This window comes from Streptomyces sp. SA15 (genome assembly GCF_002291145.1).
In the GTDB taxonomy this organism is placed as follows: Bacteria; Actinomycetota; Actinomycetes; order Streptomycetales; family Streptomycetaceae; genus Streptomyces.
In genome coordinates this window covers 1-55,640 of sequence record NZ_NTGE01000192.1, presented here as the reverse complement: position 1 = coordinate 55,640, position 55,640 = coordinate 1, and the positions used below count along the sequence as shown (strand labels likewise).

At 68.7% G+C, this 55,640-nt stretch carries 56 protein-coding genes and 8 pseudogenes (1 of these 64 running past the window's edge); 25 read left to right on the top strand and 39 right to left on the bottom strand.

Translation table 11 applies throughout. The features are described 5' to 3' along the window. The 11 genes from CLM62_RS49575 to CLM62_RS40865 form a co-directional block, all read right to left on the bottom strand. Positions 1–388 carry the 5' end (the start) of a hypothetical protein gene (locus tag CLM62_RS49575; RefSeq protein ID WP_143659241.1) on the bottom strand. It extends 449 nt beyond the left edge of the window, so only the first 388 of its 837 coding nucleotides appear in the window; its start codon is at positions 386–388; the stop codon falls past the left edge of the window. A gap of 94 nt (positions 389–482) precedes the next feature. Then, entirely contained in the window at positions 483–704 is a 222-nt protein-coding gene (locus CLM62_RS40915; RefSeq protein WP_095754944.1) for a hypothetical protein, read from the bottom strand. Beyond that, a complete protein-coding gene (locus CLM62_RS52405; protein WP_257004386.1) occupies positions 701–994 on the bottom strand; it encodes an RNA polymerase sigma factor in 294 nt (97 codons plus the stop codon). Before CLM62_RS52405 ends, CLM62_RS40915 begins: the two co-directional genes overlap by 4 nt. 766 nt (positions 995–1,760) lie before the next feature. Beyond that, on the bottom strand, positions 1,761–2,300 hold the full coding sequence (locus CLM62_RS52400) for a hypothetical protein (RefSeq protein WP_257004385.1): 540 nt from the start codon (positions 2,298–2,300) through the stop codon (positions 1,761–1,763). A gap of 33 nt (positions 2,301–2,333) precedes the next feature. Next, positions 2,334–3,200, bottom strand: a complete 867-nt coding sequence (locus CLM62_RS40895; RefSeq protein WP_179382442.1) for an FKBP-type peptidyl-prolyl cis-trans isomerase — start codon at positions 3,198–3,200, stop codon at positions 2,334–2,336. Positions 3,201–3,434: 234 nt separating this feature from the next. Continuing rightward, positions 3,435–3,641, bottom strand: coding sequence for a hypothetical protein (locus CLM62_RS40890; RefSeq protein WP_095754942.1), 207 nt, complete (start codon positions 3,639–3,641; stop codon positions 3,435–3,437). 141 nt (positions 3,642–3,782) lie between these two features. After that, the gene (locus CLM62_RS40885; RefSeq protein WP_257004384.1) at positions 3,783–10,007 is read right to left on the bottom strand and encodes a DNRLRE domain-containing protein; all 6,225 of its coding nucleotides are present in this window, start codon (positions 10,005–10,007) and stop codon (positions 3,783–3,785) included. A 406-nt stretch (positions 10,008–10,413) separates the two neighbouring features. Then, complete coding sequence (locus CLM62_RS52395) at positions 10,414–10,905, bottom strand: hypothetical protein (protein WP_143659240.1); 492 nt, start codon at positions 10,903–10,905, stop codon at positions 10,414–10,416. Positions 10,906–10,925: 20 nt separating this feature from the next. Next, positions 10,926–11,420, bottom strand: a complete 495-nt coding sequence (locus tag CLM62_RS40875) for an SMI1/KNR4 family protein (protein WP_095754939.1) — start codon at positions 11,418–11,420, stop codon at positions 10,926–10,928. Positions 11,421–11,519: 99 nt separating this feature from the next. Further along, entirely contained in the window at positions 11,520–11,990 is a 471-nt protein-coding gene (locus tag CLM62_RS40870; protein ID WP_257004383.1) for a hypothetical protein, read from the bottom strand. Next, positions 11,987–12,502: a hypothetical protein gene (locus tag CLM62_RS40865; RefSeq protein ID WP_218835662.1), complete on the bottom strand. Its 516-nt coding sequence runs from the start codon at positions 12,500–12,502 to the stop codon at positions 11,987–11,989. Before CLM62_RS40865 ends, CLM62_RS40870 begins: the two co-directional genes overlap by 4 nt. A gap of 300 nt (positions 12,503–12,802) precedes the next feature. On the opposite strand from CLM62_RS40865, the gene CLM62_RS50485 reads away from it, so the two are divergent. Together CLM62_RS50485 and CLM62_RS40855 are read left to right on the top strand one after the other, a co-directional pair. After that, positions 12,803–13,003, top strand: coding sequence for a hypothetical protein (locus tag CLM62_RS50485; protein WP_095754937.1), 201 nt, complete (start codon positions 12,803–12,805; stop codon positions 13,001–13,003). A gap of 18 nt (positions 13,004–13,021) precedes the next feature. Continuing rightward, on the top strand, positions 13,022–13,294 hold the full coding sequence (locus CLM62_RS40855) for a hypothetical protein (protein WP_179382440.1): 273 nt from the start codon (positions 13,022–13,024) through the stop codon (positions 13,292–13,294). On the opposite strand, the pseudogene CLM62_RS52390 reads toward CLM62_RS40855, so the two are convergent. Further along, positions 13,228–13,434, bottom strand: a pseudogene (locus CLM62_RS52390) (hypothetical protein); the annotation flags it as partial. The gene CLM62_RS40855 and the pseudogene CLM62_RS52390 sit on opposite strands and share 67 nt — an antisense overlap. A gap of 32 nt (positions 13,435–13,466) precedes the next feature. Further along, a complete protein-coding gene (locus CLM62_RS40845) occupies positions 13,467–13,697 on the bottom strand; it encodes a hypothetical protein (RefSeq protein WP_095754936.1) in 231 nt (76 codons plus the stop codon). 541 nt (positions 13,698–14,238) lie between these two features. Between CLM62_RS40845 and CLM62_RS52385 the strand changes: the two genes are divergently transcribed. Beyond that, positions 14,239–14,373, top strand: a complete 135-nt coding sequence (locus CLM62_RS52385) for a hypothetical protein (protein ID WP_257004382.1) — start codon at positions 14,239–14,241, stop codon at positions 14,371–14,373. A gap of 71 nt (positions 14,374–14,444) precedes the next feature. Next, positions 14,445–14,825 carry a hypothetical protein gene (locus CLM62_RS52380; RefSeq protein WP_257004381.1) on the top strand — a complete coding sequence of 127 codons (381 nt, stop codon included), beginning with the start codon at positions 14,445–14,447 and terminating at the stop codon, positions 14,823–14,825. A gap of 252 nt (positions 14,826–15,077) precedes the next feature. Here the strand turns inward: CLM62_RS52380 and CLM62_RS40835 are convergent, their stop codons facing one another. From CLM62_RS40835 to CLM62_RS40820, 4 genes are all read right to left on the bottom strand, one after another. Next, the gene (locus CLM62_RS40835; protein ID WP_095754935.1) at positions 15,078–15,374 is read right to left on the bottom strand and encodes a hypothetical protein; all 297 of its coding nucleotides are present in this window, start codon (positions 15,372–15,374) and stop codon (positions 15,078–15,080) included. Between the two features lie 100 nt (positions 15,375–15,474). Next, on the bottom strand, positions 15,475–16,242 hold the full coding sequence (locus CLM62_RS40830) for a hypothetical protein (RefSeq protein WP_179382439.1): 768 nt from the start codon (positions 16,240–16,242) through the stop codon (positions 15,475–15,477). A gap of 202 nt (positions 16,243–16,444) precedes the next feature. Next, entirely contained in the window at positions 16,445–16,861 is a 417-nt protein-coding gene (locus tag CLM62_RS40825) for a hypothetical protein (RefSeq protein WP_095754934.1), read from the bottom strand. 811 nt (positions 16,862–17,672) lie between these two features. Beyond that, positions 17,673–18,269 carry a terminal protein gene (locus CLM62_RS40820; protein WP_095754933.1) on the bottom strand — a complete coding sequence of 199 codons (597 nt, stop codon included), beginning with the start codon at positions 18,267–18,269 and terminating at the stop codon, positions 17,673–17,675. A gap of 1,296 nt (positions 18,270–19,565) precedes the next feature. Here CLM62_RS40820 and CLM62_RS40815 point away from each other — a divergent pair. Next, positions 19,566–20,900 (top strand): S1 family peptidase, encoded by a 1,335-nt coding sequence (locus tag CLM62_RS40815; protein WP_257004380.1) that lies wholly within the window; start codon positions 19,566–19,568, stop codon positions 20,898–20,900. 86 nt (positions 20,901–20,986) lie between these two features. Further along, positions 20,987–21,202 carry a hypothetical protein gene (locus CLM62_RS40810; RefSeq protein WP_257004379.1) on the top strand — a complete coding sequence of 72 codons (216 nt, stop codon included), beginning with the start codon at positions 20,987–20,989 and terminating at the stop codon, positions 21,200–21,202. Positions 21,203–21,227: 25 nt separating this feature from the next. On the opposite strand, the gene CLM62_RS40805 is transcribed toward CLM62_RS40810, so the two are convergent. After that, complete coding sequence (locus tag CLM62_RS40805; protein WP_095754932.1) at positions 21,228–21,944, bottom strand: GNAT family N-acetyltransferase; 717 nt, start codon at positions 21,942–21,944, stop codon at positions 21,228–21,230. A gap of 83 nt (positions 21,945–22,027) precedes the next feature. On the opposite strand from CLM62_RS40805, the gene CLM62_RS40800 reads away from it, so the two are divergent. After that, positions 22,028–22,402 carry a hypothetical protein gene (locus tag CLM62_RS40800; protein WP_095754931.1) on the top strand — a complete coding sequence of 125 codons (375 nt, stop codon included), beginning with the start codon at positions 22,028–22,030 and terminating at the stop codon, positions 22,400–22,402. Here CLM62_RS40800 and CLM62_RS40795 read toward each other — a convergent pair. Then, positions 22,395–22,649, bottom strand: coding sequence for a hypothetical protein (locus CLM62_RS40795; protein WP_095754930.1), 255 nt, complete (start codon positions 22,647–22,649; stop codon positions 22,395–22,397). The genes CLM62_RS40800 and CLM62_RS40795 overlap by 8 nt on opposite strands. Before the next feature lie 136 nt (positions 22,650–22,785). Here CLM62_RS40795 and CLM62_RS40790 point away from each other — a divergent pair, with 136 nt between their 5' ends. Further along, complete coding sequence (locus tag CLM62_RS40790) at positions 22,786–24,384, top strand: tetratricopeptide repeat-containing protein (protein WP_143659238.1); 1,599 nt, start codon at positions 22,786–22,788, stop codon at positions 24,382–24,384. A 250-nt stretch (positions 24,385–24,634) separates the two neighbouring features. Then, positions 24,635–25,774, top strand: a complete 1,140-nt coding sequence (locus CLM62_RS40785; protein ID WP_257004378.1) for a hypothetical protein — start codon at positions 24,635–24,637, stop codon at positions 25,772–25,774. 72 nt (positions 25,775–25,846) lie between these two features. Here CLM62_RS40785 and CLM62_RS40780 read toward each other — a convergent pair whose 3' ends face one another. After that, on the bottom strand, positions 25,847–26,398 hold the full coding sequence (locus tag CLM62_RS40780; protein WP_143659237.1) for a hypothetical protein: 552 nt from the start codon (positions 26,396–26,398) through the stop codon (positions 25,847–25,849). Between the two features lie 226 nt (positions 26,399–26,624). Here CLM62_RS40780 and CLM62_RS40775 point away from each other — a divergent pair, with 226 nt between their 5' ends. After that, a complete protein-coding gene (locus CLM62_RS40775) occupies positions 26,625–27,098 on the top strand; it encodes a hypothetical protein (RefSeq protein ID WP_257004377.1) in 474 nt (157 codons plus the stop codon). A gap of 731 nt (positions 27,099–27,829) precedes the next feature. Here CLM62_RS40775 and CLM62_RS40770 read toward each other — a convergent pair. Both CLM62_RS40770 and CLM62_RS40765 read right to left on the bottom strand, forming a co-directional pair. Then, complete coding sequence (locus CLM62_RS40770) at positions 27,830–27,976, bottom strand: hypothetical protein (protein WP_179382438.1); 147 nt, start codon at positions 27,974–27,976, stop codon at positions 27,830–27,832. Between the two features lie 255 nt (positions 27,977–28,231). Further along, positions 28,232–28,537: a DUF1330 domain-containing protein gene (locus tag CLM62_RS40765; protein ID WP_095754927.1), complete on the bottom strand. Its 306-nt coding sequence runs from the start codon at positions 28,535–28,537 to the stop codon at positions 28,232–28,234. 188 nt (positions 28,538–28,725) lie between these two features. Here CLM62_RS40765 and CLM62_RS40760 point away from each other — a divergent pair, with 188 nt between their 5' ends. Beyond that, positions 28,726–29,628 (top strand): LysR family transcriptional regulator, encoded by a 903-nt coding sequence (locus CLM62_RS40760; RefSeq protein WP_095754926.1) that lies wholly within the window; start codon positions 28,726–28,728, stop codon positions 29,626–29,628. A 1,050-nt stretch (positions 29,629–30,678) separates the two neighbouring features. On the opposite strand, the gene CLM62_RS40750 is transcribed toward CLM62_RS40760, so the two are convergent. Both CLM62_RS40750 and CLM62_RS40745 read right to left on the bottom strand, forming a co-directional pair. Further along, positions 30,679–31,527 (bottom strand): TniQ family protein, encoded by an 849-nt coding sequence (locus CLM62_RS40750; RefSeq protein WP_095754925.1) that lies wholly within the window; start codon positions 31,525–31,527, stop codon positions 30,679–30,681. A 79-nt stretch (positions 31,528–31,606) separates the two neighbouring features. Then, the gene (locus CLM62_RS40745) at positions 31,607–31,972 is read right to left on the bottom strand and encodes a DsrE family protein (RefSeq protein WP_095754924.1); all 366 of its coding nucleotides are present in this window, start codon (positions 31,970–31,972) and stop codon (positions 31,607–31,609) included. A gap of 119 nt (positions 31,973–32,091) precedes the next feature. On the opposite strand from CLM62_RS40745, the gene CLM62_RS40740 reads away from it, so the two are divergent. The 3 genes from CLM62_RS40740 to CLM62_RS40730 all read left to right on the top strand — a co-directional run bounded on the left by CLM62_RS40740 (position 32,092) and on the right by CLM62_RS40730 (position 34,685). Further along, positions 32,092–32,784 carry a helix-turn-helix domain-containing protein gene (locus CLM62_RS40740; RefSeq protein WP_095754923.1) on the top strand — a complete coding sequence of 231 codons (693 nt, stop codon included), beginning with the start codon at positions 32,092–32,094 and terminating at the stop codon, positions 32,782–32,784. Positions 32,785–32,967: 183 nt separating this feature from the next. Next, on the top strand, positions 32,968–33,369 hold the full coding sequence (locus CLM62_RS40735) for a hypothetical protein (protein ID WP_095754922.1): 402 nt from the start codon (positions 32,968–32,970) through the stop codon (positions 33,367–33,369). Between the two features lie 404 nt (positions 33,370–33,773). Further along, the gene (locus tag CLM62_RS40730) at positions 33,774–34,685 is read left to right on the top strand and encodes an NAD-dependent protein deacetylase (RefSeq protein WP_095754921.1); all 912 of its coding nucleotides are present in this window, start codon (positions 33,774–33,776) and stop codon (positions 34,683–34,685) included. A 462-nt stretch (positions 34,686–35,147) separates the two neighbouring features. Here CLM62_RS40730 and CLM62_RS40725 read toward each other — a convergent pair whose 3' ends face one another. From CLM62_RS40725 to CLM62_RS40690, 6 genes and pseudogenes are all read right to left on the bottom strand, one after another. Next, positions 35,148–35,423 (bottom strand): hypothetical protein, encoded by a 276-nt coding sequence (locus CLM62_RS40725; protein WP_095754920.1) that lies wholly within the window; start codon positions 35,421–35,423, stop codon positions 35,148–35,150. Between the two features lie 274 nt (positions 35,424–35,697). Next, on the bottom strand, positions 35,698–36,330 hold the full coding sequence (locus CLM62_RS40715; RefSeq protein WP_257004376.1) for a DUF2461 domain-containing protein: 633 nt from the start codon (positions 36,328–36,330) through the stop codon (positions 35,698–35,700). A 455-nt stretch (positions 36,331–36,785) separates the two neighbouring features. Further along, positions 36,786–36,920: pseudogene (locus CLM62_RS52375) on the bottom strand (ATP-binding protein); the annotation flags it as partial. Between the two features lie 166 nt (positions 36,921–37,086). Further along, positions 37,087–37,308, bottom strand: a pseudogene (locus CLM62_RS40700) (ATP-binding domain-containing protein); the annotation flags it as partial. A gap of 327 nt (positions 37,309–37,635) precedes the next feature. After that, positions 37,636–38,436 carry an alpha/beta fold hydrolase gene (locus CLM62_RS40695; RefSeq protein WP_095754919.1) on the bottom strand — a complete coding sequence of 267 codons (801 nt, stop codon included), beginning with the start codon at positions 38,434–38,436 and terminating at the stop codon, positions 37,636–37,638. 20 nt (positions 38,437–38,456) lie between these two features. Further along, positions 38,457–38,936 (bottom strand): annotated as a pseudogene (locus CLM62_RS40690) (transposase); the annotation flags it as partial. 468 nt (positions 38,937–39,404) lie between these two features. Here CLM62_RS40690 and CLM62_RS40680 point away from each other — a divergent pair. Beyond that, on the top strand, positions 39,405–40,025 hold the full coding sequence (locus CLM62_RS40680) for a hypothetical protein (RefSeq protein WP_095754917.1): 621 nt from the start codon (positions 39,405–39,407) through the stop codon (positions 40,023–40,025). Positions 40,026–40,091: 66 nt separating this feature from the next. On the opposite strand, the pseudogene CLM62_RS40675 reads toward CLM62_RS40680, so the two are convergent. Next, positions 40,092–40,826 (bottom strand): annotated as a pseudogene (locus CLM62_RS40675) (transcriptional regulator); the annotation flags it as partial. Between CLM62_RS40675 and CLM62_RS40670 the strand changes: the two are divergent. The 4 genes and pseudogenes from CLM62_RS40670 (at position 40,734) to CLM62_RS40650 (ending at position 43,296) form a co-directional block, all read left to right on the top strand. Continuing rightward, positions 40,734–41,351 carry an ATP-binding protein gene (locus tag CLM62_RS40670; protein ID WP_306457968.1) on the top strand — a complete coding sequence of 206 codons (618 nt, stop codon included), beginning with the start codon at positions 40,734–40,736 and terminating at the stop codon, positions 41,349–41,351. The pseudogene CLM62_RS40675 and the gene CLM62_RS40670 overlap by 93 nt on opposite strands. A 30-nt stretch (positions 41,352–41,381) precedes the next feature. Further along, the gene (locus tag CLM62_RS40665) at positions 41,382–41,747 is read left to right on the top strand and encodes a cupin domain-containing protein (RefSeq protein ID WP_095754916.1); all 366 of its coding nucleotides are present in this window, start codon (positions 41,382–41,384) and stop codon (positions 41,745–41,747) included. Between the two features lie 380 nt (positions 41,748–42,127). Next, positions 42,128–42,742: pseudogene (locus CLM62_RS40655) on the top strand (IS5 family transposase). A 29-nt stretch (positions 42,743–42,771) separates the two neighbouring features. Beyond that, the gene (locus CLM62_RS40650) at positions 42,772–43,296 is read left to right on the top strand and encodes an ATP-binding protein (protein ID WP_095754915.1); all 525 of its coding nucleotides are present in this window, start codon (positions 42,772–42,774) and stop codon (positions 43,294–43,296) included. 79 nt (positions 43,297–43,375) lie between these two features. Here the strand turns inward: CLM62_RS40650 and CLM62_RS40645 are convergent, their stop codons facing one another. From CLM62_RS40645 to CLM62_RS40640, 3 genes are all read right to left on the bottom strand, one after another. Then, positions 43,376–43,627, bottom strand: coding sequence for a hypothetical protein (locus CLM62_RS40645; protein WP_095754914.1), 252 nt, complete (start codon positions 43,625–43,627; stop codon positions 43,376–43,378). A 111-nt stretch (positions 43,628–43,738) separates the two neighbouring features. Further along, positions 43,739–43,897 carry a hypothetical protein gene (locus CLM62_RS50480; RefSeq protein ID WP_179382437.1) on the bottom strand — a complete coding sequence of 53 codons (159 nt, stop codon included), beginning with the start codon at positions 43,895–43,897 and terminating at the stop codon, positions 43,739–43,741. Between the two features lie 163 nt (positions 43,898–44,060). After that, positions 44,061–44,912, bottom strand: a complete 852-nt coding sequence (locus CLM62_RS40640; RefSeq protein ID WP_095754913.1) for a class I SAM-dependent methyltransferase — start codon at positions 44,910–44,912, stop codon at positions 44,061–44,063. An 89-nt stretch (positions 44,913–45,001) separates the two neighbouring features. Here CLM62_RS40640 and CLM62_RS40635 point away from each other — a divergent pair. The 5 genes and pseudogenes from CLM62_RS40635 to CLM62_RS40615 form a co-directional block, all read left to right on the top strand. Further along, positions 45,002–45,331: pseudogene (locus tag CLM62_RS40635) on the top strand (enolase C-terminal domain-like protein); the annotation flags it as partial. Positions 45,332–45,366: 35 nt separating this feature from the next. Further along, a pseudogene (locus tag CLM62_RS53315) lies at positions 45,367–45,738 on the top strand (M20 family peptidase); the annotation flags it as partial. Between the two features lie 55 nt (positions 45,739–45,793). Further along, positions 45,794–46,339 (top strand): M20/M25/M40 family metallo-hydrolase, encoded by a 546-nt coding sequence (locus tag CLM62_RS40625; RefSeq protein ID WP_095754911.1) that lies wholly within the window; start codon positions 45,794–45,796, stop codon positions 46,337–46,339. Positions 46,340–46,619: 280 nt separating this feature from the next. Continuing rightward, positions 46,620–46,799: a hypothetical protein gene (locus CLM62_RS40620; protein WP_095754910.1), complete on the top strand. Its 180-nt coding sequence runs from the start codon at positions 46,620–46,622 to the stop codon at positions 46,797–46,799. A gap of 535 nt (positions 46,800–47,334) precedes the next feature. Then, complete coding sequence (locus CLM62_RS40615) at positions 47,335–47,583, top strand: hypothetical protein (RefSeq protein ID WP_095754909.1); 249 nt, start codon at positions 47,335–47,337, stop codon at positions 47,581–47,583. On the opposite strand, the gene solA is transcribed toward CLM62_RS40615, so the two are convergent. Next, positions 47,555–48,703: an N-methyl-L-tryptophan oxidase gene (gene solA, locus CLM62_RS40610; RefSeq protein WP_095754908.1), complete on the bottom strand. Its 1,149-nt coding sequence runs from the start codon at positions 48,701–48,703 to the stop codon at positions 47,555–47,557. The genes CLM62_RS40615 and solA overlap by 29 nt on opposite strands. Positions 48,704–49,045: 342 nt before the next feature. Here solA and CLM62_RS40605 point away from each other — a divergent pair, with 342 nt between their 5' ends. Next, entirely contained in the window at positions 49,046–50,191 is a 1,146-nt protein-coding gene (locus CLM62_RS40605) for a BTAD domain-containing putative transcriptional regulator (RefSeq protein WP_095754907.1), read from the top strand. A gap of 119 nt (positions 50,192–50,310) precedes the next feature. Here the strand turns inward: CLM62_RS40605 and CLM62_RS40600 are convergent, their stop codons facing one another. From CLM62_RS40600 to CLM62_RS40585, 4 genes are all read right to left on the bottom strand, one after another. Next, complete coding sequence (locus CLM62_RS40600; protein ID WP_095754906.1) at positions 50,311–51,855, bottom strand: MFS transporter; 1,545 nt, start codon at positions 51,853–51,855, stop codon at positions 50,311–50,313. A gap of 295 nt (positions 51,856–52,150) precedes the next feature. Beyond that, positions 52,151–53,293 carry a branched-chain amino acid aminotransferase gene (locus CLM62_RS40595; RefSeq protein ID WP_095754905.1) on the bottom strand — a complete coding sequence of 381 codons (1,143 nt, stop codon included), beginning with the start codon at positions 53,291–53,293 and terminating at the stop codon, positions 52,151–52,153. 14 nt (positions 53,294–53,307) lie between these two features. Next, positions 53,308–54,327, bottom strand: a complete 1,020-nt coding sequence (locus tag CLM62_RS40590; RefSeq protein ID WP_095754904.1) for a class I SAM-dependent methyltransferase — start codon at positions 54,325–54,327, stop codon at positions 53,308–53,310. A 222-nt stretch (positions 54,328–54,549) separates the two neighbouring features. Continuing rightward, positions 54,550–55,335 (bottom strand): condensation domain-containing protein, encoded by a 786-nt coding sequence (locus tag CLM62_RS40585; RefSeq protein WP_095754903.1) that lies wholly within the window; start codon positions 55,333–55,335, stop codon positions 54,550–54,552. Positions 55,336–55,640: the final 305 nt, after the last annotated feature.

Here is a 55,640-nt window from a genome sequence, read left to right as displayed (position 1 = left end):
CGGCGCGGGCGAGGTCGAGGTCGAGGTCTCGGGTGAGGCCGAGGTCGCGGGCGCGGGCGCGGGCGCGATCGAGGTCTCGGGTGAGGTCGCTGTCGAGGCCGAGGTCTCGGGCGATGCGGCGGGCGCGGCCGAGGTCTCGGGCTAGGGCGTCTTCGAGATCGCCGTCGAGGCCGAGATCGCCGTCGAGGTCGAGGGCGATCTCGACGGCGAGGGAGTGGGCGAGGTCGCGGGCCAGGGCGCTGGCGAGGTCGCGGGCCAGGCCGAGGGCGAAGGCGAGGACGCGCTTGAGGTCGAGGTCGCGGGCGCGGCCGAGGTCACTCGCAAAGACGAGTTCGCTCTTGAGGGCCCCGCTTGCTCCTGCAACGTTGGGCTCGTTGCGCAGGTCCATGTGGACTGACGGACTGAGGGCCTGGAGGAGTTCCTCAGTGGCGGTGTGGTCTTGCGGCGTCTCATATGTGGCGGGCGGGCTGGTCGGCACCGACTCAAGAGGGGCGGGCAGGACGGCGTGCAAGGCCGGCTTCGACGTCGAGGATCGCGTCAAGGCCGTCCAGGGAGCTGTCGTGGCGGGACGGGAACAGGATTTCACGCAGGCCAGCTTCAGTATCGAGAACGTCGTCCAGCGCATCGGCCAGGGTGCTCTGGTGGTGGCGGAGCCAGTGCTCCACAGCCTGATCGCGAGGATCGTGGTCGGGGTAGCGGATCACTGTTCCTCCTCCCGTGCCTTGAGGTAGGCGGCCGCTACGCGGCGGGCCTTTCTGAGGTTCGCACGTACGTTGTCGACTGGCAGGCCGAGGTGCTCGGCGATATCAGAAGGCGTGAAGCCGGCCAGTGTCCATGCCAAGACCTGGCGCTGCCGGGGCGGCAGGCTGCGCAGCATGGGCAGCGCGTCGTGCCGGGTCTCCCACTCCCCGATGGCGTCCGGGCGGGCCAGTAACGACGTCGGTTCGGGAACCTCTTCGACGGGCTCTTTCTCGACGGCGGCGAACTTGCGCACCAGCTTGCGGGAGGCAACCTTGTACGCCCATGGCAGGGTGCACGCAGTTCGCTCCAGCGCCGGAACACGCTGGTCATCGTGTCCTGTGCGATGTCGGCGGCAACATGCACGGCGGCGCCCTGGTTGATGAGGAAAGCCACCAGAGGGCGGATGGTGCTGCGATAGAAGGCGGAGAACTCCTCAACGGCTTCGTCCCGTGCACGGTGGCGTTCCTCGGACAGGCCGAGGCGTGTGACGGGTTCGGCTACCGGGCTGTCCCCGCCGTCTGCCCGGTCGTCCTCGCTCACGCTGCCTCATTCTCCCCGCAAGACGCTGTACGGGTGGACTTCATTCGGAGCCGGTAGCCATCGCCGCGCTGCTCGTCAAGTTCCAGCCGGGCGCCGGAGGTTACGGCCCGGGTGACACCGACAAGGTACGGGTTCCGGGCCTCCTCACGACGTGTCCGCCACCGCAGCCGCAACCACAGCCCCAGTAGAGCACATGCCTTGGCAGTGACGACCGAGCCGATCGCGATGACGGCTGAAGCTGTATCCATCGGTTCCATCCCCTACTTCATAGCGCGGCAGACCGCTTCAAAACGGCCCTCATGAAGTAAGAGCCTGAGAGGACCTTGATCGTGAACTCACCGCGCCGGGACATGCCGACCGGTACCGCGGCGGCCCTTCCTGCGCATTAACTCCGGTGCCACCGCAGCCGCTTGCGAGCACGGACCACGCACCGGCTACGCGCACCAGGTGCCGCCCAAGGCGGGTTCAGACATAGGCTCTCAGCGGGCCTGGTTCAGTGCCCGGGTCAGTTCCCGGTTAGCCGCCCGCGCAGCATCGAGTTCCTCGGTCCGCTCATCGAGCTGGCCCCTTATGTCGGCCAGGTGTTGTTCGAGCAACGTGATGCGACGTTGAAGCTGGTCGATGTCGGCGGACGCGCCAAGGCCGGATTCCTTCCAGGCGGTTTCGCCAAGGCTCTCGGAGAGACGCTTCTCCAACTGTCGGACCCGGACTGTCAGTCGTTTGTTTCGCTCCAGCGCGTTGGTCAGGTCTGCCCGCAGCGAGGCCCGGCTGACGGCCGCGATCCGGCCTTCTTCTGGTGGGGCTGCTGCGGCGGCGTGGACGCGTTCGAGGAGGTCGCGGTGCCGGTAGAGGTAGGTGCGGTCTTCCGTGGCTGCGAGCTCGGCTGTGCACTCATCCAGCAGCGGCTCGAGCAGCACCTGCTCGGCGTCGCTGGTGTCGCAAGGGCAGCGGTGCCAGGTGCCGAAGCCCGTGCCCAGGCGAAGGACGTCGCTCTCCCCGCCTGGGCACCAGGAGCCCACGCCTCCTTCTGAGGCGGTAAGGCCGACATCTGGTTACGCTGCCGCCAGGATATCGACGGCGAAGACGAGGGTGGACCGGCCCGGGATGCCCTTTCGGGCCTGAGCGCCAAAGCCGGGGCCAGGTGGGACGACAAGCAGCACTCTGCTGCCCACTTTTGCGCCGACCAGGGCCCTGTCCCAGCCCTTGAGGACGTTACCGCGGCCGATCACGACCGTGATGGGGTGGTGCTGCGCCCAGGAGGAGTCGAAAAGCGCCGCCCGGTCCTTTCCGCGGTTGCCCTCCCATACCGCGCCGGAGTACTGGAGAACCACTGTCTGACCCGTCTTCACCTTCGGGCCGGGGCCGCTGACGAGCGTCCTGGAGACGAGACGCCTAGGCGCGGCGGCGTCGGGCACCGCGATCGCGGCGGGCGAACGGCTCACCTGAACCTCGGGCAGTTCGCCGGATACCGAGCTCTGCTCCCCGGAGACGATGGCGTCCGCGGCCAGGACCTTCACGACATCGACGACGAAGACGACGGTCTCGGTGGCCGAAACGCCCAGACCGGCATTGCCGGTCGTGCCGTAGGCGGCAGCCGGCGGGGCCACTACCAGCACTCGGCTACCGGCCCGCTGTCCCTGAACGGCGCGGTCCAACGCGGGTATCACCGCCCCCTCTCCCACCGGGAACACCTTGGGGGCGTCTTCCTTGCCGTAGGTGCCGGGCAGGGCGTTTCCGCTCTTCCAGGTTTTCGCCGTGTAGTCGACGACCACTACGTCGTCATTCCCTGCCTTGCGGCCACGCCCCGTCGCCAGAGGGGCGACGACGAACTTCCCGCTCGGCTTGGCCTTGGGAATGGTGATGGCGGCCTCGTGCCCGACAGTTCCGGAGACCGCAGGCAACACCGCGTCCGAATGCACGGCCGCCGGTATCGGAGGCCGGGACACCGACACTGTGGGGGCAGGCAGGGGACGGTGGCCACCGTTCGGAGGTGTCGGGGGATGTTCGCCACTGCAGCCGGTCAGCAGTACCGCGCTCATCAGCAACAGGGATGCAGGTCGCGCAATCATGAATTCCATATTCCATTCAGAGGTTGCACGGAGAGAACAGTCGTGAATTCGAGGGTGCCGGCTCTACCGGAACTCGCCCCGGAGCTACTGTGATCGCCGCGAGTCACGGGTGAGGAAGAGGCGCAGCGCCGCAAATGCCCATGCGCCGACGAGCAAGGCGCAGGAACTCTCGAGAAACGCGATATCCCGATCCCCGTCTTCCAGCAACTCCGTTACGTATATCGCCGCCTGAAAAGCGCCGATGACGAAGAGAACGATGGATCCGGAGGCAAGCCCGGAAGGTTTTTTCATGGGATTTTCTCCTGACATGCGGACTGCCCTTGGTTGGCACCCCTGGCCGGCGTCCGGGAGAGGGACCGCCGGCCAGGGGCTTCTTGCATCCCCTGTACTTGGCTGCGCAGCGCTCAGCCAATCAACAGTGGACGTGCGGGGTCAGCAGTAGTAGTAGACCGGGTATGAGTATTCGGCCCAGTAGTACGCCACCCACTTGACCGTTGCGAAGACCTTGAGGCACTTCTTCCTGTCTCTGGCCCGGTCGGCCCACCACACGATGAGGGCTGCGTAGAGGCCCAGGAGGGCGGCGACAAGCCCCGCATACACATTGATGAGGGCGATGATGCCCGCGATGAACCCGTACACCGTGAGAACGTAGGGGCCTTCGTCGGCGAGCTTGTTGGTGGCCCACCAGTTGAAGTAGACCCGTACGGACGATCCGACGTGCCACCCCGTGTCCCAGCCCCAGTAATCCCAGTAGGACCAGCTGTGGCCGACGATCTTTCCGAAGAACCGGTAGGAGGTACGCCACCGGCTCCACTTGCCGTCGAGGTCGACCCGGTTGATGGGGTCGGCGAGGGAGTAGTCGTAGGCGTTCGCGTTTCCTCCGGCGACCGGGTCGATCGAGAGGAAGCGCCCCAGAGCCGGATCGTAGAGCCGGGCGCCCATGAGTACTGCTCCGCTGGGAGTCTCGCTGGAGCGTTGAGCACCGCCGAGCCAGCCGTACGCGGTGGTGGGGCTGTCGGCCACGACGTTGCCGTACTCGTCCTGACGAAGGACAGTCGGGCTCTTGGCGGTGTCCAGCGGGAGCTGGAGGTTCACGTCGCCGTGGAGGTTGGTGAGTTGGAGGACGGTGTCGCCCGTGGCCGTGGTGATGGCCTGTAGTTGACCGTTTAGGCCTCGGACATTGCGGGCGATGGTTCCGCTGGTGTTGTCAGCCGTCCAGGACGGGCTGTCGCTGTCCGAGCCGTAGTGGTTGGTCTTGCTCCCGCTCTGGCTCCAGGTGGTGTCGGGGTTCTGGGTCTCTGTGGTCCAGGAGGCAAGACGGCCTGTGGCGTCCAGGTCCCAGGTCTGACGATTGGTGCCGAGAGTCTGCTGGCGGACCAGGTCGTTGGCGTAGTAACCGATGGTGGTGCCGTTCGCCTCGCTGGTGGTGCGGCCGAAGGCGTCATAGCTGACGCCGGTGGCGCTCAGCCGGTCGGCACTGTCGTAGGTACTGCTGGTGGTGGTGGCACCGGTGTCGGTGCAGGCTGCGCCGGGGGCGCTGGTGCTGGTCGCCAGACCGGTGCGGTTGGTGTTGTTGTCGAAGGTGTAGGCCCTGCGGGTGCAGGAGCCGTCCGCCGCGGTGTCGTCGGTGCGGGTCAGTCGGCCGACCTTGTCGTAGCTGTACCCCTGTTCTGTGGTGTCCCCGACGGTGCCGGTGTGAAGGACGACCTGACCGAGGACGGAGTAGTCCGCCTCGTCGGCGAGAAGAACGGCGCCGTCGCTGTCGCGGGTGTAGGTCCGTGAGGTGTCCGAGCCGATTTCGTCGTACCCGCTGCTGACGGTGTACCCGCCGGGCAGGTGCTCGGCGAGCGGTTCTCCATCAGCCCCGTAGGTGACGCTGAAGGTTCCGGCGACCGAGTCCGTCATGGACGTGGGCAGACCGCGCGGCTCTGCCGCGGAGTCGTAGGCGAAGGTTGTGGTGGACGGTGCCGAGTCGGTGAACTTGACCGGTCGGCCGAGTTGGTCGTACTGGGCGCTCTGGGTGTTGCCCGCGCCGTCGTTGTAGCTCAGCTGGCGGCCAAGCATGTCGAACACGGTGGTGATGGTCTTGCCGTTGGCCGACCTGGTGGCCACCTGGCCGTTGGTCGGGTCGAAGGTGGTGGTGGTGTCCGGCACTGCCGTGCCCGTGCCACCGGTGAAGGTGGTTCCGGTGATCCGGCCCGCTGCGTCGGTGGTGCTGGAGGTGGTGCGGGTAACGCCGTTGGCCGTCTCGATCACCGTGACTGCCTGACCGTACCCGTCGTACTGGAGGGTCTTGGTGGGCAGTTGGCCGGAGTTGGAGCCCCCGCCTGTGATGGCCCCGGCCGGACCGATGGAGCAGATCAGATCGGCCCACTCCGGCCGCCCATTGCAAGCGCCGGTGCCGCTCGCCGACCAGTACGTGGTCACCGTGGCTCCGGCGTCCGTGCCGTTCGACTTGGGCAGAGTGGTCTTGACCGCCCGGCCCTGGGTGTCGTAGGACGTGGTCTTGGTGATGTTCAGACCGCCAGCGTCTTCGATCGTGCTTACGGGCAGGCCCTTGACCCAATCGTAGGTTGTCTTGTTGGTGCGGGTGTCGCCATCGGACGGATAGCGGTCCAGCCGTACGCCCGTGGTGACCGTGGTCGGCACGTTGGAGATCTTCGCGGTGCCGTCGGTGGGACGGCCCTCGTCGTAGCTGGTCACGGTGTGCTGGCGAGCCGCGACTTCGCTGCCTGCCGCCTGGTCCGTGCCACCGGTGCCGGCATGGAGAGCCTCGACCAGGGTGACCAGGTGCAGCGGGCCCAACGCCTCCAACTCGCGCAGCCCGTCGGTGCTGTACACGTGGGTCGTGGACAGCGCCTGCGCGCGTTCCGCGGTCGTGACGCCGCTGATGCCCAGGCGGGTGAGCTCGGCCAGGCCGTCACCGCTCGTTGCCAGAGCCAGCTCGCGGTTGGCCGCAGTCAGCTCCCGCACCACGATCCCGAGGTGGTTGAACTCTGTAGTCGTGATGTGCCCACCCGGGGCAGCAGTGTTGACGTCGCGCCCGGAGGCGTCGGCGTAGCTGACGCTGGCGCGCTGGTACGACGTGGTGGTGAGGTCGCGGCCGTCGTGCGAGGCCGGGACCGCGTCCGGCGGGAAGATGGCCGTTGCATCGGTTGGCACATCCGTCTGACCCCAGGCCCCGACGTCCGCGGTGCCCATCGCATAGGGGGCCGTGCTGCCGCTGAGGGGCACGTCGTACACCAGGTTGACGGCGGCGGTTCCGCCGTCGGTCTGGGTCGCAGACCCTGGCACCAGCGTCGGGCGAGAGGCGGACAGGAGCATGCCACTGCCGGCAGTGGCGGCGTTTCCGGCGGTGCCATAAGTGAAGGTCCACGGCAGCTCGCCAGGAGGAGTGAGCCCGGTGACCCGGCCGGCACTGTCATAGCTGTACTGCGTCTTCAGCGTCGGGCTGATCTGCGGATTCCATGCCTCGCGCAGCCGTCCGCCGTCGTCGTAACGGTACGTCTCCACGGACTTGGCGGTCGACGCAGCCGCACCCGGCTCGGTCGACCACAAGCGGATCTCCTTCACCTGCCCGGCGAAGTCACCGAAGACCGTGGGAGTCGCAGTGGTGGTGGAGGCGTAGACGAACTCCAGCGCCCGGCATCCCTTGGTCGCCAGGTTGGTGGCGCATGTGCTGGAGGAGACCGCCGAGGTCGGCGCGATCACCGACTTCGGACGAGCCAGGGTCTGGTTGCCGGACACCACCTTCTCCGAGACGACCGTGACGGTGGAGTCGGACGTCGCCCGGTACGAGGTGGCGGCCTGCCAGGTGGTGACTGCCGGATCCACCTTCGCGAAGGTCGTGGTCGTACCGTCGTGGTCCTTGAGTGTGAAGGAGCCGCTCAGCGAACCCGTCAGGGTCAGGTCCTCCGACCCCGGCGCCGCCTGCCATCCGCCGCCGCTGGTGGCGGTGAAGCCGACACCGACCCCGCTGGAGTCGAGCAGTTCCACAGAGGTGGAAGACGTCTGGCGGACGCTGTTCCAGTCGGAGCCGGTCACGTCGGAGGTGATGCCTGAGATCCAGTCGGGGCCGAAGATCGCCGCCTCCCCCTCGATCCCCGTGTCACTGGTGGCCCGGCGGGACGAGGTGGTGCGCGTGGCGCTCAGTCCGAACGCCGAGGTGTCGGACTCGGTCAGGACGAAGTCTCCGGTAAGCGTGTTCACCTCGCCCGGGCCCACCTCCTGTGTGGGGGCGTCTCCCGCCTCTCGGTCGACGTTCACTGTGACCGACTGGGAGTAGCCGGTGGTAGTCCCGTCGGTGAAGGACGCCCGGATGCTGATGGGGCCGTCCTCTGCCAGGCTGGTGGTGATGTTCCAGGTCAGCGCCGCGGGCTGTCCGTTGGGGGCGGCCAGCGGCCAAGTGGAGACGGGAGAGCCGTCAGAGTTCTTCGTCACGTCGGCCAGCGGCACGGTGGTCCAGGTGTCGGTCTCGCCCCGCCGGTACTGGTAGGTCACGCCGGTGTAGGTGGTCTTGCCAGTGGCGGCCAGGGCCACCCTGCGCGCAGGCCGGTCGCCGTCGCCGGGGCTCAGCAGTGCGGCACCGTCCGCACCCACACCGAAGGAGTACTTGGTGTTGGTCGACGACACGTTGCCGCCCGAGTCGATGGTCTGGGCGTACAGCGTGTGCCAGCCGTCAGCGGGTGTGATGGAAATGTTCAGCGGGTCACCGCCGGTGCCGTCCACCGTGTCGTACACGCTCTGCGCCATGGCCGGATCGTCCAGGCCCCACTTGAAGCCCTGCCCGTCCGTCGACGTCGTGTCGAGAGTGCAGCTCACCGCGCCGGGCGCCTTCGCCGACCACGTGTCCTGCGGATACGAAGAACAGCTGATGCTCGGGGCCACCGGCAGCCCCGTGTTCAGCACGAACGTGGTGTACCCGGTCCAGGACCCGTAGTCGGTGGAGTCGTACCCCCGCACCCGGAACCGCAGATGCGAGCCCGCCGGGAAGGCGTTGGCCGACGGGACGGCCAGGGTGGCCGTGGAACCGGACGCCACACCCGCGCTGGTCGCGGTGTACGTGTAGGCGGTGTCGTTGTACGCCGGGTCCGGGGTCACCTCGAACTGAGCCTTGACCGTGCCGCCGTCCGCATCCGTCACCTTCGCCGACAGGGCCGGCGTCAGCGAGGTCACGTACCGCTTGCCGTTGTAGGCGTTCACGGTCGAGGGCGAGACCGCGGCACCGGTCGGGACGGCCGGGTAGGAGTTGTAGGTCACCACCAGCTTCGGCGCATACCCGGCGGTGGTGTAGTTGGCCGAGCGGAACCGGCGCCAGGTGGTGGAGTCGTTCTCGTTGGTGCTCGCCACTTGCAGACCGTAGTTGGCCGAGCCGTTGGCCCAGTCCTGCACCATGGCCTGCAGGTTCCAGTTCGACCAGGCTCCGGGGCAGGAGGTGTCGTAGCCCCAGTGCCCGCTGTTCGTCGCCTTGTTGGTCGTCGTGGTGGTGGGCTGGGCGCCCCAGGTGATGGACGTCGAGGACCACGACGAGGTGATCCGCTTGGCATCCGTGGTCGCGCCCGACGTCGAGCAGGTCGCCGAGTAGTAGTTGTACAGCGACATCGTCGCGGCGGTAATGTGCTTGCCGGTAAACTTTGACACGTCGAACTTCAGATACGAGCGCGCCGTGTCCGTGCCGCCGTCATACGTGCCCGACTTCAGCTCCTGTGAGGAGACCTGAGAGTCGGGGTAGTCCGGGTTCTGCACCCAGGTGTCGGTGGTGACCGCCAGCGTCGTGGTCGGGTCGACCGTCACCGGGTAGGTCGCCGTCGCAAGAAAGTCTTTGTCCGGGGTCAGGACGAGGGTCTGGGTGCCGTCCGACGCGGTCTCAATCTGCGTGGAGACCTGGTTTTGGTGGGCGGACTCGCCGGAGGCCGGGTCCTTGGAGGCGTCCCACATCATCGGCGCCGGGGCCTCGGCGACCAGGTCCCCGGCGCTGTTCTTCAGCAGCAGGTGCCCGGAGCTGGCCTGGGACAGCTTCAGCCCGTCCAGGTTCAGCGGAACCCGGTACGACACCGCGTCGCCGTCGGGCTGCTGGGCGAGCTTGATGTTCTCCGAGAAACCTTGCGCCAGCGCGGTAACCGACAGGGTCTGGCCGCTGCCCAGGTCGTAGGAGGCGGTGCTGTCCTTGACGGCCGGGGTGGGCAGCGTGTCCTGCCAGCCCAGCCCGAAGGACTCGTTGCCCTTGACCACCGAAGCCAGCCGCGTGTCGCCACCGTCGGAGATCGAGATGTCCGCGGGCGCCGCCGCAGGCGTCAGATCCGATCCGGTGTCGGACAGCGAGGTGTCGATGTCCTTCCACTGCCCGTCCTGCTTCACCCGCACCGGACCCGCGTACGCCTCCGTCTCCAGCTCCCCACTGGGCAGCGCGTACGTCGTCGAGTCCGCCGTCCGGTCCGACAACACCTCGATCTTTCGGTCCTGCAGACGAGCCATCAGCACCGCCGACGCCTCGTCCTGCGCCTCTGCGGGCCCTGACGTCTCGGCGGCGGAGCCCGTAGTGGCGGACTCTGACGCGGAAGTCGCCGCATCCGCGGCGAACGCCATCCCGGTGTCCTGCGACACCAGCGCGGTCTCGGCAGCCACCAGCATGACCACGCCGATTGCTATCTGTCGCAACCGCCGTGCCTGACGTTTCCGACTTGTTCTCGTTCTGCCATGGGCCACAGGTCTGTGACGCACGATCAGCTCCTTCCCTGATGCTCCGCAACGCGGAGCCAACAGAAACTGGCTGATCTTCGCGGGTGGCACACCGTGCCCTCACGACGGCCGCGGGACACTCACGCCCTAAACCCAGAAAATCATCAAGGTGATCAAAAATCCCCGCGCCACGCGTTTCCCCTGAGGGTCCCTATTGCGACGTTTCGTGCACTTCGAACCCAGCGTTACCCGATGCTCGTAGTCGCAGATGCGTTCCCTTACCCACCGCAAAATTTTCCAAGAAGTGAAAGAAGAGGCGATCAAATCGGTAAGAACTCGACAAGGACTCTGTCGGGTCACTTTGCGTACCCTGTCCGATGGAACGCTAAGGCTGGTTCAAGGCGCGGGTCAGCTCGCTGTTGGCGGCCCGAGCGGCTTCGAGTTCCTCCGTCCGTTCCTCGAGCTCTCCTCGTTTCTCGGCGACCTCCTGTTCCAACAGGGCAATGCGTCGTTGGAGGTGGTCGATATCCGCCGGGGCGCCGAGCCCGGACTCTCTCCATGCCTGCTCGCCGAACTGCATGGAAAGCCCCTTCTCCAACCGGCTTACTCGCGCGGCGAGACGGGTGTTCCGCTCCAGCGCGTTGGCCAGGTCGGCCTGCAAGGAGGCGCGGCTGACGGCAGCCAGCCGACCCTCCGCCACAGGCGTGCTGGCCGCGGCGTGAACGCGTTCGAGCAGGTCACGGTGGCGGTAGAGGAAGCTGCGGTCGACTCGGGCCGCGCGGGCCAGGGGCTGTGGAACTTCGCGTAACTCCCCAGCAGCAGCGTCAACTTCCCCTTCCCCACCCATACGTTCGAGTCGGATCGCCTCGTTGTGCATCGGGTCAGTGTGGGGAGTGGTCAGTCCCACCGGCCGTCGCGGGCGTGCCAGCGTTGCACCCATTCCAGGAAGCCGACCGCCTCCGGCATCGGGTAGGGGTAAGCGCCGACTTCGGTGACCGCCCAGACCTTGCCTCGCTGGGGACCGGTCACGACCAGGACCCAGTAGGCGGGTCCGTCGTCGGCGCCGAGCACGATGGAGCCGTGGTTGAAGACGTCGGCGACGCGCTTGTAATGGTCGTCGGCGAGGGGTTCACCTTCCCAGGCCCAGGCCTCTCGGAGCGGGAACGGGGCGGCGGGATTGCGGTGCGTGTCGTACGGCCAGTCCGGGGGGAGCCAGCCCAGAGGGAGGAGGCCGCCATCTTCGGGCGGTCCGAGAGGGGACCCGTTCGTGATCTCGGCGATCAGACTCCGGTACGGCTCCGGAAGCACGACGCCGTGCTCGGATTCCCACGCGCAGACGCCATCGTGTCCCAGAGCCGGCTCGCGCCACTCCGTCTCAAATGCGGAGCGCAAGAGCTCCAGGGTGGCCTCGGCAGGGCGCTGATCAGGTGATGTGGTTGTCACGGCAGCATGCTTGCAGAAGGGACTGACACCGCCACTACAGGGCCATCGTCACACAGCGGTGGGAGGCTGGGGCGGTGGTGGCGCCTGCCCGGCGGCATTCGTCGACGACCGGGCTGCTCTGGCGACTTGCTTCATGTCGTCCGGATCGCTGCGCCGCAGCACGAACACCTTGATGAGCGCGAGCAGACTGGGGCCGCACAGGAGAGTGGCCAGCCACGGAGAATCAGGGGCGACGTACACGCCCGCGCCGAGCATGGCCAGGGCCAGCACGGCCCCGACGATTATCTCGGTGATCTGCCGCCGGTGCGCCCGCTGCTCCCGGACTGCATCACGCTGCATCTCCAAGCGCACCATCAGTACACGGTGCTCACGTCGGAGCTCTGGCTCCATCGCCTCCAGCGCAGCTTTCAACTGCTCCGCACCCAGCTCTCGCCACTGCATAGCGATCTGCATACCGGCGGAGAGGATCGGATCCTCGTCCGGTGTCCAGTTGGCGGGCAGTTGGCCACCCCTGTTCACTGCTGCGCTCCTCCGCCCCCGCTGGACACCGGCATGTACTCTCCGTTTGCGCTCTCGGGTGGAGGCCCGAGCCGCAAGAAGAGGCGTGCCAAGGTGTGGTTGATCGTGTTCGCCGCCGCATCCGCGACAAGCTGTGTCTCTTCGACGGGCAGAGTTCCTGAGTCCCCCTCGTCCCCGCCGTCCTCGATGTGGCCCAACCTCCGGGCTCGCCCCCGGATAAGCGTCGCTTCCACCGGAGCGGCATGGTCGTAAGCACGCAAGGCGGCCTGAAGCTCACCCTCGGAGACAAGGTCGCCGGACATGATCCTCGCGATTGCGTCATCCGCGGACCGTAGCGTCGGGCTCTCCTTGGCGAACCACTGCTTGCGTAGGTAGGTGCGACCGTCGACTTGGATGTGCTCGAACGAGTCGCTGACCCTGTATCGCCGGACCTCCACTTCCCTGCCGCGGATTCTTGCCCAGCCGCGCACGAGTAGTTCCCGGCTCTTGTTCCAGAACGGCACCGCGCTCACCCCCGGTCACGGCACAGACGAAGGACACCATATTGGCGTGGCGAGCTAGCGAGCGCCACGTGTTCGAGGCGATTGGAAGGCCGTCTACGGGCCGGGCCGGTTGGAGCGAGTGGCGCAGCACCAGCCGCGACCCGGAGGCGGCAGCTGGCTGATGGGTGCAAGATTGGACCGGCCGTGCGGCGCGGCCGTGGCTACAGGCGCTGGGCGAGGGTCTCGCAGTGGGCCAGGGGAACGGTCGCCTGGTACAGGTCGCCCTCGGCCGCCGTTCCGGGAGGCCATCTCGAGCATCAGCGCGATGCTGTGCAGCGTCTCGTCTCCGCCTTCGGCGGCGTCTTCGCCCAGACGGGCGCTCAGTACGCGGTCGGCCTGGTCCAGGACGTCGGGCCAGTCGCCGGCGTACGTCTTCGGGTCCACCCCGGTCAGGGGCGTCAGCCACAGGTCGGCGTGCGACTGGAGCAGCTGCCGCGCACCGTCGTGGTCGTGGCGTACATCGAGGTCTAGCCGCCGAAGGAGCCCAAGGTGCCGTCCGACATCAAGCAGCTCACCGCCGGCCGACAGCTCACCTCGTTCCGCCAGGTGCTGGACTGCCCCGCCACGGCGAGCGTGCTCCGGCAGGGCCCCGCCGCCGCGCCGGGGGAGCCGCCTGCCTGGCTCGCGCTCCTGTGCCCCGCCCACTCCGAGGCCCTGCCCGGGTGGCCCGGCACCGCTGCCGACAACGACGGGACGCGCAGCGCGGTGACGAAGTACAGGACACGCACCTTCTCGACTTCGTCGGCGTACTGGCGCAGCTGAGGGCCAGCGGTGTCGCCGGGGATCGGCTCGCCGACGTCCGGGTCGACGGAGATGACGACCAGGGCGCGGTCCAGGGCGTGGATCTCCGCCTCGCTGGTGATGTTCTCCAGCTGCTTGGCGGCGGAGTCAGAGAAGGCGATGCGGGCGCGGCGCGGGCCATGCTACGGGGCCATCAGGCGACGGCCGGGCGCTGCGCGGCGAGCCGGGCGAGGTGGGCCTCGCGCAGCTCCTCCCACGGCGTGCAGTCCTCCACCGAGGGCAGCCCGTTCTCCGCGATGTCCTCCAGGACGGCGGCGAACTGATCGGCGCTGGCGCGGGTCTTGGCCGCGTACGCGCGCAACCCGTCGGCGGCCGCGGGCTCCAGCTGCTGCCGGGCGTGGTCGGTGGCCGGCTGTTCACTCATCGAGGGCTCCAGGGGCAAGAACTGGCGTCTGCTCCAACGGTATCGGCCGCCCCGGGCCCTGGGGACCACTCCGGACGAACCGGCTTGTACGAGGGTGCGGGACCCAAAGACCCAGGTGGACCCAGCTCCCGGCGCGTTCCGTGTCGACCTGGGAAAACACCGGTCTCGGGACCCAGGGACCCAGGCTCTGGGGCGGTTGCTGGGTCCGTCCGAGCGATGACACAGATCAGCTGAACAGTGACACAGATAGGCCCGTCCACCTGGGGAAACAGGGGTTGATGACAGATGACACAGATCGGCCGGACTGTTCAGGCGGGGATGCCCGGGGACGACCTGGCCGTTGGTGATCTGGGTGCAGGCGGTCATCGAGTGGCGTGACCGGAAGTGGTCGACCTCCGTTCGCCTTCGCTCGGATTCGGCTCGGAGGCGAAGCAATGCACTCGCCTTCCGGTTGGTTGCGATCGGCGCCGCTCCGGAGCGCACAGGGCGGGGACACTCAGATTGGTCCACGTGTGTCCTGTCCGACGGGAGCGAGCGAGCCGTGAACGTTGTTGACCATCGCCATGAGCGTGATATCGCTGCCGAGCTGGGCGGCCCGGCGCCCTACGACCCGGCCTGGCTGAACGGTCAGGGCCGCGCCCTGGACTTGGACAGCACTGTGGTGGCCCGGTTGTAGGGGCGGCCCGGGACGGCTGCGACGTCTGCCGCGAGGACTCGCTGGAGCAGCTGTGCCGGAACCCTGGCCAGGTGGCCGCGCTGGCCCTGTGGGCCTGCACGCACGTGATGGACATCTTCAACGACCTGCCCATGGAGATGCTCGAGCGCGGCGATCCGGCCTTCCGGCGGCTGGCGCGGGCCTACTCGGACAGCACCTTCCGGCACGGCTTCGAGGCGCGCGAGCTGACTGACCTGAACGAGGTCTGCCTGCGCCTGGACCCGCACGCCCTCCAGCCCGCCGCGGAGCGGGCCCTGCAAGTACTGCTCTCGGACTCGGCCGACCCGGACCTGTTCGGCTCCCTGACCAGCGCCTACACGCCCAGCGACGAGGACGACGCCCAGGACTACACCGTCACAAGGCAGATCGTCGGCTCGGAAGCCGTCATCACCCTCACCCCGCACGCTGACTGAAACCGCCTGCGCCGTGGCGGCCGGGACCCCAGCACGGCCGGCTCCCATGGCACAGGACAGCACGCGTTCTGGGACGAATGCGGACCGTAGCCGGACCCGACCCGTGTCACGCTGATCGGCTCGGGCCCCGGATTCGGCCCTCGGGCCCGTCGTTTCGGGCCTGGCGGGCAGCGTGACAGTACGGCGTGACACCCGATCGGGGGAGCGTGACACCTTGCCGAATGAGACGGTCCCCCGAGCAGCAGATCTGCTTCACATGCCCCGGACCGAGATCATCTGGTCCACGGCTTTCTGAACCTTCGGCAGGAACGCCGCGATGGTCTCGCTATTGGGTTCCTCGCCGAGCAGGTCCAGAGCGGTCGCGTGGGTGAGGACGATGTCGGGCTGGTAGACCAGGCCTGCGGCCCACACGTCCAACTCCGCTTCGGTGCCCCCGTCGCCGGGACCGTAGTTGATGTACAGAACGGGGAACTCAGCGGAAGAGTCCAAAAGGGTACGGATGTCTGTGACGGTAACCTGCGGCGCTGGCCTGTCGACGGTCGGTTCCATGGTGTGACGCTCCTCCGGCTGATAGTTGAGTCAGCCTATGTCTGCTGCGGCGGTCAAATCGATGGGATCGGGGAGGGCCGGGGCATTGCGGAGGGTGAGATCAGCTCTGCCCGGACCGGGCGCGGGCGAGGAACGCAGCGAGCTCGCCGGTGGACTCCGGGTCGGCGACGGCGAGCCGGGCCGCGAACGCCAGCTGGTCGACGCCGGCGCCCGGCGCGAGGTGCGCAAGTTCGGTGAGCAGTGCGGCGTGGGCGAGCAGATGCGTCGGCAGCAGATCGGCGGCGGCCGCGCGGACGGCTGGATCCGCGTAGTGCCCGCGGTGCGCGGCCAGGGCGTGGGCAAGCCAGGTGTCGACGTCCTTCTGCATGTACGAGCCGGCCCGCCGGGTGAGTTCGTCCCGTACGGCTTCGTCGCCCTCGCGGGGCTCGGTCTGCTCCAGCGTGCCGAGCTCGCGCAGCGCCTGGAGCTCATCGGCGCGGGCCACGATCCGGGCGGCTTCACGCAGCTCGGCTTCCCGGGCGGCGGCGGCCGCAGCGTCGGCGGCGAGCTCCGCCTGGACGACGTGGTCGGCGTCCAGGTCGTAGACGGTGCTCGGGGCCGCGTCGGCGAGCAGCTGGTCGATGCGCTCCCATTCCGCGAGCTCCGCCCGGCCGCGTTCGTCGTCGGCCAGGTGCTCGTGGCGGGAGTCCTGGCGCGCGTCGAAGCGGGCGTCCTCGAGGGCCGCCGCGACGGCGGCCGCGTCCATGCCCTTCGCGCGGCGGCGGACCACGCGCCGGCCGATGCGGGCGTGGTCGACCGGCTCGCGGGGCGCGGCCGCGCGGGGAACGGGACGGCGGGCAGTGCGCCGGGGCGGCCAGGGGCTGCTCATCAGAGCCTCGCATTCGGAGTGCGGAATAAGGTGCGGGCCGCCGCCAGAGCGCTGTACGACGGCCCGGGAATAAGCGAGCCGAAGCACGACATCTGTCACCGGCAGAGCCGAATGGGCTGGTAAAAGTGCTAGGCCGAAGCAGCGTGGTTGTCACCCAGGAGGCAGGCTAGTTGTCACAGACGCTCAATCGGCAGCCTTCCTGTCACCAGGTCGAGGCGTGACGCTCATCCAGTCGGTCGGCAGCTGCCTTGCGGAAGAGAGACAGCAGGGTCCGGGCCGGCAGGGCGCCCGGGTCGAAGAACTGCGTGGCCAGAGCGGGCGGCACCGCCGTTCCCTGCATGCGGACCTCGTGGCAGGTGAAGCAGAACGCTGCCTCGAACAGCGCCAGGTCGAGAGAGTCGTCGTATGCCCGGACGCTCCAGCCCGGCGAGAAGCCGCAGCGGTGCTGTTCACTGCCGGGCAGGCTCTCGATCAAGGCCAGGGCGGCGGCGGCCTCGCTCCCGGTCCAGTGGGCAACCGCCGTGCCGGGGTACGGGACGTCCCGCCTGGTGGGAAGGGCGGAGACCCGTACGACCTCGATCAGCACGGTGGCGGTAACGGCTTCGGCGGGGAGCTGCATGAGCGCAGTCTGCCCGTCAGGTTCGCAGGCGGGTAAGGAGCACAGACGCCTTCGGCAGGCGCAGGCCGGTGTCAGTTCGATCGACCCGATGCCATCCACTGCGGAAGTCGCACCGACGCCGAGACCACAGAGGACGCCGTCACTTGCTCCTTGACAGGCGAACGCTGCCTGGGAGGGGGCGTCGGTCGCGGGCCTTTCCACAGGCGGGGAGCGCCCCCCTTGTCACGCTGATCGATGACCGGTACAACAGGGGCGTGACCGACCCTTTCGCGCCATCTCCGGACGGCCAACTCACCCGGCCAGCCACGCCCGCCCCGGCGGGCAGGAGGCAGTGGACCAAGGAGTCGGCCGGAGGCGCGTTCGCGGGCTTTGCGGCCTTCTGGGGCGCCCAAACGCTGGTCTTCGAGCCCGTCAGCCAGATGCTTCCCGAGTACGGGCACACAGTCACCGCCCTGACGGGATTCCTTGCCGCAGCGGCTGCCTATCCGCTCGCTAGGTGGTGGCTCAAACGCCTACCACCGTCGGACTCATCCAAGCGGTAGGCAGTAGCACAACGGCAAGTCGACGGGCCCGGGAACCAATACGGCCACCGCAGCTGTGGACCGGCTGACCCCAGCCGTGGCGACCGCGCCCGCCGCCACATCACAACACCCGCTCACCGCACAGCCATGTCTCGCTCCGGCTGAGCTGTGCAGCAGCTCACTGTCGTCGGCGTTTGCCAGGCTCGATCTTGCTGACAACAATCCTGCTTTGTGTCAAATACCGTGCTTCGGCTCAATAAGGTTTATAGCAGGCCCTTAATTCCGCGTGGTCAGAACTGGAAATCTATCGACCGCACGTGCGTGAAATCCGCTCGGAGCCCGTCGGCACGGGTGCCCCACTCCGTGAAATACGACTCGGTGACGGCCTCCGCGACGACCGGATGCAGATCCTCCTCCGTCGCACCGGCCTCCTGTAGGCGGAGGAGCTCAGCGGCGTAAGTGGGCGAGATCGGCGTGGTGATGGTGCGCTCACGGCCGTCGTCCGAGCTGCCCGTGCGGGTGAATCCGAGGTAGGCCGTCACCTCCACCATCATGCCGCTGGAGGTCGCCGCCCGCTCCCGCGCCTGTGCCCTGACCTGCGGCTGCCACTGAGATTCGGTCTCCTCCACCAGGGCCGACCGCAGCTTCTTCTGAGGCTTCGTCTGCTGCCCGGCGCGGTAGCGCTGCACGGTGCGGGTCGAGACGCCCAGCTGTTCGGCCAGGGCCTTCGTGGACTGCTTCGCGCGCGTGTAGAGGAATTCCATCTGGGCCTTCGCGGATTTCGGCGCGGGCCGGGTGAACACCACCTTGCGCTCCGCCCGCTTGAGGGCGTCCAGGACCCTGTTGCGGCGCAGGGCCGGCGGCTGCGTGCCATCGCTGTCGATCATTCCTCCAGCAGACACCCGTTCCCCTGTGGACAGATTTCGCGGCCGGGCGCCCCACCGTCGCGGGTGGGGTTGACGGCGTAGATCAGCGGGTCTTGGGTGGAGGGCCACGTCCAGAGCAAGGGGCTGGCCATGGCGTTGCTGGAGTTCTCCGACCGGCTGCCGCAGTGTTCACGCTGCCGGGGCGACCTCAATGCCCACCCCGTAGCTGAGCCCTGCCGAATACGTCTTCCGTCGCAGACGTCAGCGCCGCAGGGCGGTGCGGGTAGTCACCCGTGGACGAAGCGCCGGAAACGACGAGGCCGAAGGCCCGGTCGCAGCCGAGGCCGCGTCGCGGCTCAGCTCGAACGCAGTCCTGCGCGCCAGGTTCCCTGAATGTGAAGCTGCTTCCCGGACGTGCCGTCGATCAGGGTGTGGTGGCCCACGGGTTCCGGGATGGTGACCTGGACCGGCACCCACCTGGCGTCCTGGGGGCATGGAGGGGCTGACCGGGTGATCCCCAGCAACTTCAAAGTGACTTCTCCGTCTTTCTCCGCAGCCGACAGGCGCACAGCTCTCTCGCAGCCCCCTGCATACCCTCGCGTATGAAGCACGCGACCGTCCGCGGAATCTGTGATGGGCTGGGTAATCCTCTGTGGTGTGACCACGGTGCCGGTGCCGGTACTTGAGGCCTTGGATGGACCACTCTGTCCGGACTGCCCGTTGGCCGCGCCGCCGCAGCCGGTCAGCGCAAGCAAGCAGGCAGTCACCAGGATTGCGCCGCCCAGTTTCACAGTCGTCATACTCCTTCGATGCGCAGTGGCGCCGTCCGGTTCCCTACGCGGGCCGTTTCCACGGAGGCGGTGTACCGGCTGAACTGCGACGCATTCGGGGAATCTGTCGCACCTGCGGTTTCGACTTCCTACTCGCAGCCGCCGTACGCCACGTCCCTGGGCGTGACTCCTACGCGCCTCGGCTGACCGCAGTGGACCTTCGGAATCCCCAAGAGAGCGCGCCGCGAGGGATTCGAGCTCTGGAGACGGCCGCTGGTGACCCCGCTGCGCCGGAGGGATAAGGCAGCCGAAAAACAATGGGCTGAGGACTGAAAGACGGGCTCGGAGCGGACGGTATTGCCTCATTCTTACCCCTCCAACTCTGGTCACACTGCGGGCGATTCATGATAATCGGGCATGTACACGACTCAGGCTCCCACACTGCTCACAGTTGTACTCGCCCCGCCTTTTCTTCTATGGCACGCAAAGGTTGGCGAATGCTCAATCAAAGGCAGGTACGTTGAGGGTAAAATTCAGGACTACGACTGTGCGGCTACTCGCCGCCTGCAGCACGACCGTCGCCATATGCGCCGGCTTGGCTGTGCCGAGCGCGCAGGCGGCAGTTGACGACGACAGCACGCACTTGACGCTCGCTCAGATCTCTGCACTGCCGCTGGCAGCCCAGAGCCGCATACTGGATCCGCTGCGCGCGCTGGCTTCTGCGCTGGACACAGCAGGCAAGAAAACCGAGCCCGGCACTTACTCCACGGTGCGCATCGACGCCCCCAACGACACCGTCCACATTGCACTCACCGACCCGGCTCGGGCCCCCGGGCTCATCCAGGCCGCACTGAAGATCAATCCCCGCATTGACACCCATCGCGTGACGGTGGACAAGGCGACCTACACGCTGCGCCAACTCCACGCCACCCGCAAGCATCTGTTCGCGCAGGCCGCATCGCATGAACTTCCTTACCACGTCTACAGCGTCGCGGTAGCGACCGACGGCTCGTCACTCCAAGTCGCAGTGGACCAACCTGCGCTGGCTCAAGCCCGCACACCCATGGCCCAAGCCACCGCAGGGCAGGCGCCGCACAGCCTGCTGGACGGAGTCGCCGTCACATTCCAGCAGGGCCACCAGCCACGCCCCACGGATCAGGCGCAGAACAAGTGGGATGACAGTTCGCCGCAAATCGGCGGTGACGTGATCAGCGACGGACAGGCCGACTGCACCGCGGGGATCCCGGCCGTGAACAGCAGCAACAAACCAGTGATGATCACCGCGAACCACTGCTTCACCAGCAACGACACCGTCTTCACCGAAGGGGGAACCCACCCTGCTTTCGGCGACTACTACACGGCCACGCGCACAGGTGTCGGCAACTACGTCGGTACCGTCACCGGCACGTCCTCGGCCTGGGACGCAGAGGAGCTGACCGGAGGCAACAACAACGCCGACGTCCAACTCAGTGACACGTGGCACCCGGTGACCTCCGACGCCTACAGCTACGCCGGAGACGTGGTATGCCAGTCCGGCGGCGCCTCGTACTTCATGGGCTACGGCAACGTGTGCGGCATCGAGATCACCAACCAGGACATCACCTGGACCGCCACGGACTGGAGCGGCACCCACACCGTCCGCGGCGTTGAGGGAACCCGCCTGGAATCCAACCAGCCATGGTCGGTGGCTGAGGGCGACAGCGGCGGCCTCGTGTACGCGGTCAGCGGGTCCACCTACCAGGCCCGCGGAATCGTTTCCGCAGGTATAGATCCCTGCTGCTACTCGTACAGCGGCAACGACGTGGCGTTCAACTACATCCTTTGGACCGAAGCACCCGACATCCTTGGGCACTACGGGCTCAAGCTCAATCCGAACACCTAGTACTCCAGCAGGAAGTTACTGTCTGACCTGGGACGATGCCAGGCGGCTCGAATAGAGCGGGCTGACGGCTGGTCAGGGGCGGTCTTGTGGAGGCCGCCCCTCGATCGTGTGCCGCCGACGCCGATTCGGAGCAGGAGCAGCAGGAGGTTGCCGCGCTGCGGGAGAAGGAACGCAATCTCACGGGTGTGATCCTCACGCACGCCTTCTGGAGCGAGGTTCCCGGGCCCGAACGGCTCGATGCCCGCTCCCAGCTCAAGCACGCCCTCGCACGCGAGGACGGCGAGGGCCAGGAGGCGGCGTAGTCGGGTTGGCCGCGCCGCCCAGAGGTTAACGGGTGTGCCCGCGGTAGAAGAACGTCTCGCCGGGGCCGGCCCCCAGGTGGATCGGTACGCCGGTCAGCAGGGTGCCGACATCGATGGTGTCGCCGGGCTGAAGCACGGTGAAGCCTTGGCGCGTGTAGTACGACCCGAGTTCGCGCCCGGTCTCGAACTCGCCGAACAGCATCTGGAAATCCAGCTGCCAGTACATCTCGACGCAGCGCTGCAGGAGTGCGGCACCAATGCCGCGGCCACGGGCGTCCTCGCGGACCGCGACGGCTTTGATCTTCGCGTACTGGAGCGTCGACAGCAGGGCGTGCTGCTGGTAGCCGGGCAGCCGGCTGACCGTGGACAGGACGGTGCCGGACGGGACCGTCAGCAGCGCGCCGACTAGGGCGCCGTCTTGGTCTTGAGCCACCAGCGGCAGGGTCAGAGCCGCGGCGGCCTGTCCGAGACGGCCGGCTGCGGCGGCTCGTACGAGCGGCTCCAGCAGGTCGGCGCCCGTCAGCCCGTCCAGCAGCCACGTCCCGCACTGCCCCTGTGCGATCGCTGGGGCGTAGCCGGGCTCCAGGTCGTCGGTCGCGGCCTTCAGCAGTCCGACGGCCTCCTGTGCCTCACCGGGACGCGGGAAGCGGATTCGTACCCCGCCCGGTCCGGGTAAGCCGTCGATCACCTGCTGCTTCGCCAGCCGCATCGGCCGTTGCGTGGAACGTCGCTTCTTCGCCATCCCCGAGAACTACCCGCAACGGCACCACCCGGCACTCGGGCCTGCAGCCGGGTTCTGTCAGTGGCGGCTTTTACCGTCAGGCCATGACCACCTCACCGAACTCCCCCACCGGCAGCACCCACTGGGTCCTGCAAGCCACCATCACGACGGCACACGCCGACGGTTCCCGCTGGCACGAACAGCTGGACACACTGCGCCCCATCGCCACCTACGACCCCGACGCTCAGGTGTGGCGTGCGCTCATAGGCGCTCTCAACCGGGACGGCCTGGACGTATTGCAGACCCTCTTCGACGTCGCCCATACGCACGGAACCGAGGTCCGCCTTGCACCCGTGGCGGTCCCCGACTTCTGGCGCGGCCCGGTCTTCACCAGCGATCCCGACCTCGCCCGCTACCTCAAGGCGCAGGTGGGCGCGACCGATGCCGCACGCCCGCTTGGCCAGTTACCCCTCACGTGACGTCTGAGACGGCCGCGTCCCCATCGGGGCGGTCCACGGTCGGAGTAGGGGGCGTAGAAAGGGGTTCCTCGCCGTGCTCCTTCGTCCAGGTCCGGATCGGATGCACGCGGCCGTCATCGATCTGCTCTAAGCTGCCGTGGCTGCCCACCCACTCCCGGTACCGGTCAAGGGCCGTCTCGCCCTTGGCCCACGTCCCTTCGACGGCCGGACCACCCGGTGTGAACTGCATCCTGACGTGAAAGGTCATCGGTTCCCTCCTGACCGACGCCGGCCGTTGGCGCCGGCGGCCTGGGCTCCGGCAGACGACGTTCGTGGTGAGATCGCGAGGGACGGCGCTCGACGATGATTCTGCGGCGGATGTTCTGCGCCGCCTGGCGCCCCAGGTGGATGATCCCACCGGTAGGGAGGCCACGGCTCTGGCCAAGCGGCTCGGGGCGCTTCCGCTCGCGTTGCACTTGGCCGGGACCTATCTGGCCTCTCCCTTCGCACGATGGCGCAGCTTCGGTGACTATAAACAGGCACTGGATGGCACCGCGGCGTCGGAGGTGATCGCTGACCTCGACACCATCCGTGCGAGCTCGCGGGCAGCCGTGTCCCAGACGTGGGAGCTCTCGCTCGACGCGCTCGCGGCTCAGGGGTTAGGCCGGGCTCGGCGTCTGTTGTACCTGCTGTCCTGTCTTGCTCCCGCCACACCGATTCCCGGGGGCCTCCTGCAGCCGGAAGTCGATACCGACGCGCGCGAGTTCTCCTCAACCCTTCGCGGCCTGGCCGAGGTTGGACTGATCGATGTCGCAGACACCCCGGCGGTGAGACCTGGCGATGTCGTCGTACACCCCGTCGTGGCCGACATCTGCCGAGCCCGAATTCTCACCGGCCAGACAGCGGGTGGAGATACGGTCATGGCGGACGCCGTCCGGCTTCTTGCCGCAGCCGGCGGGGAACTCGACAGCGAGCGCCCAGGCGACTGGGCTGCCTGGGAGCGGTTGCTCCCGCACGTGTCCGCCGGTGTGTCATGGATGGCCCCGCACCTGGACAACGAAAGCCTGGTCATGCTGCTAACGGTCAGCCGGGCGGGATTCAGCGCTCTGTGGGGTATCGGAAGACAAGGCTCCCGCGACGGCGAGGTCCTGGCCCGAGCCAACCTGGCGGCGGCCGAGCGGCTCGGCGACGAACACCCCGACAACCTCGCGGCCCGCAATGACCTGGGGATCTACCTCTGCGCCACAGGCGCACCCCACGAAGCAGAGGAGATGCTCCGAACCGTTCTGGCCGGTCGGCGCAGGGTACTGGGTGAGGACCACGTCGATACCCTGCGCACGCGAGACGCACTGATCGGCGCAATCATGGAGCAGGGTCGCTTCGATGAAGCCGAGCCGATGTACCGTGAGCTGATTGCCGACATGACCCGTGTCCTGGGCGCTGACCACAGGGAAACACTTACGACCAGCGTGGACCTCGCGTGGTCCATCGGCATGCAGGGGCGTCCAGCGGAGGCCGCGGAGATATGCCGACGGACCCTCGACCTCGACCGCCAAATAATGGGTGACGAGAACGCAAGAACCCTGGACGCCTGGGACGATCTGAGTCGATGGACCAATGAGCGGGGTGATCACGCCACCGCAGAGCAGATGTCCCGCGAACTCCTGGACATCGTGCTACGGGTGATGGGACCCGAGCACCAACTGACGCTGACCACCCGGGCGAACCTGGCCCGGGCCATCGCCAACCAGGGGCGGCTCGACGAAGCCGAACACCTGCTGCGCGAAGGGCTGGCAGACATGGAATGCGCGCTCGGCGAAGATCACTATCGATCGATCACGGCTCGTCGCTATCTCGCCGATACAGTGGCCGCCCAGGGACATGTAGCGGAGGCTACGCAGCTCTATGTGCAGGTGCTCCAGCTCCAACAGCGTCGGCTAGGTCATGAGCATCCGGAGACGCTCGTTACTCGCCGACTCGTGGCAGAGACGACGGACACCTGAGGATCATGACGACGCTGAAGCAGAATGGCCAACCGTCCTTGAGCACCAGCCGCTCGCCAGCGGACTCCCGGTCTCCCCTGGCCACCTACCGCTGCGCGTCACAGCGGCGACGAAACTGGGACGAGCCGTGTTCGATGATCTGCCGCCTGACCTGGAGCGACTGCGGACTCTAGAAGTTACGTGGAATCAGCCTGGGTGATCCTGTAGCCCGGCTTCGTCCGCGATCCTGGGGGAACGGCTTGAGCGATGCATGACACCGGTGGTGTCCCAGCGCACCACGGTGGGCCGTGCTCCCCGTGCCGCGCTGTTCCGGCTCGCCAAGGACCGGCAGCACGAGGACGTCTGCCCCCTCAAACCCACCGAAGTCCTGCAGAAGATCGCGCACGGCTCTCAGGGCGTGGCCGTCATCGAAGGCGACGAACTGCACCTGGTCCTGCCCGACGACCTGGGCCAGATCGGCTCCACCACCCCCGTCATCGACACCGGCCCCGGCGCCCCCGGCGACCAGTTCGGCGTGAGCATCTCCACGGTGCGGCCGCTGCTGCCCCCTCTGATCAACAGTGCGGTCGTCATCGCCCGGCTCCTGCAGAAACACGACTACGACGCTGACGTGGTCGCCCAGTTCAAGGTGCGCCGCCCCGGTGAGACCAAGGCGGTGGGCTGGGGCGAGTTCTGCCACGGCCCCACATCCGGCGACCATGCCCGGCTGTACGCGCGTCTGACCGGCGGGCGGAAGCCCGAGCACCCGGTAGCCGTCTACGGACGTGTCACCGCTGTTGAGCACGACAGCCACGACCGGCCGGTCCTCCGGCTCGCCGACGGGCGCGGCTTCACCTTACGCATCCGATCCGAACACGTCAGCTTCCTCGACCCGCTCGCGGCCGGCTCCTTCGTCCTGGCCGTCGGCACCTGGAAGGTCTGGACACCCCGCAGGGGCAGGCCCGAGCTGCAGATGTTCGCCGAAGAACACTGGCAGCTCGCCCACTGGACCTACGACGCCGCCACCGGCCGAAGCAGCCCGCCAGCCTGCCCGCCGCCGCTCTCCCTCGCCCAGAGCACCCTCCGCCAGGCGCGCGCGGCAGCAGCGGCACGCAAGCTCGCACCCGGACGTCCTGCCAGCCCCTCCCCCAGGCCGCGTCCCAGCGGATCGCCCGCATCCGCCGAGCCGCCACCGCCTGCTGCACCACCGCCACCGCCGACGACCGCGGCCTCCCCCGCCCCGCCAGCGCCGACCCAGCCCGGTCCAGTCGTACCGGATGCGGTCCCCGCTGAACCCGCGCCCCCAGCACCCCCGCCTGCGCCGCCGCGACCCTCAGCACCGCCACGTCCGGCTGCCCCGCCTCGCCGCCGCACGCGTCGGGGCTGGTGGCCGTTCGGCCGTGGGCGCTGAACCGTGCGCAGCCGATGGACGGTTGCGTGAACCCGCGGCATCTGGGCGCCGGCAGTCCGACCACGTGCTGTGTCAGGTGCGGATCTGGTCGGGCAGCGCGCCCGCCCGGGACTGCTTCAGGTACCAGCTGATCTCGTTGGGGAACTGGTCCGAGTAGCGCAGGAGCCGTTCCAGGACGCCTTCGTACAGCGGGTCCGTGCCCAGGCGGTCGAACTCGGTGAGCCGCCCCGCCCCCAGGGCAGCCGCCTCCGTGGGGACTCCGTCGCCGAGCTCGGCAGCACACTCGATGACGCCCTCCAACGCACGGAGCAGTTCACGGCGGTCTTCTTCGTGCCGGTCCCGGAACGCAGGCTCTCGCGCAATCAGCAGGTCGGTGCACGGGATCGACAAGGCATCACGCAGCTGGCCGCGGGCCGGCTCTTCGCACAGCTCCGTCACCGCGGCCGCTGTCAGCGCAGGCCGACCGCCCACGACGCGGTCCAGGATGCTGGTGCCGAGCACCGCGGCCGTGCTCGCGTAACGCCAGCCGAGCCACCCGACGCCACGCTCGTAGCGGTCGGCCAGACGGCCAAGCCGGTGCAAGGCGTCGGGGTGGTGGGTCAGGGCCCGGCCTTGCGTGTACACCGCCGCGTTCTCCTGCAGCCGGTAGGAACGGTTGGTAAGGGCGATCGCGGATTCGTACTCGTGCCGCAGGTCCTGCAGCGTGACCTCCGGTTCGCACCGACGGTCCGCCGACGAATTTCGGCGGAGATTTCGTGAAAAGCCGGGTGCAGACACCGCTGCAAGCAGAGCATTCCGAGTACGACCTGTCATGTACCGGCCTGACGGCATCTCACCACAGGAGTTGCGGATGAAGCGTTTACGGAGAACACAGCTGCTGGGCCTCGGTGTCATGGCGTTGATGCTCGGTCTGGTCGCCGCCCCCACCGCGCAGGCGGCACCGGCCGAAGCTGCCGCTGCCCCCAGTGCCGTCGAGTGCAGCGGCAGCTGGGACGGCAAAACGTACTGGGCCAAGAGCCCTTCGGGGCAGAACGGGGGCGGCTACGCGCGCACCTACTGGAACGCCTCGACCAAGCGCAACTGCGCGAAGTTCTGGTCCAGCCCCTACGACGGCCTGGCGTCGAACATCAAGCTGTACCTCCACGACGAGAGCGGCGACTACGCCGCCGACCCACCGCCGGAGCACCCGGAGAACTACCACTACTACGCCGGGCCGCTCTACACCTGGTTCGACGCGACCGGTCAATGCATCCACTTGAGCGGTTCGCTGGTCCGGGGCGGGGTGACCTACCGCCTCAGCACCGGGGACATCCGGTGCGGCTGATCCGTCGTTGCTGAACCCGGCCGGGCGGGGCATCGGGCCCCGGCGGTCGGACCCCGGATGCTGTTGGTTGATTCCGCCCCGCTGGGTTCATCCCGCGGGGCGGAATGCTGCGAAGGGGGAGACACGGATCTAGGCGAGGAGTCTGCCGGTGAGCCAGGCGTCGAGCCGGGCGAGGTTGATCGCGGCGCAGGTGAAGTGGGCAAGGACAGGGAGGTCTTGGGACCCATCCCGAACTGGCAGCGGTACACCTCAACCACCGCGCAACACCTGAGTGAAAGGGATACCGAGAAGCACTCCGCGGTCCTCGCGCTCCCAGCCACGGTGACGACCACCTGACTCCGCCCTGCTGGATCTCATCCAGCAGGGCGGAGTCAGGTGGTCGAAGAGTAGAACTCGTGCGACGCCGGGCGCTGACGCGATCACCTCCAGGGCAGCAGTTGACGGGGCGGTGCCGGGACGGATCAACTCGGTCAGTTCCGGGGTCATCATCTCCGGGACAGCCCCGCCGTGCAGTGGCGCCGAGGTGAATACGTCGAGCCCGGCCGCGGCAGCGTCGGCCAGTACGCCTACCCCGTCCAAAGCCTGAGCCTGGGCGCAAGATGCACGATCGACAGCGGGAGCTGGATCGCTCGGAGGTGATGTTCGTGGCCGCCGGCCTTGGTGCCCAGGAACGGGCCACCTTCGAAGGTGCCGTAGCCCCTATCCGACCTGGCGTTCACGGAACTGTGCTCCTACGCCGCCAAGGAGTCGCTTGAGGAGGAGGAGGCTGCTGCCGAGAGAGCAGTGTACGTGGAACCTGGCGTGTAGTCCTCGAAGTAGCGGTCCTGGACCGGGGTGTTGAAATCAAGGCCGAGGGCGGAGGTCGGTGGTGTCGTCATCGGCGACACGATAGTGAGCGCGATTCCAGGACCTCGATCCGCCCCGGAACCTGACTCGCGGATGCACCTCGGCTGTGTGAATTGCTCTGCCTGGTCTGCTGGCTCGCCGATCCGCTCGTGAGATACGAACACGACGGTCATGAAGCCGTTCGGGCCTCAGCCGATAGCTACGGATCCCACAGGCCCGGTCTACGTCAACACGCTGAACTTGACAGGGAACAAACCCTGTCGGTGTACAGCTTGGTGGTCAGCCGGTCAGTCGATGCCTTCGATGATGCGGAAGTCGCGCTCGACGCCGTCGGGGAGGGCCACCAGCGCCTTCTGGTATGCCTCGCTCTCGTATGCCGCGACGGCCTGTTCAAAGCTGTCGAACTCGATCAGAACGACGCGTTGCGTGATTCCGGCCTCGTGGGCGACGACTCGACCGCCACGGGACGGGATCCGGGACAGGACGCGCCCGCCCCCAGCCTGGACAGCCGGACCGGCCAGCTTGTCGTAGGCAGTCAGCCTCTCAAGGTCGGAAATGGCGGGGTAGACACTGACCCAGTAGCCCTTAGCCATGGAAACCTCCTGTGTTGGGCCGGACACGTCCGACTTCGAATTGGCACTCAGATCGATCGATCCCGGCGACGGGTACTGCGGTCAGTTGAATCGTCATATGCGCAGGTTAGGGCTTGATGTGCGGTCGAGGGAAAGACCGGTACGGGATAGACTCAGAACGGATCGTTATCAATCGGCAGGGAGGGCACGTGGCGCCGGATACGGTGAGCCTGCGGTACTTCCTGGTGCTGGCGCAGGAGTTGAACTTCACCCGCGCGGCCGCACGGATCGGTATCGCACAGCCCGCACTCAGCGCCCGGATGCGCCGATTGGAGGCGGAACTCGGTACGGCCCTGCTGGTCCGCAACACGCGTAGCGTCGTATTGACCACGGCCGGTGCGGCTTTGGCGGAGTCCGCGCCGCCCGCGCTGGCGGCGCTGGACCGGGCATGGGACACCGCCCGGAGCGCGGCGGCCGGTGAACTGGGCACGCTGCGCATCGGATACAGCCTCAGCGCCGGGGCCGAGACGGCACCGGCCCTGGTGAACAGGCTGATTCGCGGCAACAGCGGACTCGAGGTCGGCGCGGTCCCGATGGCGACACCGGAGATCTCCCCCGCGGTCGCCGACGGCCGCATCGATGCCGGGATCACCCGCGGTGAACAGCCAGGCCGTGGCGTGCGCCGGTTCCTGCTGCGGCGTATGCGCGTCGGGGTCCAGCTGGCGCAGCACCATCCGCTGGCCGAACACCCGGAGATCGAGATCGCCGACGCGGCCGCTTATCCGCTGCGACTCCCGGACCGTGCGGCCAACCCCGTGATCCACGATCAGCTGTCCGCACTGTTCCGAGACACCCGACCACACCCCCGATTCCACACGCCCGCAGTCTCTTTCGACATGTCTCAGCGCGACCTGCGCGACGCGGTCACCCTCGCCCCGGCCGGAGAAGCCGCGGTCACGGCACAACCGGCCGGTCTCACCTGGCGACCGCTGCGGGGCGCGCCCAGCCTGACGATCCACCTGGTCCTCCCACGCGAGCAGTCGCCGCTACACCGCCGCATCCGTGCCGTCGCCAAAACCCTGGCGCACGAGCTGCACTGGCTGCCGGACTGACGCGCAAGAGGTCAAGCGAGACGGACGCCTGCGGTGGCGAGGCCGAAGACCTTGCGCCCGGCGGACTTCGCGGTGATGACGACGGCGGTCTTGCTGAATGTCCGACACGACCTCGCTACGCCGGCGGATCAGCATCCGATGATGGTCCGGGGCCGGTCCGAGTCGCACACCGCGGCGACGTCCTCGCCCACCCCGAGATCTCGGCGGATACCGCGCCTTCGCCGACGCCGAACCGGACAAGCACGGGTAACCGGCGGGAATGCCCGCTGTCAACGGCGTCCATGACGTCGGTCAATGCTTAACGCCAACCACTGTTCCATTGCTCCCCGAGGCCGTGTTCGAGACGGGCGATCCGCGTGCTGAGTTCCGCGACATCGGCGGGTGCGGGTTCAAAGATGGGTTCTCAGCGTGCTCTCGATGAGCAGGCGGGCTCGGTCCATGCCGAGCAGGCTGCCCCGGCGGAACCCACCACTCGCACGCGCATGCGACACCAAGAGACGCTGACATTGATCATGCGCAACTCGCCGAAACGACTCCGGGAGTCACCTTGAAACGGCACCCGAAGACACTGACACAGCCAGCCGGAAGGGACAACGGCGCGTAGAACCGCCAGACCGGCTTGGCCGTCGCCGGAGCGCGCAGGACGGGTATATCGGTGAGCGGCCTGATCTGTTGCGAGGCACGGCCGCCAGCTGGACGAGCGACGGCGCCTGGACGTCGTTGACGGCGCGTGCCATCTTGCTCTCATGACGCCACGGGGAACCGATCATGAGGCCTTGGCCCTAGCTCTTGATCACGCCTGGCGCTGGTTTGAAAACCGCAGAGGACGGGCCTACCAGGTGCTCAATGCGCTGTTGGTATTGATCGCAGTCATGGCTACGGCCTATGCAGCAGCTTTGAACGCAGACATGCACGGCGCAGCGGGAGTGATCAGCCTGCTGGCGGGCGTCACCCTCGTCGGGGCGTACTCAGAGAGCATGAGACTTCAAGCCTCGGCGCGCTTGGCTGAAGACTCGATCAAGAAGATCCAGGAGCACCTGGCGACGACTCTCAACATCGATTCACTTCGCATGATCGAACGCGAACAAGCTCTCCACCAGTCGCCGAGGCTGCCCTGGGTGCACCCAGTATCAAGGGCGCAGCCGCCAGGCGCACGGCCTCGGGGTAGACGACGGCCGGGGCCGCCTGCCGGCGTCGCAGCCGGGGCCCCACTCCCAGCGCTTCCTCGCGCTGGCGCCACAGGTCGCGGGCGAACTGCTTGGACACCCACCACCACAGCGTCACCTGGTGGGCGTCGGCGACCAGGGCGTCGCCGGCCGGGCCCCACCGATGGTCGAAGGCGCGGTGCTGCCGAAGGGCACGGCCGATTTCCGGCAGGGGCGTGGTGTCGATCAGATAGCCGGCGTCGTCCCCGCACTGCCAGCGTCGTCCGCAGGCGCACGGCCGCCACCGGTGGCCGGCCGCGACCAGCCAGGCCCCGTCCTCCAGACACAGCGGGCACGCCTTGAGCGGGCCCTCGCCCGGCCCGTGGGGCCAGGCGGTCAGGCGTACCGCGGCTCCGGAGACGACCAGCAGCTCGCCCGGGCGGAGGCCGGGGAGGGCTCGCAGCTGGTCTTCGTCCCGTTCCACGAGTGCCGCCAGGCGGGTGACGGACTCCGGGCTGAGCCGGATCTCCATAAGGTGCGGACGGAGCGGTGCGAGGGCCCCGCTGGGCAGACGGCCCTGGTGCAGCGCCTTGAGGAGTCGGCCGGCCTCGATGCCGTTGGCGGCCGCGGTCCGGGCGAGGTAGGAGGCGGTCGTCTCCCCGTGGATCAGCGGGACGCGGATCGGCAGGTCCGCCGACTTGAGCGGCTTTCTGGTCGTACGGGCCCTCGCAGAGCCCTTGGTGCCCTGGGGCATGTGCCGACCGTTCCATACCGGTCCTGTGTACGGCGCCGAAAGTCAACCCAGCTCAGCCGAGCGAACCGAAACGGGGAGGCTAGTAGCTGAAGGTGGTCGCGCCCTCGTCGCCGATCCACTGCCACATGGGTACGGTTCCGCCCAGGTCCGCCCCTTCGATCAGGTACTGCTTGTCGAGCTTGCGGGCGTCGAAGCAGATGGGACAGACCAGATAGCGCCCACCTGCCTTGGCGTACCGGGCCACGAGCTCTGCCAGCGCCGGGCAGCCGTCGCAGGCAACGCCGGTCGCCACGCCGTCCAGGGTCAGCCGGGTGGCCTCCTTGGTGAGGAACATGAGCGTGGGACGCCCCAGTTCGGCCGCGCCGACGGCGACCAGAAACGCCACGGTGACCCGCTCGGGGTCCTCGAGGCCGGTGGTCAGGCTGATGACTGCTTTACCAGGCATGTAGCTCCTCCTCGAGGCATGTTCTGTGTCCGTTCCTGAGACTGGGGGACGCGCCACCGGTGGACTAGTACGTTTTTTGTAGCGGCGAGGTCCGAACCGCGCGCAGAGGACGGGGCCCCATGAAGCGCTACGGCCAGTACTGCCCGGTCGCCCGGGCCGCAGAGGTCCTCTCCGAACGGTGGACGCTGCTGATCATCCGTGAACTGCTGTGGGGCGAGGACCGGTTCAACGCCATCCATCGCGGCCTGCCCCGGGTGTCGCCTTCGCTGCTGGCGGCGCGGCTGCGCGAGCTGCAGCGGGCCGGTCTCGTGCAGCGCCACCTCGTCGACGGTGAGCCCCGCTACCGCCTCACCCCGGTCGGGGAAGAGCTGCGGCCGCTACTGGAGCAGATGGGCGCGTGGGGCGCGCGCTGGATGCAGGACCTGCGCCCGGACGAGTTCGACCCTGTACTACTGATGCTCGACATCAGCCGGGACTCCCGATCGGCACGCATGCCCGAGCGCGCGGCCACCGTACAGCTCCATTTCCGGGACGCGCCCACCGGCCAGCAGCTCTGGTGGCTGGTCCTGTCCCGGTCCGCCGGTGCAGACGTGTGCGACACCGACCCGGGATTCCCCATCAGTGTGTGGCTGGAAACCGACGTGCCGACCCTCACCCGCATCTGGATGGGCGACATGAGCTGGTCGGCGGCCCTGCGCGACAAAGCGCTACGCATGACCGGCGACCACACCGCCTGCCGTGCACTGCCGCAGTGGCTCCACGTCAGCCCATTCGCCGCCGTCGAGCGGGCGGCGGTGTCGTTGCCCCGGTGAACGCACTGCCGGAAACGGCTCGACGACTCCAGGACAGGTCACGGTCCATGAACGCGGTGTGGCCGGCCTGCCATTGCTTGGGTCAGCCGGGTAGCCGTGGCCGGGGAGAGCCCGGCCGAGCTTCCCCAGTTTAGGCGGTTTGGGCGCCATGACTCGGACTGGCTGCACGACCGGGAATGGCGTTTGTGCTTCGAGCCGGACGAGACGCCGGAGCTGGCCATCACGCCGCAGCTCGTCGTCGGTGTCGTCGTCGGCACCCAGGGCTGGATGCCGCCGCCCCAGCGTGCGGGGGCGGCTGACGTCGTCTCCGACCTCAAGGCCCAACTGCAGTCTGTGCCGGCCCTGGTGAATTCCTTGAAGGAGCAGCTGCCCGGGGGGTCGATCGAGAGCTTCAGCCTGAGCGTGGGTGCGACGCGGACTAAGTTCGCCGGGGCCGCCGACCGTCTGGCCCGCTGGTACTGGGACGGCGACGACCTGGTCCCGGACTGGGTCTTCGACATCGGCGACCAGCAGATGCGGGATGTCCGGCACGACGGGCAGAACCCGATGCTCGAGGTCGGTTGGAGATTCGATGTCACCGAGTGAGGGCGACGACGCCACCTTCGCCTACTACCTGCACAACGTCGCCGTGAACGCTGCCGAGGACGGGCAATCCAAGACCTTCAACTGACCAGCAAGGGAGACGTACACCTGCAGAGCCGCCGTCTGCGATCGGTAGCAGCGGATGCGTCAAACCCGGCTGCTGTAACCATGCCACGCACGGTTACAGCAGCCCCGTTCTCGACGCGCCCGGACCGGGGCACCACATCTGATTCGACCCGCAACGACGCAGCACCGTCCTGTTCCTGCACAGCACTGCCGGCACACCGCAGAAGCACCGCAGCCCGGTCGCCCCGTCCCCCGACGCGGATCGTGCACGGCAACATCCGAGCCAACGGCGCCATCGACGGCGGAACAGGTGATGGCAGCCGGCTCCGTATCCTGGCGGCATGCGCATGCGCCCCACTGTGAGCTGGACCCCCACCGCGGACCTGCCGCCGGGCACCACGGATCTGGAGCCGGTCGCCGGTGTGCTGAGCACTGGTGGTGTGCTGGTTCTCAGCGGGGCAGGCATCTCCACTGAGTCGGGCATCCCCGACTACCGGGGCGAGGGCGGGAGCCTGAGCCGGCACACTCCGATGACCTACCAGGACTTCACCGCCAGCGCCCAGGCCCGGCGCCGGTACTGGGCGCGCAGCCACCTGGGCTGGCGCACCTTCGGCCGCGCCCGCCCCAACGCCGGGCACCGGGCCGTGGCCGCGTTCGCGCGGCACGGCCTGCTCGCGGGTGTGATCACCCAGAACGTCGACGGTCTGCACCAGGCCGCCGGCACCGAGGGCGTCGTGGAACTCCACGGAAGCCTGGCTCGAGTCATCTGCCTTTCCTGCGGGGCCTTCAGCCCGCGCCGCGAACTCGCCCGGCGGCTGGAGGAGGCCAATGCGGGCTTCGAGCCGGTGGCCGCCGGAATCAACCCGGACGGTGACGCCGACCTCACCGACGAACAGGTCGGGGACTTCCGCGTGGTGCCCTGCACGGTCTGCGGCGGCATCCTCAAACCGGACGTGGTGTTCTTCGGCGAATCCGTTCCGCCGCGGCGCGTCGAGCACTGCCGCAGGCTGGTCCGTGAGGCGGCCTCGCTGCTGGTTCTGGGCTCCTCACTGACGGTGATGTCTGGGCTCCGGTTCGTCCGCCAGGCAACTAAGGCCGGGAAGCCAGTGCTGATCGTCAACCGGGACCCGACCCGGGGCGACCCGCACGCCCTCACCCGGGTGGCGCTCCCCCTGGGAACAGCCCTCACCACCGTGGCCGGCCGACTGGGCATCCCCGTCGACGACGAGGCGACGGCCCGGACGAGGGAGTGACAGTGACGGGGCGTCACCGGAGTGCTCGGCTGAAGCCCAACGGAGCCTTTCGCCGGGAGGCGACCGCCCTCCGCACATCCCGCCCAAGGCCCCGGTTGGTCCGCCCCGTCCAGCCGGGGCTTCTTGTTGTCCGTGCTGAACGTCGAAGTGACACCAGACGGCACTGGGGTACGGGGCGGGGGCAGCGCCCGGCGGCGGCCACTATGCGGGCGGCGGATCGGCCAGCGCCCAGCGGAGGTGCAGAGGCGGCACCCGGGTCGGTGGTCCCGCGGTGGGGGCTCGATGACGTCGCGCAGTGCGCGGCGAGGGCGGTGTCCACGACTCGCTCGTCCAGGCCGGGCTCGCGGCGGCGGCCCGCAGGACGAGGGCAGCGTCCGGAGATCCGTGTTGCTGTTGCTGTGCTGCCGCGTCTCCGGGACGCGGCGACGGCACGGGCTGCCGCCGCGTTCCCTCCGGAGCGACTCACGCTGGAACACCGGGCAGTTGCAGTGGCTCCGGGGTAAGGCTCATCCATCGAACCACTTCTCGGCTCGCCAGGGCCATCTGCAGGTCCAGGTTCTGCCGGATGTCGGTGGACGGGTTCGCCACCAGGTGCACTCGCTGCTGCTCACGCTGCCTGGCGATGAAGAGAATGATGCGCATATCCGAGTGATTGCTGGGTGCCCCGGCGCAGCGAATGGGCACGGTGTCGCCTGCCGCGACCTGCATGTCCAGCCGCTCGCCGCTGACCAAACGCATGCGGCACGACGTGCCACATCTCCCGGCCAAGGGGGTCATGTATTTCGAGTCGGGCGACCCTTGCCCAGCTAGAGGCCGCCGACACCCTGGTCGATGTCATCACTCATGAGATGGGCCATGCGCTCGGCTTCGGCACCCTGTGGAAGCGAGCGGGACTTCTCATGGATGCCGATACCACCGACCTGGCCTTCGTGGGCGTGGCCACGGGGCTGCTGACCCTCTCTGACGCGGCACGAGTGTGGTTCCTCCCGTGCCGCGCGGCACCCTCGTGATGTCAGGCGGCGCGCTTCACGTGGCGGACCAGCCACATCATCAGGGCGTTCAGGTCGGCGGCGGCCGAGAGGACCCGGTCGACCACCTCGGGGGTGTGCAGCCAGTCCTCGCAGCCGAGGGGGCGGGCAGCGATCAGCGAACGGTGGCGCAGAAGGTTCGTACGGGAGTGGTCCGTCGGATAGCCGCGCGGGGGTCGTTTCATCACGTCCCCGGAGATGTCGTAGCCCTTCTTCCGCAGGTCCTCGACGATGCCGGACAGTTCGCGGCCGCTCCCCTCGGAGGCCACGGCCTTGCGGAACATGTCCACCTGGCCGGGATCGGGGTACCACCAGGCGCCCTGGATCCGCAGGCCGTCCAGGTCGAACCGGAGACCGATCTCGATCTTGCGGCCGAGCCGGATCACCGCGCTCTGGTGCTGCCACCACCAGGAGTCGGTGCGGTAGTGCCAGACGGAGAAGTCCTCGTACCGGGGGTCGGTGTCCGCGACCTCGTTCAGCAGGGCGATCATCGGCTGTCGGACCAGGCGCTCGCGGTCCGCGCGGTAGCGCTCGCGGGTCGCGTGGGTCGGTTCGCCCTGTAGCTGCCACAACACGTCCATGGCCCGCTCCGGCCAGCCGGTGAACTGTCCGCGCATGCGCGCAGGATAGCTCACCCATGATCCGCGCGCGGGGAGAGTGAGACGGGCAGGGAGGCGTAGCCTAGGTGTTGCGGCGGGGCTCGCCGGCCAGTTCGATGTGCCGTGCGCGGTGGGCGACTTCGTCGGGCACACGGAGAGCAAGAGTCGGGCGAGCGGGGCGCCCAGACACAAGTGCACCCCGGAGCCGAAGGTGAGATGGCGGTTGGATGCTCGTGGGTCACCACCCTGCACGAGCAGCCCAGCGAGATCTGGCGCCAACGGCGGGTCACGGTCCACGGGCCGGGCTTACCCCGCACGCCGGGCAGACGACGGTCTCGGCCGTCCAAACCCCGAGAGCGGGCTGCCATAACGACGGAAGCGGCCCGCGTACCACACCTGCCAGGGCTCGACCGGGGGCGTGAGCGGGACGGTCCTGGGCAGGCTCGTCGAGGCCAGCACGGCGAACAGTGCGATCAAATCGGGGAGCAGGGCCTCGCCAACCTCTGTCGGTGGCACGGCCGGGCCGGGCCGTTGATCGAGATCACGTAGCAGTGGTGGAGAAGCCGGTCGAGGATCGCAGTGGCCAGCACCTCGTCGCCGACCATCCGCGGTTGCCTATCACGGCCCTCGGTGTCAGTGCAGCGAAAGCCTCCGCTCCTGACAGGGAGTCCATGACGGCGGATCACCTCACCGTGACCTGACCGTCTGATGATTGATGAGGGCCCCCTAGCTCGGCGGTGTGCCGTCGGGGTGGTCGTAGATCCAGGAGAGGCCTCAAAGGTCGAGGCGTTGGCGGGTGCGGGTGACGGCGACGTAGGCGAGGAGGGCTTCAGCATCGTCGACGGGGTCAGGGGCGGGCGCCGGCGTGCTTCCTGTTGGGTCGTCGGCGGTGTCGTTCTGGGAGCGGGCGAAGTCGTCGGCGATGAGGACGCAGGGCCATTCGCGTCCTTTGGCCTTGTGGGCGGTCGAGACGGTGACGTGTGCGTGCGGTTCCGGGGGTGCAGCCCCCCCGACCTCAGGTCAACCCTGGTGGAGGTGCAACTGCTCGACGCCACGGTCCAGGACCAGATCCCCGGCCGAAGCGCACGCCGCCGCGCCGCACACTGGGCACTGCACCCCACACCGTTGACCCTGCCAACTGCCGCTCCCACCGGCACTGCAACTGATCACACTCATCCTGGCGGCACACACCTGCGACCCCACTGCGCCCGGCACCGACATGGACGTGCTCACCCGCCTGTGCGGAGAGTAATTGTCAAGATCTGTGGATCGATGGCCATGCGCGGGGCCTGACTTTAGTGTCGTTGTGACCGCGTAGGAGCTTCAGGCGAGGCCATCGAAGAAGCCCGAGAGCGCGGTGTGCAGGATCCCAGGCTGTTCCAGGTGCAGGTCGTGGCCGGTGCCGGGGATGCTCATGGCCATGGTGGCGGGTCGCTGCCGGAGCATGTCGTCGGCTTCCTGTGCAGGGATGAAGCTGGATTGCGCCAGGACAACCAGGGTGGGGCATACGACATGCCTCCACTCATGCCAGAAGGAACGCTGGGCGTTCTCCGCCAGCGAGCGGACCATCACGTCCCGGTCGAAGCGAGGCCACCATCCGCCATCGCGTTCTTCCAGTCCGGCCGCCCTGCCTGCGCCGACCGGGCCGCCGCCGAGGAATGCGGCTGCCGCTTCGCGTGAGGGAAACGGTGTCGGCCACGAGTCGAGCCATCCGCCGATGTCCACGGGGCCGTTCGGGTTTGGACCGCCGGAGCCGGCCTCGACGAGCACGAGCGCGCGGACGAGTCCGGGATGCGTGGCGGCGGTGAGCATGGCTGAGTGCCCACCCAGCGACTGGCCGACCAGGGCGGGCCGCTGCAGCGCCAGCTGATCGACAACGGCGATGACGTCGGCGACGTAGGCGGCGCGGGAGACGTCCCGCGGGTGGCGCTCGCTGGCGCCGTGTCCGCGCTGGTCGACCGCGACGACCCGGTATCTGGAGCTCAACCTCCGCGCCAGCACGTCCCATTCACCCGCGTGACCGGCCAGGCCGTGCAGCAACACGATCGGCTGTCCAGGCCCGCCCCAGTCCCGGCAGGCAAGCCGGACGCCGTCTCGCACCACTACGTGTTCAGACCATGCCACGTCGGCCCCCAGGGAATCGGCTGGCCTTGATCATGCCGCAGCTGCGTCAGCCGGGTGACGGTGGCGGGTGAGAGCCCGGCCGAGCTGCCGAGGAACTGCTCCAGCGCGGGCACGAAGTCGCCCGAGGACAGGCCGTGCAGGTAGAGCAGCGGCAGCACCTCGCTGATCTTCGGTGACTTGCGGCACCAGGGCGGCAGGATCGCGGAGGAGAACCGCTTGCGCTCGCCGGTGGCCTCGTCGACGCGCTTGTCGTTCACCCGCGGTGCCTTCACCTCGACCACCCCGGCCGCGGTGGCGACTTTCCTGGGCTGGTGATAACCGTTGCGGACCACCAGGCGGCGCCCCTTGTCGTCGCGCTCATAAGTCAACTCGGCTATGTAGGCGTTGACTTCGGCCTCCAGCGCGGCGGCCAGCATCCGCCGTGCGCCTTCCCGGACGATCTCATCCAGCAGCGAGCTGCCGCTTGGCGTGGTGCCGTCCTCGTTGACTACCGTAAGCACGGGCGTGCCTTCCCGACCGACGCGGCAACGTCGGCCTTGCTCGATGACCTATCGATCGATCCATCGGGAAGGTACGCCTCCTTCCGTCAGGGCTGATCCACAGGTATTGAGCATTGCTCCTGTGCGGACACTCGCCCCACCAGACCGCAGAGCTGCTCGACCGGCTGGTCGCCACGCGCACACTGACGGCCTGGCACCACAACCGGGACACCGACGATGTGTGGTGGCAACTGTCCCCGCATCACACAAGGGTGCGACCCGCGGCACGGCATCGGCAGCGGACCCAGCCATAGCGGCCTCACGCAGGTCCACACTGAGGCTCAGGCCGGCCGAAGGCATTGCTCAAGAGGTAGAAACAGGTCTGCCCACCCGTAGTATCACTGGGCCAGGCACCCGGCAGCCGGAGGCACCTGCTTTTGCTGCAGCTGTCCGGAGCGCCTTACCCCGGCAGGAAACGAGGAGAGAAAGATGTCAGAGAGCACGACTCAAGCCACCGAGTTGACATCGCAGTACATCAACCAAGTGGCCAGTGACCTCGAACGCAACGCCAAGGAGCAAGAACGCGTCACGGCGGAAATCACCGCGCTCCAAGAGCAGTTGGCCGCCCTGAAGCGTGACCACACCGTACTGGTGAACATGCAACAGGCACTCGGCGTCGCGGCAACCGTCGCTGAGACTGCCGACACCGACAGCGCGACCGTGCCCTCTCCCCGGAAGAAGGCAACTGCCGCCCCCGGCGCGCGCAAGCAGGCTAAGAAGGCCACTGGTGAACAGCCCGCGGCCAAGGAACGGTCCGCAACGAAGCCCGCGGCTAAGAACGCTGCCGCAAAGACGGATCAGCCGACCCTGGTCGAGCTCATCCGGCGCCACCTGGCCGAGCAGAACGAACCGCGCTCAGCGGCGGAAATCGCCACGGCGCTCGGCCAGGCACACCCCGAGCGCGGCATCAAGACCAACGTGGTGCGCACCACCCTCGAAAACCTTGTGGCCAGGGCCCAAGCCCAGCGCACTAAGCAGGGCACCTCAGTCTTCTACACCACTGCGAACCTGCCGGGGCCGGCAGCTCCCAAGGACGGGACCGCCGGATAGGCGGTGGACACCCCGTCCAGCGGAGCTGCAACTACCACCATGGCCCGACGAGGTGCTAGGCAGCAGTTACCTGTCCAGATGCCGGGGCGCCTCGTTGAGGGCGACCTCAGGTTCCTGTTGATCGGCGACCTGGTTCGCCAACAGTCGCAGCGCGTCGGCCGAGGCGCTGTCGTTGGGTGTATAGACCTCGAGCCGGTGGTCGGGGCTGTCGGGCTGGAGCCACACCTGGTAGTCGACATCGACCCTTCCGACGGTTGGGTGTTGCAGCCGCATGGTGCCCACGGTGCAGTCCGCGACGTCGCCTTTGGCCCATAGCGCGGCGAAGTCGCCGCAGCGCATGGCGAGTTCGCCGATCAATTCGGCCAGCCGGGCGTCGGTGGGGTACCTGCCCGCGGTGAGCCGCAGGTAGGCGACATGAGTGCGGGCCAGTTCATCCCAGTTTCGGTGCAGGTCGCGGGTCAGGGAGTCGAGGAAGAACATCCGGGGGATGGACGGCCGTCGTGCCAGATCGTGGGGCGCGTCGAAGTCGATGTGTTCTGCGACGAGGGCATGTCCGGTGCGGTTCCAGGCCAGCACGTCGCCGCGGCGGCCGAGCACGACGGCCGGTGTGGTTTCACCCAGGGACTTCAGGAGCGCCAGTACCCGTGGGTGTGGCCTTTCCGGGCGAGGACGCACCAGGCGTGACGTCGTGGGCTGACGGGCGAGGTTGTGCAGGTGGGCTGTCTCGGCCGGATCGAGCCGGAGCACGCCTGCGAGCGCATCGAGGACCTGTTGGGAGGCCGTGCCGGCCTGGCCCACTTCTCCGCCTCCTCGAAGCTGCCCGCAGCTCAGATCCGGGATCTGCGCGCCCTGCGCTGGCTGCACGCAGGTGAGTCGGTCATCCTCTTCGGCCCGGTCGGCGTCGGAAAAACCCACATCACCCAAGCCCTCGGCCACCTCGCCGTCCGCCAGGGCGCCCACGTCCGCTTCGCCAAGACCAGCCGCATCCTCGCCGACCTCGCCGGCGGCCACGCGGACCGCACCTGGGAGAAACGGATCCGCGAACTCGTCCGCCCCGACGTCCTCATCCTCGACGACTTCGCCATGCGCCAGCTGACCGCGGCACAGGCGGACGGCCTCTACGAACTCGTCTCCGAGCGGCAGGGCAGGTCCCTGATCATCACCAGCAACCGGGCGCCCAGCGACTGGTATCCCCTTCCCCAACCCCGTCGTCGCCGAATCTCTCCTCGACCGGCTCATCAACACCAGCCACCAGGTCATCATGAACGGCCCAGCTATCGCCCCAACAAGCGCCCCAGGAACCCGACCGACAAGAAAACCAGCTAGCCACCGAACTGGCTCCGTCAGAATCACGGCATGAAGATCCTCAACATCGACACGATTGTCGGCTCGGAGATGACTGCCTACGGCAGCAGCGGTGTCCGTCGCGTCCGCGTCCACGGCGGCAGCGGCCCTGCCTCCGTGAACATCATGCACTTGGCGGCAGGCGGACGCCTCGGGCGGCACGTCGCACCAGTGCCGCAGACCCTCATCGTCACGGAGGGCCAGGGCTGGGCCAGCGGCTCTGATGGTCAGCCCAAAGCCCTGGCGAGAGGGCAAGCCGCCTGCTGGGGCGCAGGTGAGGAACACGAGACCTGGACGGAGACCGGTATGACCGTGCTCATCATCGAAGCCCAGTCCCCGCCCCCGGAAAGCATGTTGGGGGAAGCTGCTCAGGGATAGCAGTCACCCCGCTCAACGCCAGGTAATGGTGAATTACGTGAACTCATCCATGGGGAATAACGCGATCGTCCACACGGCGAGGAGAGCGTGGATGGTGCCGTGCTTGGCGCGGGTGCGTTCGGCGAACCGGTGCCCTGTCGGCCAGGGCGACGCAGCTGGCTCCGCCTCTTCCTGCGGTTCCTCAGGCTGGGCCGGCGTGGGACGCGAGCAGCCACGGTGCCGGTAGACGCACTTCTCGGCGGCTTCGCCCAGGTTGTGTCCGCCTCCCGATCGGGAAGGAGGTCGACCGGGCGACGTGTCTCGGCGTCGACGAGCACGGTTCCATAGGGCCTGTCCGGCGGATCTTGTGACCGTCTCGGTCTTGGTTCGTTGGCATGCGCATGGGGCGGAGAGATCTCACAAGAGACGAATGGGTCCGGCTGAAGCCGCATCTGCCGAAGTCCGGGCTGCGTGGGGGACGTTGGGGCAGTCACCGCAGGATCATCAACGGGATCCTGTACCGGAACCGGACCGGGGTGCCGGGGCGGGATCTGCCTGCGCGTTTCGGCAAGTGGAAGACCGTGTACGAGCGGCATCGGCGATGGTCAGCGGATGGCACATGGGACAGGCTCTTCGCGGCTGTCCTGGCCGATGCTGACGCGGAAGGCCGCATCGACTGGTCGATGGCGAGCGTGGACTCCACCTCCTGCCGGGCCCACCAGCACGCCGCCGGAGCACGCAAGAAGCCTCCGAGGCTGCCGGGAAAAGACGCACGCCTCGGCAGCACCGCCCTGATGAGGGAATCGGACGCTCCCGGGGCGGCCTGACCTGCAAGATTCACCTTGCCGGTGAGGGTGGACGCCGCCCACTGGCCCTGCTGATCACCCCGGGCCAGTGGGGCGACGCCCCGCAGCTCATCCCGGTCCCGGGCCGTGGCCACGAGATTCGACAAGCGCGCCTATGTCTTCCACGGCACCGTCACCGTGGCTTCGATCCGCCTTTGGCTCAAGCCGTGATCACTTGGCCTTCGTGACAAGATCTGGGCGTGACGACGTTGTTCCTGACGGTTGGCCTGCCCGGGGCCGGAAAGACCACGAGAGCTCGACAGCTGGCCAAGGAGCACAACGCGCTGCGGCTGACGCCGGATGAGTGGATGCTCCCGCTGTTCGGTGATCCGCAGCCGGCCGGGAAGCGCGATGTGCTGGAAGGACGGCTGCTCTGGCTGGGTCTGGAGGCGCTGAAGCTGGGAACGAACGTGGTCCTGGATTTCGGATGTTGGTCTCGTGACGAGAGGTCCGCGATCCGCTGGTTGGCGATGTCTGTGGGCGCGTCCTGTCAACTCGTGTACGTGCCGGTGGACCATGAGACCCAACGTGGCCGGATCGCCCATCGCCAGTCGACCACCCCTGATCAGACCTTCGTGATGAGCGAGACGGACCTCTTGCACTGGAGGACGCTGTTCGAGGAGCCCGACGCCACGGAACTCGATGGACATGAGGTAGGAGGTCCGCCTCCTGGGTGGTCAGGATGGCTGGAGTGGGCCGCCGACCGGTGGCCATCGCTCGCGTGACTGTCCGGCCAACCTTGTGCCGCCCAGTAACGCAGCCGTGCCAGGAGCGCCGAGCCCGGAAAGATCCGCCGGACAGGCTCTAGACACGGCCCTTGCACTGGGCGTACTCGTCCACGCCGACCACGCGGGGTACTGCGGTGGCGGGGTCCGGAAGGGAGGCGATCAGCCTCAACAGGGTGTTCCGGCTGACCGGAACCTTGAAGGCGTCCGTCATCCGGGCGCCGGCCCGGCCCGCGAGCGCAAGACCGACCGACACCAGCGTCGACCGCAGCCGCTCGGTCCGTCGCCCGAACCTGCGGGTGAGACCGGGTACTTGCTCAGCGAAGGTCATGCGCTCGCAGGATTCCTCCTCGCAGACGAACCTCCGCACCCGCAACGACACCACGACGAACTTGCCCGCCGTCGGCAGATCACGAGGAAAACGCAGGTAGGAGCCGTGTATTTACCCCGACCAGCACCCGCACCCCGGACAGGCCGCCCGCCCTGCGGTCGTACGGGCCTCGACCCGGACGACCGTGTCGATCACCTCGACCGATTCCACCAACACGCCCTCGACCGAGGAAAACAGCAGCTCGTTCAACTGCGGCAGCACTTCGTTCACGGCGAAGGACTGTCGACCACACCACCATCCAGCCAGGCGATTTTCGGGCGAACTTTAGCGGTCGTAGGCGGTCAGTGCGCGCATGACTGGCTGGCCGCGCATGAAGCTAGCTCCACTCATCAGGCCCCCTTGGAATCGATCATCTAGGGAACCAAGAGGCGCTCTACCGGCGGACCGCCGAGATCAGCCCGCCGGGCCGATCCTCGCGCTGCGGCGGGGTGCTGATCGGACGGCCGTAGGCGGCAGCGCGCTCGCGCAGGGTGTGGCTGCCGGCCTCCCAGCCGTGCCCGGCCAGCCAGCCCACCGGGTCGTCGGGCATCTCCGAGACCCACATGGACGCCGCCGATCCCGGCGCGGCGTCTCCGCCGGAGCGCTCGATCACGCCGCGCGAGCCCAATGTCATCCCCATCCGACTGCCTGCCGCCGACTGCGTGCTGATCCGGGCCAGCAGTAGCTCCACCGCATCCTCGGGCAGATAGATCAGCAGCCCTTCAGCGATCCACGCGGTCGGCACGGCCGGGTCGTGCCCTGCGGCGGCCAGCGCGCCTGGCCAGTCCTCACGCAGATCCACCGCGACGGTGATCCGCTCGCAGCGCGCGACGGCCCGCTCCTGGCGCAGCACCGCAGCCTTGAAGTCCAGTGGCGCGGCGGTGTCGACCTCGAACAGCCGGGTGCCCTCGGGCCAGTCCATCCGGAAGGCCCGGCTGTCCATGCCAGCGCCAAGCAGCACGACCTGCCGGACCCCGGACGCGGAAGCCTGCTGCAACAGGTCGTCGAGGAACTTCGTCCTGATGACGATGGAGAACGACACGGCCAGCCGGCGGCGTCGCGCGGCCGCGTCATCGGGCAGCGGCGGCGAGGAGGGCCACAGGCCGCCGGCGGTGGCGAAGGCCTGCGCCAGTGGGTCGCGGAACAGCGCGTTCTCCCGCTCGGTCTCCAGCGCCCGCACCCTGGCCACCCCCACCGCCGTGGCCCACACTCCCGACGGCTGCACCCGCTCCTGCTCATCAGTCACCGCGCCAGCCTAGATGAGCGTTTCCAAGGGGCCTGATGAGGGTGATCACACGGACCAGCAGGACGTCGCGTTCGGTCTGCGTGCCGAACAACATCAAGCCCGGACGGGTCGGCGGCTACCTGGAGGCGCGGCGGGTCCACGAGGTCTGCACAGCCGCCGGGATCCCGGTTTGGGCGGGCGGCATGCTGGAGACCGGCATCGGCCGGGCAGCCAACCTCGCCCTGGGCGGACTACCCAACTTCACCCTGCCCTCGGACATCTCGGCCTCCGACCGCTACTTCGAGCAGGACCTGACTAAACCGATCACCATGACCGACGACGGCCTGATCGCGATACCGACCGGCCCGGGCATCGGCGTAGCACCGATCCCCGAGGTGCTCGCGGAGCTCACCGTCTCCACGCAGGTGCTCAAGCCGTGACCCTCCTCGACCACCTGACCGCACACACCGAGGAGATGACCCGGGCCACCCTCGAACTGTGCCAGGTGGAGTCCCCATCGCACGACGTCGGCCGACTGGCCGAGGTCGCCGAGCACGCCGCCGACCTGGGCACCTCTCTACTCGGCCGCACACCGCAGTGGATCAGCGAACAGGACCGGCCCGCACTGTACTGGGAGCCGTTGCAAGGCGGCGTGCTGCTGCTCGGCCATCTCGACACGGTCTGGCCGGCCGGCACCCTGGCTCGCTGGCCGAAACCGCTGCGCACCAGCACCACCCTCAGCTGCCCCGGCGTCTTCGACATGAAGGCCGGCATCGTGCAGGGCCTGTACGCGATGGCCGCGCTCAGCGCCCCGCCCGGCTGCGGCATGCTGCTGACCACCGACGAGGAGATCGGCTCACCCACCTCCCGGCCACTGATCGAGAAGGCCGCCGCCCGCGCCGGTGCCGTGCTGGTACTGGAGGCCAGCGCGGACGGCGCCGGAACTTGCCGCCCAAGTACGCGCCGTGGCCTCCTTCGGCTCCGGCGGCCTCACCGTCACCCCCACCCTCGCGACCGCCGGCACCACGGCCAACACCGTGCCCGCCAAAGCCCACTTCCATGTCGACGCACGTGCCACCACGCGTGCTGAACAAGACGCCCTGCGCGCCCGGATGACAGCGCTGTCCCCCGTGCTGTCCGGAGCACGAGTCACCGTTGAAGGAGGCCCCAACCGCCCGCCGATGGAGGCCCGTCAAACCGATCATCTGCTGGCCCTGGCCCGCGCCACCGCCCAAGACCTCGCTCTGGGAGACATCCGCGCCGTCCGTGTCGGCGGTGCCTCCGACGGCAACTTCACCGCCGGAATCGGCATCCCCACCCTCGACGGCCTCGGCGCGGTCGGCGCGCATGCCCACGCCGAGGGTGAGTACGCCGTCATCGCCGAGATGCCCCGCCGGGCAGCCCTCGTCGCCGGACTCGTCGCCCACTTGCTGCCATCTGTCGGCTAATGCTGCATCGAGAAGAGAGGTTCCCGCGCCCAAATCGGGACGCTGGCGCAATGCATGGCCAGGTCCGAACCACTGACCAGCTCCGCACACACGACGGAGGGGAGATTACGGCCGGCCCCAGACGCATGCTCGTGCTCCCCACCCTCCCCACACCATCCATAATCAAGGCAAATGAGGAGGAAGAGTACCTCTGGCCGTTTTCAAGGCTCTGTCCGCAGTTCCGTGAATCCCCAGGTCAGCGAGGGGAACGAGGGATCGTTTCGGCAGAGTGTTTCCTGCCATGGCGAGCAAGACGGTCGAGGCTGTGCTGTTTCCCGGGATCAGGCGTCAAGGCCCGTTTCGCTCCTCCGGCCAGAATCTGACCACCGCGGGCACCTACATCGAGATGGCCTCCCGCGTGACCGAGCCCGTCCTTCTGGGCCTGGCGGTCCTGGCCGTTCGCAACCGCGTCAAACGCTGACCCACCGCCTCCGGCGCTCAAGCAACCGGTACAACCGGAACGGCATGGGCTGTCGCTCGGAAGATTTCAGTGCCCAGGTCACACGCCCGCTCGCTGAAATCTTCCGTGCGGCCCGACATCTGCGGGCGCTGGCTGTGCGCCGGCCGACCCTGGTCGGGGCTGGACGCGGCACGGCCGGAGGCATGGTCGCTCGGTCGCACCGAGCGGTCGCCCTCGGCGCGGGCCTTGGCGTACAGCGCGGCCGGCGGGCTTCGGCATCCGGCGCGCAGGCAGCCACCAGAGCCTCGGTGGTGTCAGCGACAAGCCTCAACACCGCTCGTCCCGCGGGGCGGCGTACGCGGTCGCACGCGAGGCAGCCCCCTCACAGTCGAACGCCTTAGCGACTCTCCATGACCACTCCCCAACGTCAGACAGTGGGCCACGCAATGACCGCGAGCGATCACCCGCAACGCGGAAACACAGCCCAGACACCCGTACAACCGTCCACACCGGAATCCACCGAGAGCGCCCGGTGTGTCGTGGGCAGGCACCGTCCATGCAGGAGATCTCCGCCTGGAAGGACGCCGACGAGACGGCGCCCGAGCCGCTGCCGCCTGCCTGGCGCACCGTGTGGGAGCTGTCTCCGGTCCTGGCCCCGGAGGTGCTCGAGCCGTGGCGGCCCCTGCTGGAGACGCTCACGTCGCTGACGGGGAAGCCCGCGCCCGCGCGTCCGGAGCCGTCGCACACGCAGGCTCCCCGCCGGCATCCCGCATCGATCACCTCAGAGCGACACGATCCGGGCTGACGAAGTCCAGCGGCATCGGCGGCGGGGTGTGCGTCACCAGGTCGGCCAGCAGTTCGCCGATGCCGCTGGCGTGTTTGAAACCGTGTCCGTTGCATCCCCCGGCGAGGATCAGCCGCGGGTCGCCCCCGGGCCTCCCGATGACGAACTGACCGTCGGGCGTGGTGGTCAGCATGCACACCGAGACCTGTGAGGGGGCTGGTTCCAGCCCCGGCAGGTAGCGGCCGAGTACGCCGGTGAGCTCGGCCCAGTCCTCGCTGACGACACACCGGTCGTCCGTGTCCGGGTCGATGGGGCGCGGAGCCCTGCCGTGGACCTCCAGCCCCAGCTTGACCCCGTGCTCCTTCTCGCTGCCGTTGCCCCACAGGACCTCCGCGCCCGGCAGCTCTCGCATGAAGACGGGAAACCGGTCCAGTTCGAACCGGCTGTCACCGGTGGCGGAACGGAACCAGGTGATCGGCATCCGCAGGGGCGTCAGCGCCAGGCCGGGAAGCAGCGAGGCGAGCCAGCTGCCGATGGTCATCACGGCCTGCCGCACCCGCAGGAGGCCGCCGCCGGTCTCCAGCTCGACGCCGCCGGAGACGAGCTCCACCGAATGCACGCGGGTACCGGTGACGACCCGTGCCCCGGCCGACCGGGCGAGCTGGGTCGCGGCCCGCACGGCGTCCTCCGGGCGGAGGATGCCCGCCGACGGTTCCCATACCGCTATGTCGTCGGGGCCGAGTTCCGCATGCTGACCGAAACGCTCCCGCAGCGTCGTGGGGGCCATGTGCTCCAGGGGGATGCCGTGGTGCAGCGCGGCGCGCAGCGTACCGCCGACGATCCGGCCGTCCTCGGGCCCGATCAGCAGTCCCCCGCGGTTCTCGAACAGCGACGTGTCGCTCAGGTCGGCGAGTTCGTGCCACAGCTCCAGCGACCGCCGTGCCAGCGGTACGAGTTCGGGGTGTTCGAGGCAGGTGATGCGGAACATGCGCGAACCACCGTGGGAGGCACCCCAGCCGTGACCGGGGTGGAACTGTTCTATGCCCAGGGCGTCCACGCCCCGGGAGGCGATCTGCCACAGGGCGCAGGCGCCCCAGCCGCCCAGCCCGACCACCGCCACTTCCGCGTCCCATGTACTCATGTCCGTCCTCCGTCCGGGCTCCATCGATGATCGCCCGGATCACTGACACATCCCTGACGAACTGCCAGCGGGCTGACACGCGACTGCACTTGGACGACCTGCGTCGCAGCAACTGATGGTCCATGCACGAAATGGCCGGGATCCGTGGGGTGTCTGTCTTCCGCTTCTCCTTTAGGATCATCCGAACACGGGGTTCCGGCTCAGCCGGAGCAGTGTGTGGAACGCATTGGCACGGTCCCGGTCCGTTCTGCGAGGAAAGGGGCGCCAGCGGAGCCCGGTTCAGTTACTCACCCCCACAGAACTGCCCTGGGAACCGGATTCCCGACCACAGCGGGAGAAGGCGTGAAGTTCAGAGTTCTCGGTCTCACGGAGCTGTACGACAACGTCAACCAACGCAGAGTTCCCCTCAGCAGCCAAAAGCAGCGGACCCTGATGGGAGCACTGATCGTCAAGTGCGGTTCCTCGGTGTCCGCCGAACAACTCAGCGAGGAGGTCTGGGGCGAGTCGAAGCCACACAAGTCCGCCAACGCTCTCCAGGCTCAGGTCTACCGATTACGTCGGATGATGGACCAGCTCAAGGCCGGTGACATGGCCACCCAGCAGTGCCTGATCACCGAGGAATCCGGTTACGTCCTCAAGACCGATCCGGAGCAGATAGACAGCGAGCTCTTCCTGCGCGGAATCGACCGGGCACGCCACACGGCCGACCAGGACCCGGTCCTGGCCGAGAAGATGATCCGCGGCGCGCTGAAGCTCTGGCGCGGCCCTGCCCTGCAGGGGAGCCGTGGCCCGATCTGCACCGCCGGAGCGGCGCTGCTGGAAGAGGCTCGGCTCAGCGCCCTGGAGCTTCTCTATGACGTGTCGTTACGCGCGAACCTGCACGCGCATGTCATAGCCGAGCTCGAAGAGCTGACCAACAGTTATCCACTGCGGGAACGTTTCTACGACCAGCTCATGGTCGCCCTCTACCGATCCGGCCACCAGGCGCAGGCGCTGAGCGTCTACGAACGCGTCCGTCGCCGTCTGGCCGACGAACTCGGCGTCACCCCGGTGCCCGCACTCAGCAAGCGGATGCAGCAGATCCTGTCCCACTCCCCCGAGTTGATGGATCCGCAGGCATCGAGTGCCGCCGAAGTCCGAGATCCGCAACGGATCACTCTGCGCTCCAGTCCCTCCACCCCGGCCATCTCGCCCGCGCCCAGCACGGCCACCCGGCCCGCTGCCGGCGTCCGGCGACGAACGGCGCCCGGGAACCCCGGCCCCGCGCCGGCCCGTCCGAGCCCACTGCCGGCGCACTCCCGTACCGAATCCCCTCTGGACGCCGAACTGCGCCGCCTGCGTCTGCAGGTCAGAGAGCTCATGTCACAGCAGCAGACGCTCATCTCCACGGTCCAGCATCTTTCGAGCCAGTTGGAGGAGACGATGGAAGCGGTCGACGAACACCGGCCGCCCGCGGGGAAGCCCCGGCTGCTCCACCACGAGCTGTAGGGGACGCATCGGGTGGGTGCGCCGGGAGACCATCGATGGGCTCCCGGCGCACCCGGCCGCGGGCGAAGGCCCTCGGGGGCCGCGGACCGGTCGGCCGCGCCGGCCTGGACGGGCCCTGGTCAGTCGGCCCCGGCCCTCGTGGGCTCCTTCGCCTCCTCGGCGGCGGCACGCGCCTTCTCGGCCTTCTCCGCTCGCAGCAGCAACGCACCGGCGATCCAGCCGCCGACCAACACAGCCAGCGCACCGACGACCTGACTGAGTGTCAATGCGTGCGCAAAGCTGTCCTGGACCTCGTGCAGCGCCTCCGGGGAGCCGCTGACCGCGGCCACGGCCTCGGGGTAGGACTCACTGGCGGCCGTACGCAGCGTGTCGGGCACGGCCTGGGAGAAGATCCCGATCAGCACCGCGCCGAGGACGCCCACGCCCAGTCCGCTGCCGAGTTCCTGGAGGGTGTTGTTCACGCCGGATCCGGTGTTGGCGCGCTCCCGGGGGATGGAACTCATCAGCGCGTTGGCGACCAGCGGGCCGGAGATGCCCGCGCCGCCACCGAGCAGCAGCAGACCGACCACCAGCACCACGTAGCCGTTGTCGTCCGGTGCCAGCGCCACGGTGAGCAGACCGGCCGCCGAACAGGTGACACCGATCGCGATGCCCTTGCCGACCCCGGCCGCCTTCAGCACCCGCGGGCTGACCAGGATGCTGCTGGCCAACACGCCGATCGCCATCGGCGTGAGCTGGGCGCCGGCCTCCAGCGGGTCGTAGCCGCGCAGGAACTGCAGGTCCTGGGTGAGGAGGAAGAGCGATCCGGCCATGCCGAACGCCGACAGGATCCCGCCGAACACGGCGCCGCGGAACTTGGGGTTGGCGAACATCGCCATGTCGAGCATGGGATCCGCGACGCGGCGTTCCCACCACACGAAGACGGTGACGCACACCAGGCCGAGCAGTCCGACACCGAGGGTCTGTGGCGCCAGCCAGCCGTCCCTCGGCACGGAGATGACCGCCCATACCAGCGCGACCACCGACAGCGTGGCCAGCACGGCGCCGATCAGGTCGGGACGGGCGTGCCCGGGGTCCTTCGACTCCGGCAGCAGCACCCCCATGGCGAGCAGGCCGACGACCGCGACCGGCACGTTGATCAGGAACGTGGAGCCCCACCAGAAGTGGTCGAGGAGGAACCCGCCCAGGACGGGTCCGAGGGCCATGCCCGCGGAGGAGACAGCCGCCCAGATGCCGATGGCCCGGGGGCGTTCCTCGTCGTCGAAGGTGCGGACGAGGACGGCGAGCGTGCCCGGCATGAGGAAGGCCGCGCCGACGCCCATCAGCACGCGGGCGGTGATGAGGATGTGCGGGGAGGGCGCGAACGCACCCAGCAGGGATCCGGCGCCGAACACCGCGAGGCCCGCCAGCAGCGCGCGCTTGCGGCCGAGCCGGTCGGAGAGGCCGCCCGCGGTGATGAGCAGGCCGGACAGGACGAGGGTATAGGCGTTGAGCGTCCACTGGACCTGCGCGTTGCTCGCGCCCAGTTGCTCGGTGATGGACGGGATCGCCACGTTCAGGATCGTGTTGTCGAGGACGATGACGAACAGGGACGTGCACAGCACCCCGAGGATCCACCAGCGACGGGGATCGCGCTGGGTATGGGGCATCTGCGTCTGAGACATGAGGAAACTCCTGAGCGGGGGACGGAACATTGCGGATGCGCAAGAACCGAGAACGCCCGTTCGTCTCCGCCCGCGGACACCAACGACCAGGGAACGCCGACGAGGAAGTCGTACGGCGGAGGGTCGCTACGTGGGCGAGAACACGTCACACGGAGATACGTCGTACGGAAACGTCACGTACGAGGGAGCTCGTACGGAAGAACGTCGTACGGAGAAGAGTCACGTGAAGACGACGGGCGATGCCCGCACACTCAGTAGATCATGCGTCAAGCCTCCCATAGCGCTTCGCCGTTGGTCAAACAGGTTTCCGGCCCGAGCGGTCCACCAGATGGCACCAGCCGTGCGGATCGGCCGCCTCGCCCCGGTGTACGGCGGCCAGCGCGGTGGAGAGCCGGGAGGTGACCGGGCCCGGTGTGCCGTCGCCGACCGTCCACGCCCCGTCCCCGTCGAGCACACGGCCGACCGGGGTGACGCGGGCCGCGGTGCCGCACGCGAGGACCTCGGTGATCCGGCCGGCGGCGCAGTCCTCCCGCCACCGGTCCACCGCCACCCGGTCCTCGGTGACCCGCAGCCCCCGGTCGCGGGCCAGGGTGATGAGGCTGTCCCGGGTCACGCCGGGCAGGATGGTGCCGGTCAGCGGCGGCGTGACCAGCTCGGCCCGGTCCCCCTCGCCGTACACGAAGAACAGGTTCATGCCGCCCAGTTCCTCGACCCAGCGGCGTTCCACCGCGTCCAGCCAGACCACCTGGTCCGCGCCCCGGCGGGCGGCCTCCTCCTGGGCGAGATAGGTGCCGGCGTAGTTCCCGCCGCACTTGGCCGCTCCGGTGCCGCCGGGTGCGGCACGCACATACTCCTGCGACACCGCCACCGTCACCGCGCGCTCGCTCGCGCCGAAGAAGTTGCCGGTGGGGAAGGCGAGCAGGAGGAACAGGCAGGCGCGGGCGGGCCTGAGCGCGAGGTGTGCCTCGGAGGCGAACAGCACCGGTCTGAGGTACAGGCTCCGGTCGTCGCCCTCGGGTATCCAGTCCATGTCCTGGCGGACCAGGGTTTCGGTGGCGGCGACGAACAGTTCCTCCGGCAGCTCGGGCAGCGCCATGCGCCGGGCCGAGGCGGCGAGTCTGCGGGCGTGCGCCCACGGGCGGAAGACCGCGGCCCGGTCGGCCGTGCGGCGGTGGGCCTTGAACCCCTCGAACACGCTCTGCCCGTAGTGCAGTCCGACCGTCGCCGGGCTCAGCCGCAGTGGGGCCAGCGGCTCCAGGGTGACGTCGTGCCAGCCGTCGGCGGCGGTCCACCGCGCGGTGACCATGTGCTCGGTGAGCACCTCCCCGAAGTGGGCCTCGGCGGCCAGCGCCCGGGACCGCTCGGCGGGCAGCGGCGCCGGGCTCGGCCGCAGGGCGACGGCCGGTGCGCCGGTGCCGGCCGGGGTGTGCGTGCCCATCGGCACGGTCCCGGTCACCGGTGGGCGAGAAAGAGGCGACCGGTGGGGAAGGCCAGGGTGACCGCGCGGACGTCCGAGAAGCCGGCGCCGCGCAGCTTGCCCAGCCACTCGTTCTCGCTGAGCAGCCGGCGCCGCATGAACTCCCCGTGGTAGTACGACACGGCGGCGCTGAACCGCCGTTCCCGGGGGTCGCGCAGGTACGGGACGGCGTCGGTGATGGCGAGGAAGCCGTCGTCGGCGAGCTGCTCGCGGCAGTTGGCGAGCACCGCGTCACAGACGTCCTCCTCGTCGGGCAGCATGTCGTGGAAGACGAATCCCGCGTGGATGACGTCGGCCCCGGCCAGGAAGCCGGGATCGTCGGCCACGGACTGGATGGTGCGCTCCAGTACGGTGAGCCGGTCGGTCAGGCCGGCCTGGTCGACGGCCCGCTCTGCGGCCCGGCAGGCGTCGGCGGCGAAGTCCAGACCGATGCCCGTGGAACCCGGCACGGCGGTGAGGACCTCGATCAGCAGGCGGCAGGTGCCCGCCCCGAGATCGACGACCTTGCGGGGCTTGGCGTCCACGATGGTGTCGAACGCGGCCGGGTAGAAGGCGTGCGACCCCATCCACTGGGAGCTCACGGCGACTTCCCGGTAGTCGCGGAGGTATGTGCGTGCGGCCCGCTCCCAGTCGGTGAAGAACTCCCGGGCGTGTTCGATGAAGGGCCGGTTGGCGTTCATCGTCCAGGAGATGTATCCGGCCTGGTGTCGCACGGTGTCGAAGTCGGGGCAGGCGCGGTAGTGGCCGGCGCTCTCCCGGACGACGATGCCGGCCGACTCCAGGGCGTCCAGGTAGCGGGTGAGGGCGGGCTCGGGCAGGTCGGTGGCGGCGGCCGTGGCGCCGGTGTCGAGCACACGGTCGCTGGCGAGGTGGGCCACGACTCCCAGCCGGTCGCCCATCTCCAGCAGGGCCGCGGCGGCGGCCAGGTCGGGGGCCGGGCCGCTGGCCTCGATGCCCTCCCGCAGGTGCTTCTCGGCGACTTCGTGCGTTGCCATGCGCGTCTCTCCTTCTTCTTGGCGTGCGGCCTGCTGCGGAGTGCGGCGCGGCCTCGTCGGGCGTCCGTTTCGCTGAGCTGCTCCGGGGTGTCGTAGTCGACGGTTGACGTGGGCTGTTCACGCGGGCTGTTCACGTGGGCTGTTGTCGTGGACTGTACGAGGGGGCCATGACGCCCGGCTGACAGTGATCTGACGACCGGTCCGGCCCCGGGCGGGGCCGGGTCAGCGGTCGCGCCAGGCCGCTTCCAGGGCGTCGATCTCCTCCTGCTCGAGGTCGACCAGGGGCAGGTCGGACGGGGTCCAGCCGCCCGCCTCGCCCCGCCGCGCGTGTTCCGTCAGGGCGGTCAGCGTCCGCAGCCAGGTCTGCGACAGCTCCGTCACGGTCTCGGGCGCGAGCAGCCCGTCCGGCCAGCTCCACACGGCGTGCAGCCGGGGCCCGTCGGGGCCGTCCAGCGTCACGGCGTTGACCTCCAGGTCGTGGGCGACCGGCAGCGCGGGGTCCGCCCCGCCTCCCGCCAGGGCGTGGTCGTCGGGGGCGGCGCTCCACAGCGTGTCGTCGTGGCGGAACCGGCCCAGGTAGTTGAAGCCCAGCGGCGGCGGGTCCATGCGGGCGAGGACGGGGGCCGTACGGTCGTTGAGCCGGCGCAGCAGCCCGAAGCCGGAGCCGTCGGCGGGGACGGCGCGGATTGCCTCCTTGACCCGCTTGACGGCGTGTCCGAGTGCCGGCCCTCCGGCGAGGGCGTCGTCGGGGTCGAGGTCCGCGACGGGCAGGCGCAGCGGGTACAGGCAGGTGAACCAGCCGACTGCCTGCTCCGGCGACGGTCCGGTGCCGGTGGTGTCCCGGCCGTGGCCTTCCAGGTCGAGCAGGACGTCGGCGGCCGTCTCTCCGACGCGGACGGCCCGGTGGACGAGGGCGACGCCGAGGGCTGCGACCAGGGGTTCGAGGACGCGGCAGTGGAAGGCGGCGGGGACGGTGGTGAGCAGGGCCCGGGTCGTGGCCGCGGGCAGGTCGCCGGTGTGGTGGCGCAGGGCGCCGAAGGTGTCGCGGCGCGGGTCCCTCGGCCGGCGGGGGGGGGGGGGGCCGGGGGGGGGGGGGGGGGGGGGGGGGGGGGGGGGGGGGCGGGGGGGGGGGGGGGGGGGGGGGGGGGGGGGGGGGGGGGGGGGGGGGGGGGGGGGGGGGGGGGGGGGGGGGGGTGCTGGCGCCGGTGCCCTTGTCCTTGTCGCTGGCCTCGCCTGCGTTGCCTTCGTCGCCTTCGTCGTCGGATGCGGGCCGGTTGAGCCAGAAGCCGGCGCCGACGCCGATCGCGGCGACC

What these genes read in the sequence shown, in the direction of transcription:
- CLM62_RS40890 (WP_095754942.1), bottom strand. Translation starts at nt 3,641, where the DNA reads ATGAAAAAACCTTCCGGGCTTGCCTCCGGATCCATCGTTCTCTTCGTC.
- CLM62_RS52395 (WP_143659240.1), bottom strand. Translation starts at nt 10,905, where the DNA reads ATGCACAACGAGGCGATCCGACTCGAACGTATGGGTGGGGAAGGGGAA.
- CLM62_RS40845 (WP_095754936.1), bottom strand. Translation starts at nt 13,697, where the DNA reads ATGAGTGAACAGCCGGCCACCGACCACGCCCGGCAGCAGCTGGAGCCC.
- CLM62_RS40835 (WP_095754935.1), bottom strand. Translation starts at nt 15,374, where the DNA reads ATGGAACCGACCGTCGACAGGCCAGCGCCGCAGGTTACCGTCACAGAC.
- CLM62_RS40830 (WP_179382439.1), bottom strand. Translation starts at nt 16,242, where the DNA reads ATGAGCAGCCCCTGGCCGCCCCGGCGCACTGCCCGCCGTCCCGTTCCC.
- CLM62_RS40825 (WP_095754934.1), bottom strand. Translation starts at nt 16,861, where the DNA reads ATGCAGCTCCCCGCCGAAGCCGTTACCGCCACCGTGCTGATCGAGGTC.
- CLM62_RS40820 (WP_095754933.1), bottom strand. Translation starts at nt 18,269, where the DNA reads ATGATCGACAGCGATGGCACGCAGCCGCCGGCCCTGCGCCGCAACAGG.
- CLM62_RS40805 (WP_095754932.1), bottom strand. Translation starts at nt 21,944, where the DNA reads ATGGCGAAGAAGCGACGTTCCACGCAACGGCCGATGCGGCTGGCGAAG.
- CLM62_RS40800 (WP_095754931.1), top strand. Translation starts at nt 22,028, where the DNA reads ATGACCACCTCACCGAACTCCCCCACCGGCAGCACCCACTGGGTCCTG.
- CLM62_RS40795 (WP_095754930.1), bottom strand. Translation starts at nt 22,649, where the DNA reads ATGACCTTTCACGTCAGGATGCAGTTCACACCGGGTGGTCCGGCCGTC.
- CLM62_RS40785 (WP_257004378.1), top strand. Translation starts at nt 24,635, where the DNA reads ATGACACCGGTGGTGTCCCAGCGCACCACGGTGGGCCGTGCTCCCCGT.
- CLM62_RS40775 (WP_257004377.1), top strand. Translation starts at nt 26,625, where the DNA reads ATGAAGCGTTTACGGAGAACACAGCTGCTGGGCCTCGGTGTCATGGCG.
- CLM62_RS40770 (WP_179382438.1), bottom strand. Translation starts at nt 27,976, where the DNA reads ATGACGACACCACCGACCTCCGCCCTCGGCCTTGATTTCAACACCCCG.
- CLM62_RS40765 (WP_095754927.1), bottom strand. Translation starts at nt 28,537, where the DNA reads ATGGCTAAGGGCTACTGGGTCAGTGTCTACCCCGCCATTTCCGACCTT.
- CLM62_RS40750 (WP_095754925.1), bottom strand. Translation starts at nt 31,527, where the DNA reads ATGCCCCAGGGCACCAAGGGCTCTGCGAGGGCCCGTACGACCAGAAAG.
- CLM62_RS40745 (WP_095754924.1), bottom strand. Translation starts at nt 31,972, where the DNA reads ATGCCTGGTAAAGCAGTCATCAGCCTGACCACCGGCCTCGAGGACCCC.
- CLM62_RS40740 (WP_095754923.1), top strand. Translation starts at nt 32,092, where the DNA reads ATGAAGCGCTACGGCCAGTACTGCCCGGTCGCCCGGGCCGCAGAGGTC.
- CLM62_RS40730 (WP_095754921.1), top strand. Translation starts at nt 33,774, where the DNA reads ATGCGCATGCGCCCCACTGTGAGCTGGACCCCCACCGCGGACCTGCCG.
- CLM62_RS40725 (WP_095754920.1), bottom strand. Translation starts at nt 35,423, where the DNA reads ATGCGTTTGGTCAGCGGCGAGCGGCTGGACATGCAGGTCGCGGCAGGC.
- CLM62_RS40715 (WP_257004376.1), bottom strand. Translation starts at nt 36,330, where the DNA reads ATGCGCGGACAGTTCACCGGCTGGCCGGAGCGGGCCATGGACGTGTTG.
- CLM62_RS40680 (WP_095754917.1), top strand. Translation starts at nt 39,405, where the DNA reads ATGTCAGAGAGCACGACTCAAGCCACCGAGTTGACATCGCAGTACATC.
- CLM62_RS40665 (WP_095754916.1), top strand. Translation starts at nt 41,382, where the DNA reads ATGAAGATCCTCAACATCGACACGATTGTCGGCTCGGAGATGACTGCC.
- CLM62_RS40645 (WP_095754914.1), bottom strand. Translation starts at nt 43,627, where the DNA reads ATGACCTTCGCTGAGCAAGTACCCGGTCTCACCCGCAGGTTCGGGCGA.
- CLM62_RS40620 (WP_095754910.1), top strand. Translation starts at nt 46,620, where the DNA reads ATGGCGAGCAAGACGGTCGAGGCTGTGCTGTTTCCCGGGATCAGGCGT.
- CLM62_RS40615 (WP_095754909.1), top strand. Translation starts at nt 47,335, where the DNA reads ATGCAGGAGATCTCCGCCTGGAAGGACGCCGACGAGACGGCGCCCGAG.
- solA (WP_095754908.1), bottom strand. Translation starts at nt 48,703, where the DNA reads ATGAGTACATGGGACGCGGAAGTGGCGGTGGTCGGGCTGGGCGGCTGG.
- CLM62_RS40600 (WP_095754906.1), bottom strand. Translation starts at nt 51,855, where the DNA reads ATGTCTCAGACGCAGATGCCCCATACCCAGCGCGATCCCCGTCGCTGG.
- CLM62_RS40595 (WP_095754905.1), bottom strand. Translation starts at nt 53,293, where the DNA reads ATGGGCACGCACACCCCGGCCGGCACCGGCGCACCGGCCGTCGCCCTG.
- CLM62_RS40590 (WP_095754904.1), bottom strand. Translation starts at nt 54,327, where the DNA reads ATGGCAACGCACGAAGTCGCCGAGAAGCACCTGCGGGAGGGCATCGAG.